Origin of the sequence: Nakamurella alba (assembly GCF_009707545.1) — a bacterium.
Taxonomy (GTDB): Bacteria; Actinomycetota; Actinomycetes; order Mycobacteriales; family Nakamurellaceae; genus Nakamurella; species Nakamurella alba.
This window is the reverse complement of record NZ_WLYK01000008.1, coordinates 230,687-287,209: the sequence shown is the minus strand read 5'-3', so window position 1 is coordinate 287,209 and position 56,523 is coordinate 230,687. Positions and strand designations below refer to the sequence as shown.

Genomic DNA, 56,523 nt, shown 5'->3' with positions numbered 1-56,523 from the left:
ACCTGGCCGTGCTGTCGAACGCGCCGGCCTCGATGGGCACGCTGGTCCGGGCCGCGCCCTGGTCGACCGCGTTCCGGCACCTGGTGTTCTCCGGCGACCACGGGGTGGTCAAGCCGTCGGCGGACATCTTCCGCCTGCTGCTGCAGACACTGCAGGCCCGGCCGGACGAGACGGTGCTCGTCGACGACCGGGCCGACAACGTCGAGGGTGCACGCCGGATCGGCATGCACGCCGTGCACTTCACCTCGGCGGAGCAGGCCCGGACGGAACTCCGGAGCCTGCTCGGTCCGGGCGACTAGCGTCCCGAGCCCACCGAGGACGAGGACTTCGCCTTGTTGGCGATCCACGACACGAGCAGCACCGCACCCGCGATGATCGCGATCCAGAACACCGCCTTGACGATGAAGCCGAAGATCCAGCCGATGAGGCTGAGTGCGATCCAGGCGACCACGATCACGCCGACGACCTTGAGGAACTTGTCCATCTCTCCACTCCCGCTGTCTTGGGGTCCTGCCGCGGACCATCGGGGTCCGTGTGCACCACATTGCCTGTCGGGGGCCGTCCGGACCTCCGGTGCCGACCCTGATTTCCTACTCGGGGTCACCCCGGGGGCGGATCGGCGGCCGTGCTGTGCTGCCGGTCCAACGAACGCCCCGATGACGTCGTTCCCCGGGGCAGGTCAGGACGAACGCAGGAACCCGTCGAGCGCGTCGAGCCCGGCCGCGATGGTGTCTCCGGTGCCGGCGAAGGACATCCGGACCGTGTGGTGCCCCTCGACCACGTCGAAGTCGATGCCCGGCGCCATCGCCACCCCGGCGGTGTCCAGCAGCCGTCGGGTCCAGGCCTGGGAGTCGTCGGTCAGGTGCGCGACGTCGGCGTACACGTAGAACGCCCCGTCGGCCGGGGCCAGGTCGGTGATGCCCAGCGCACGCAGCCCGTCCAGCAGCAGCGCGCGGTTGCCCGCGTAGCGGTCGACGTGCGCGTCGCACTCCTCGTAGGCGTCGAACGCGTGCACCGCCGCGTACTGGGACGGCGCCGGCGGGCAGATCGACATGTTCCCGGCCAGTGCGTCCAGCGGGTCGACCAGGTCGTCCGGCAGCAGCAGCCATCCGATCCGCCAGCCGGTCATCGAGAAGTACTTGGAGAACGAGTTCACCACGATGCCCGACCGGTCGGTGGCCCAGGACGAGGCCGCCTCGCCGGAATAGCAGATGCCGTGGTAGATCTCGTCCGAGATCAGCCGGATCCCGTTGCGGCCGCAGTGATCCGAGATCGCAGCGAGCTCGGCCGGCGGCACCATGGTGCCGGTCGGGTTGGCCGGGGAGGCGAGCACCAGTCCGGCCAGATCCGCCGACCGCACCATGTCCAGGGTCGGCTGGTAGCCCGTGGCCGGGCCGCACTCCAGCTCGACCACCTCACATCCCAGTGCCTGCAGGATGTTCCGGTAGGCCGGGTAGCCGGGCCGGGCCAGCCCGACCCGGTCGCCGGCGTCGAAGGCGGTGAGGAAGGACAGCAGGAACCCGCCGGAAGAACCGGTGGTGATGACCACCCGGTCCGGGTCGACCGTCAGGCCATAGCGGGTGGCGTAGTGGCCGGCCACCGCCTCACGGAGCGGCGCGATCCCGGTGGCCTCGGTGTACCCGAGGACGTGGGTGTCCAGCGCCCGGTGCGCCGCGGCCAGCACCGGCGCGGGCGCCGGCGTGGCGGGTTGGCCGGCGGTCAGGTCGAAGACCGGCAGCCCGCTCTCCCGCCGCCGGGCGGCGGCCGCGAGCACCCGCATCACATGGAACGGCGCGACCCCGCTGCGTGCCGAAGGGTGCAGAGGCGCGGCAGGAAAGGGCAGGTCCGACATCAGGGCAGCAGACCCTGCTCGGCGGCCAGCGCGATGTCGGTGCGGTGCTGCTCCCCGCGCAGTCCGATGCCACCGACCCGGGCGTAGGCGGCCGTGCGGGCCGCCGCCAGGTCCGGCCCGGTGCCGATCGCGGACAGCACCCGCCCGCCGGAGGAGACGACGGCGCCGTCCTCCCGCCGCTGGGTGCCGGCGTGCAGAATCCCGTCGGCCTCCGCGCCGGTGATGACGTCGCCGGTGACCGGCACCCCGGGGTAACCCTCGGCGGCGACCACCACGGTCACGGCGGCGCCGTCCCGCCAGCGCGGCGCCGGCACCGCGGACAGGTCGCCGGCGGCGGCGGCGGCCAACAGCTCGCCCAGCGGGGAGTCCAGCAGCTCCAGCACCACCTGGGTCTCCGGATCACCGAACCGGCAGTTGAACTCGATGACCTTCGGGCCGTCGGCGGTGAGCACCAGCCCGGCGTACAGCAGCCCGGTGAATGGGCAACCACGGGCGGACATCTCGGCCAGCACCGGGTCCAGCACGGTGCGCTGCACGGTGTCGACCAGGTCGGCCGGGGCCCAGCCGAGCGGCGCGTAGGCACCCATGCCGCCGGTGTTCGGGCCGGTGTCGCCGTCGCCGATCCGCTTGAAGTCCTGGGCCGGCAGCAGCGGCACCGCCCGGACGCCGTCGCACACCGCGAAGAGCGAGACCTCCGGGCCGGCCAGGAACTCCTCGACCAGCACCGGGTGGCCACCGGCCAGCACCGCCTCGGCGTGCGCCCGCGCGGCGTCCCGGTCGGCGGTGACCACCACGCCCTTGCCGGCGGCGAGGCCGTCGTCCTTCACCACGTACGGCGCGCCGCAGGTGTCCAGAGCGGCGTCGATCCCCTCCGGCTCGGTGACCGACACGGCACCGGCGGTCGGCACGCCGGCTGCGGCCATCACGTCCTTGGCGAACGCCTTCGAGCCCTCGATCCGGGCCGCGTCGGCACCCGGTCCGAAGGCGGCGATGCCGCGGCGGCGGAGTTCGTCGGCGGCCCCCGCCACCAGCGGGACCTCCGGGCCGATCACCACCAGGTCGACCCCGATCGCCTCGGCCAGGTCGGCCACCGACGCCGGTCGGCCGACGTCGACCGGGTAGCCGGTGGCCAGCGCGTCGGTGCCGGCGTTGCCCGGGGCGACGTGGAGCTCCCCGACGGCCGGATCCCGGCGCAGGGCCCGGAGCAGGGCGTGTTCACGGGCACCGGAACCGATGACGAGGATGCGCACGCCGGAAGGGTATCGGCCGTCCGGGGGCGCCCCCGACCCGCTGCACCGTCGGGGCGCCGTGCCAGAGTGGCCCCGTGCTGAGCCTCGAGAGGTACCTCACCGGCCTGACCACCGAGGCCGGCGAACTCGCCGACCACGCGATCGCCGCCGGCCCGGACGCCCCGGTGCCGTCCTGCCCGGAGTGGACCGTGTCCGACCTGCTGGGACACCAGGGCATGGTGCACCGCTGGGCGGCGGGCAACCTGACGCAGGCCCCGGTGTCCGATCACGCCGCGCTGGAGCAGGAGTCGGCGGCCGGGATCCCCACCGATCCGGAAGAGCAGCCGGGCTGGCTGCGGTCCGGGGCGGCCGACCTCGCCGACGTGCTGCGGTCGGTCCCCGAGGACGTCCCGGCGATGGTGTTCCTGCGCAACGCCCCGGGTCCGCGGACCTTCTGGGCGCGGCGGCAGTTGCACGAGACCACGGTGCACCGGGTGGACGCACTGGCCGCCCGGCTGGGCACGCTGCCCACCACGGCCCAGGCGGCGATCGACACGGACGTGGCCGTCGACGGCCTCGACGAACTGCTGACCGGGTTCCTGCCGCGGCCGCGGGCGAAGCTGCGCAGCGACGTCCCGCTGACCGTGGCGGTGCTGCCGACGGACGCCGACGTGGCCTGGACCGTGCGGGTGTCGACGGATCCGGCAGTGGTGACCAGCGGGGCGCCGGCCGAGGCGGACGCCACGGTCACCGGGACCGCCGCCTCGCTCTACCTGGGCCTGTGGAACCGCGGCGACGAGATCGCGCAGACCGGTCCTGCCGACGCCATCGGGCTGTGGCGCTCGCTCTTCCGCGTCAGCTGGTGAGGCCCGAGGCGTGACTCAGGCCAGCACGTCGTGCAGCACGATGGTCTGGTCGCGGCCGGGGCCGACACCGATGGCCGAGACGCGGGCCTGGGCCAGCTCCTCGACCCGGCGGACGTAGGCCTGCGCGTTGCGCGGCAGCTCGCCGAAGGTGCGGGCACCGGAGATGTCCTCGAACCAGCCCGGGTGGTACTCGTACACCGGCACGGCGTGGTGGAAACCGGTCTGGGTGAGCGGCATCTCGTCGGTGCGCTCACCGTCGACGTCGTAGCCGACGCACACCGGCACCTGCTCCAGCGAGGACAGCACGTCCAGCTTGGTGAGGAAGTAGTCGGTGATGCCGTTGACCCGGGTCGCGTACCGGGCGATGACGGCGTCGAACCAGCCGCAGCGCCGGGCCCGGCCGGTGTTCACGCCGATCTCGCCGCCGGTCTTGCGCAGGTACTCGCCCCACTCGTCGTGCAGCTCGGTCGGGAACGGGCCGGAGCCGACGCGGGTGGTGTAGGCCTTGAGGATGCCCATCACGGTGGTGATCCGGGTGGGGCCGATGCCGGCACCGACGGCGCCGCCGCCGGCGGTCGGGTTGGACGAGGTGACGAACGGGTAGGTGCCGTGGTCGACGTCGAGCAGGGTGCCCTGCGAGCCCTCCATCAGCACGTGCTCGCCGCGCCGGATGGCCTGGTCGAGCAGCAACCGGGTGTCGGCGATGCGGTGCTTGAAGGACTCGGCCTGCGCCAGCGTCTCCTCCACCACCTTCGCCGGGTCGAGGGCCCTGCGGTTGTAGACCTTGACCAGGATCTGGTTCTTGATCTCGAGCGCGGCCTCGACCTTCTGCCGCAGGATCGACGGGTCCAGCACGTCCTGGACGCGGACGCCCATCCGCGCGACCTTGTCCTGGTAGGCGGGGCCGATGCCGCGGCCGGTGGTGCCGATCTTGGCCTTGCCGAGGTAGCGCTCGGTGACCTTGTCGATCGCCACGTGGTACGGCATCAGCAGGTGCGCGTCCGCGGAGATGTACAGGTCGGTGGTGTCGACGCCGCGCTCCTCCAGCCCGGCCAGCTCCTCCAGCAGCGCCTCGGCGTTGACGACCACGCCGTTGCCGATGACGTTCTTGATGCCGGGGGTGAGGATGCCGGACGGGATGAGCCGGATGGCGAACTTCTGCCCGTCGGGCAGCACGACCGTGTGGCCGGCGTTGTTGCCGCCCTGGTAGCGCACGACCCACTGGACGCGCTCGCCGTAGAGGTCGGTCGCCTTCCCCTTGCCCTCGTCGCCCCACTGGGCGCCGATCAGCACGATCACCGACATGGCACACTCCCGATCCGAACGCAGCCCGCCCACCCGGTGCGGGCGACGTTCACCGATGGGAAGGGTAATGGGTGAGCCCGTGTCCGCACTCCACGTGCTGATCTGCACGCCGGTCCCGGCCCTGCTCCCGGCCCTGGACCAGCTGCCCGCCGGGCAGCTCGCCGCGGTCGACACGGTGGGCCCGCGGCCGGGCAAGGAGATCGACCCCCTGCTGTCCGGCCGGGTCCTGGTGGTCGGTGACGACGCCGATCTCGCCGCGGTCGTGCTGCGGTTGTTCCGCAAGGACCGGCTCGGCACGGTCGAGCTCGCCTACGCCACCGCGCAGCCCACGCCCTTCTCCCGGATGTACTCGCTGCCGGTGGGCGCCGCGGCACTGCGCGTCGCCCTGCAGGGCGAGCCCGACCCGGTGCCACTGGTGCGCAACGACGTCGGCGGGGTGCTGATCGCCGAGGGGTACCTCTCCCCGGTGCACGGCACGGCCTACGTCGACGAGTTCCGCGTGCTGTCCGGCGCGACCCCCGGCCTGCTGGTGCAACCGCACCCGGAGAAGGGGCTCGAGGTGACCGTGCGCCGCACCCGGATCCTGGGGTTCGGCCGCAAGGGCCGCTCCCACCTGGGCCGGGCGCTGCAGGTGGGCAGCGCCCAGTCGCCGATGACCGTGCTCAGCGACGGCGTCCGGTTCGACCGGCCGATGGACCGCTGGACCTTCTACCGGCACACCGCACCGCTGCGGCTGGTGCGCGGGGCCTTCTGACAGCAGTCCCCGGGACCGGCTCAGGGCAGCATGTCCGCCGGGATCGAGGGGTCGGCGTCGGTGAGGAAGGCCCGGACCCGGGCCACCTCGGAGGTCTCCTCGAACAGCGCCGCGGCCTGGCCGAGCGCGGCCAGCGCCCGCAGGAACCCACGGTTGCCCGGGTGCGACCAGGGCACCGGTCCGGCACCCTTCCAGCCGTTGCGCCGCAACAGGTCCAGCCCGCGGTGGTAGCCCACCCGCGCGAAGGCGTATCCGGACACGTCGTCGCCGGAGTCCAGCGCCTTCTCCGCCAGCACCGCCCAGGCCAGGCAGGACGCCGGGAACTGCCGGGCGGCGTCCCGCGGATCGGTGCCGGCGTCCAGCAGGGACTGGGCCGGGTCCTCCGGCAGTTCGACAGGAGCCGGACCCAGCAGGTTGTGACCACTCATGCCGCCATCCTGCCGCGCCGGCGGCCGGACCCGCGCACCGGCTCCCGGGGCCGGTCACCCACTCACACCGCGAACCTGTTGGCGAGCATGGTGTCGACCTGCCGGTAGTGGTCCCGGGCCGCACCGACCAGCGAGGCCAGCTGCTGCAGCACCAGCTGCCGGTCCGCCGCCGACGCACTCCACCGCAGCTTGAGCGCGTGGTAGGCGGTGAGCGAGTCCGCCTGCATGTCCTGCGTCGCCGCGACCGTCGCGTCCAGATCGGCCAGGTGCGTCTCGATCCGGGCCCAGGTCGCCACCAGACCCTCCTGCCCGGCGGTCATGGCGGCGTAGTCCGCCTTGATCGTGCTCACGGGACCACCGGGACCGCGGTCGCCAGGTCGGTCTCCGCCTGCGCCTGCGCAGTGCCCACGCCGGTGAGGGTGGTGCCGTGCCCGATCAGCGCCTCGCCGAGCAGCGCCGCCTGCTCCAGGTGCGCCAGCATGACCGCGGCGAACCGCGGTGCGGCCTCGTCCGACTGCCAGCCCACCTGGATGTCGGTCAGCAGGTCGTGCATCGTCGCCACCTCCGCCCGCAACGACTCACCCACCGCACCGACACCGGTGCCCGCCTGCACCATCCGGTCCGTCGCGACCGAGATCCCTTCCACCGGCTCCCCCTTCGTCGGCGGCCGGACGGTGGCTCCGTCCGGTCCGTGGTTGCCATCGTGACCCCGGCCGGCCCAGGCCCGGGCGGTCCGGTGCCGGCTCTGTGGACGGATCGACGGGTGTGGACAACTCCGCACGTACGGTGGCGGTGACCGCCGGATTGACCGGCCGCATCCAGGGGTACGCACACCCCGGACCGCGACCGTCCACACGAGAGGACCCCACCGCGTCATGACCGAAACCGGATACGCCCGCAGCAGCTCGGACTGGGCCGCCAACCAGGCCGAGCTGTACGAGAACAGCAACGGCGCCGAGGGCACCCTGCTGCGCGGGGTGCCCTGCGTGGTGCTGACCACGATCGGCCGCAAGACCGGCGCGGTCCGCAAGTCGCCGCTGATGCGGGTGAACGACGGCGACCGGTACGCGGTCATCGCCTCGCTCGGCGGCGCACCCAAGCACCCGGTCTGGTACCTGAATCTGCTGGCCGACCCGGTGGTGAAGCTGCGGGACCGCGACCAGGTCCGCACCTACCGGGCCCATGTCGCCGAGGGCGCCGAGCGCGCGGAGTGGTGGGACAAGGCCGTGGCCGTCTGGCCGGACTACGCCGGCTACCAGGAGAAGACCGAGCGGGTCATCCCGGTCGTCGTGCTGGTACCGACCGATTGAGAAACGCTGCGGCACACCGTGACTGCCGCACACCGTACGAGAGGGAGATCGGCACGTGAATATCCTGGTCACCGGGGCGTCGGGCTTCGTCGGGTCGCACCTGGCCCGTGAGCTGGTCGACCGCGGCCACCAGGTGCGGGCGATGACCCGGCACCCGGAGGACTACACGGGTGCCGGGGACCCGGTGGCGGGGGACGTCTTCGACGAGGACTCGCTCGACGCACCGCTGCAGGACGTCGAGGTCGCCTACTACCTGGTGCACTCGCTGGACTCCGACGACTTCGAGGAACTGGACGCGAAGGCGGCCACCGCCTTCGCGACCGCCGCTGCGGCACAGGGCGTCTCCCGGATCGTGTACCTGGGCGGGCTGGGCGGCGACGAGGCGGAGTTGTCGCCGCACCTGCGGTCCCGGCGGCAGGTGGAGCGGCTGCTCGCCGACCACGGGGTCCCGGTCACCGTGCTGCGTGCCGCGGTGGTGGTCGGTCACGGGAGCATCTCGTGGGAGATCACCCGGCAGCTGGTGGCGCACCTGCCGGCGATGATCGCGCCGCGCTGGGTGGAGACGCGCACGCAGCCGATCGCCCTCGTCGACGTGATCCGCTACCTGGCCGGGGTTCTCGAGGTGCCGGCGACCACCGGCCGGACCTTCGACATCGGTGGCCCCGACGTGCTGCGGTACATCGACATGCTCAAGCGGGCCGCCGCGATCATGAACCAGCGCTCGCTGCCGACGCTCTCCGTCCCGCTGCTCACGCCACGGCTGTCCTCGGGCTGGCTGTCGCTCGTCACCGACGTCGACCTGGCCACCGCCCGGAACCTGGTCGACTCCATGACCACCGAGGTGGTCGTGCACAACACGGAGATCCTCGACCTCATCCCCGGTGAGCCCCTGGGGTACGACGAGGCGGTCCGGGTGGCGCTGGCCGACCGGGAGAAGGCCCAGCAGGACGAGAAGGCCCAGCAGGAAAAGGCCGAGCAGGAGAAGGCACAGCAGCAGAAGGCAGAGCAGCAGAACGGCGACGACTGATCGTGTCCGCGCTCCGACGGCTGGCGGTCGACGGGCTGCACCGGGCCGGGCTGGTCGGCCGGTCACCGGACGTCGAGGAGCCCCGGGCGACGGTCGTGCGGCGCCGCGCGATCGTGGTGGCCACCCTGGTCGCCGGGTCTGTCCTGCTCGGGTTCTCGCTCAACGCCGATCCCGGCAGTACCGGCTTCTACGTGCTCACCCTGTGTCTCGCCGCGGTGTGGGCCGGCGGCGCCCTGCTGTCCGGGCCGCTGCACCTCGGTCGGCAGCGGCAACGGCGCCCGGTCATCGGGCCGATCGTGCTCGGGTTCGTCCTGGTCGGGGTGTTCGTGGTGGGCGCGCTGGTGGTGCGCGAGATCGGTCCGCTGGACCGGCTGGTGCAGTCCGTGCTGGACCTGGCACGACAGGGCACCGGGCCGCTGGTGGTGCTGGTGACAGTGCTCAACGGCATCGCCGAGGAGGTCTACTTCCGCGGGGCGCTGTACGCGGCGCTGGGCCGCTACCGGCCGGTGCTGCTGACGGCGGTGATCTACACGGTGGCCACGCTGGCCACCGGCAACCTGATGCTGGCCTTCGCCGCGCTCGTGCTGGCTCCCGTGCTCGGTCTGCAGAGACGCGCCACCGGCGGCATTCTCGCCTCGACACTGACCCACATCACCTGGTCGGTGTCGATGATCTTCGTACTGCCGCCGCTGTTCTGAGCGGGAGTCGGTGCCGGGTGTCGTTCAACTCGCGACCGGGACCTCCACCAGGACAGTGAGCCCGCCACCGGGGGTGTCCTCGACCTCGATCGTCGCGCCGACTGCCTGGGCCAGTCCCCGTGCGACCGCGAGCCCCAGCCCGAGCCCGGTGCCGGCCGGCACGTCACCGAGCCGCTGGAACGGGGCGAACATGGCCGGCCGGTCCTTCTCCGGCACGCCGGGACCCTTGTCGATCACCCGGATCTGCACCACATCGCCGCCCTCGCCGTCGATACGGGCGGCGTCGAGCCGCACCGGACGTCCCGGCGGCGAGTACCGCACCGCATTGGCCACGATGTTGCCCAGCACCCGCTCCAGGAGGCCGCTGTCGGTGTCGAGCAACGGCAGGTCGTCGGGGATGTCGTCGGCGACCGCGGCGGGCGGCACCCCGCGCAGTGCGCCGTGCACCACCTCGTCCACCGACACCGGGCGGAACACCGGTGCCAGCACGCCGGTCTGCAGCCGGGACAGGTCGAGCAGGTTGGTGAGCAGCGCATCCAGCTGATCCGCCGCTTCCGCGGTGGACCAGAGCAATTCGGACCGGTCCTCCGCCGACAGGGTCACACCGTCGGCCCGCAGCCCGGCCACGGCCGCCTTGATGGTGGCCAGCGGGGTGCGCAGGTCGTGCGAGAGTGCCGCGAGCACAGCGGTTCGCACGGCGTCGGCCTGCCGGAGGCGCTCGGTCTCCCCCGCCTGCACCGCGAGGTCCCGGCGGTCCAGGGCGAGGGCGGCCTGGGCGGCGAACACCTCGGCCAGGGCCCGGTCGGCCACCGGCAACGGCCGCCCGTGCAGCACCAGCTCGTGGTCGGGGCCGGCCGGGAGCACCAGATCCGTGTCACCGTCGGCGGTCTCCGGGCCGGGCCGGCCGGATTCCAGCTCGACCTCGCCGCCCCGGCGGCGCAGCACCACCCGGCTCATGCCGAACCCGACGCGGGCCCGGTCCACCACCGCCCGCACCCCGTCGTCGGCCTCCAGCACGTCGCCGGCCAACGCCGCCACCAGTTGCGCCTCCGCGCGCCCCTTGGCCGCCGCGCGGGCTCGTCCCGTTGACCGGTCGACGATGGTCGCCACCGTCGCCCCGACGATCACGAACACCACCAGCGCGAAGATGTTCTGCGGCTGGGCGATGGTCAGCGACCCGACCGGTGGCGTGTACAGCAGGTTGGCCAGCACGCCGGCGATCAACGCACTCACCGCCGCCGGCACCGCGCCGCCGATCAGGCCGTTGGCCAGGACACCCAGCAGGAACACCAGCAGCACCGAGGACAGGTTCAACCCGTCGCGCCACGGCAGCAGGACGGCCGCCAGTACCGCCGGTACGACCACGGCCGCGGGCCAGACGATCGCGGCCCGGCGCTCCGACGGTGCCGGCCGCAGCACGTGCCGACGGCCCCGGTCGCCGGGGTGGGTCACGACGTGCACGTCGATGTCCCCGGATCCGCGCACGATGGCGTGCATGGTGCTCGGGCGGACGAGCCGGGTGAAGCGCCCGTGCGTGGACGCGCCGACGACGATCTGGGTTCCGTTCACGCTTCGCGCGAAAGTCAGTACCGTCGCGGCGATGTCGTCGCCCACCACGAGCTGCAGGCTACCGCCCAGCTTCTCCGCCAGCAGCCGCTGGCTCTCCAGTTGCGCCGGGTCGGACGAGGCGGACTCGGTGCCGTCGGAGCGGACGACGTGCACTGCGATGAGTGACCGACCGGCCACCCGTCCGGCGATCCGGGCGCCGCGACGGAGCAGCATCGCGCCCTCCGGGCCACCGGTCAGCGCGACGACGATGCGTTCCCGGGCGGCCCAGGTGCCGGTGATGCCGTGCTCGGCGCGGTACCGCTCCAGCCCTTCCTCCACCTGGTCGGCGAGCCAGAGCAGCGCCAGTTCCCGCAGCCCGGTGAGGTTCCCGACCCGGAACCAGTTGCCGAGCGCGGCATCGATCCGCTCCGCCGGATAGATGTGGCCGTGCGCCATCCGGCGGCGCAGCGCCTGCGGGCTCATGTCGACCAGATCCACCGCGTCGGCCGCCCGTACAACTGCGTCGGGCACCGTTTCCCGTTGCGGGACACCGGTGATCGTCGCCACCACGTCGTTCAACGACTCCAGGTGCTGCACGTTGACCGTGGTGATCACGTCGATGCCGGCCTCGAGCAGCTCCAGCACGTCCTGCCAGCGCTTCTCGCGCGTCGACCCGGGGGCGTTGGTATGGGCGAGCTCGTCGACCAGCACCACCTCGGGCCGTCGTTCCAGGACGGCCGGTACGTCCAGCTCGTCGAGCCGCATCCCCCGGTGGGACACACCGGACCGAGGGATCACCTGGAGATCGCCGACCGCATCGCGGGTGTGGGCGCGGCCGTGGTCCTCCACCAGGCCGACCACCACGTCGGTGCCCCGGGAACGCCGGCGCCTGCCCTCCTCCAGCATCGCGACCGTCTTGCCGACACCGGGTGCCGCCCCGAGGTAGATGCGCAGCTTTCCCCTGCTCACCGGGGTCCCGTCGTCGACGTCGCATCCCGACCCACTCCGTGCACCACCCAGGGATACACGATCCGGGCGGCCGCGTCACCGAGCACCGTGCGGCCCGACCCGGTTTGAGGATCGCCCGGGCCGGTTATCCCTACGGTGCGTCCGGTCGCCCCCGGGGTCGGGTGGGCGTAGGCCGCGCCGGTTCAACAGTGCAGCCGGCGCGGCCGCCGTACATTGCGTACCGATCCGCGAGCCGGCAGGAGGAGCCGTGACCGACGTCGAGCCCACCCATGACAGCATCGACCTGGCGGCACTCACCGGGGTCGCCGAGCTGATGGCCGACGTGGCCACGTCGTTCGCGGACGAGCGTGCGACGGCGACCCTGGCCGAGCAGATCGTGGCCGGCGCCGTGGCGATCATCCCGGGCGTCGCGGCCGCCGCGGTGCTCACGGTCACCGCATCCGGCACTCTCGAGTCGCCACTGATGGAGGGCGATGCCGCAGCCCGGTCGGTGATGGACGCGCAGAACGACGCTGGCGGAGGCCCGTGCCTGGACAGCTGGCGCGACGACAAGCAGATCTGGGTGACCGATCTGGAGGCCGAACTGCGCTGGCCCGGGTTCACCGCGGCGGCGCTGGAACTGGACTTCCGGTCGATGGTCTGCACACCGATGGAGATCAGCGGCCGGCGGATCGGGGTGCTCAGTCTGGTCGGGCGCGAGGCCAACTTCGGTGGCGACGCGGACGACACGGAGACCCTGGCCAGGATCTTCGCCCAGCACGCCGGGGTGGCGATGTCCGGCGCCCGGCGGGTGGACGAGGTCAACAGGGCACTGACCAACCGGGACGTCATCGGCCAGGCCAAGGGCATCCTGATGGAACGGTTCAAGGTCACGCCCGACGTCGCCTTCGCGATGCTGGTCCGGGCGTCGAGCCGGACGAACAGCAAGCTCCGCACGGTGTGCGAGCAGTTGTGCCTGACCGGGGTGTTGCTCGACCGGCAACCCCGCGCCTGAGCCGGAATGCCCTGGCGCCCGTTCCTAGGGTGAGCAGGTGCAGGCACGCATCGCGCGGCTCTCCCGGCAGGCCGACTGGTCGGCGCTCGACCCCCGTGGGTCCGGCGGCGTGGTGGGGACGGCACACGGGGTGATGCGGCCGGACGGGCGCTGGTTCGTCTCGATCGACACCTGGCACCCGCCGGTCTTCGACGCGCTGCTGGAGGCGGTCGACACCGATCTGAAAGGGCCGCTGTTCGTGCGGGCCGACGAGGCCGACGACATCACCGCATGGCTGGCGGCCGGCTTCACCGTCGCCCGGCGCGAGGAGCTACTGGCCCTGCCCACCGATCCGGGGGTGACCGGGCTCCCGGACGGCCCGCCGCCGGCCGGACTCGCCCTGGTCGCCGCCGACGAGGTGGATCCGGCGCTGCTGCGCACCCTCGACGACGAACTGCGCCAGGACGTGCCCGGCAGCGCAGGCTGGTGCAACGACCCCGACGAGTTCCGTGAGTACACCTTCGCCGAGTGGCACTTCGACCCGTCGCTCTACCTGGTCGCCGTCGACGCCCGCCTCGAGCGGTTCGCCGGCCTGGTGCGGGTGTGGATCGAGCCGGGCGGACCACGGCTCGGCCTGATCGCGGTGTCCCGGTCCTACCGGCGGCTCGGGCTCGCCCGGTCGATGCTCGGGACTGTGTTCGGCCGGCTGCACGCGCGCGGGGTCGCTTCCGTGGTGGCCGAGGTCGACGTCACGAACGCGGCATCCCGGTCCCTATTGGCCGGCGTCGGCGCGATGCGGACGGGCGGTGCAGTGGAACTACGACGTCCGTGATCCCGATGGTCGTACCGTTTCCGACGGGTCCTACCCTCGGATCATGGAGACGGTGAGCGTCGGCGCTGCAGTCCCGTTCCGTGCCGCGCTGGACCCGGCCGCCTTGCAGGACCTGCGGACACGGCTGATGATGACCCGCTGGCCGCCGGAGCGGACCGAACCAGCACAGGGCATCTCGCTCGACCGGGTACAGCAGCTCTGCGAGACCTGGTCGTCGACCTACGACTTCGGGTTCGTCGATCGTTTGAACGCCTGGCCGCAGTTCACCGCCCCGGTGACCGTCGGCGGGGTGGATCCCGTCGACGTGCACTTCCTGCACGTGCGGTCCCCCGAGCCCGGCGCCCGGCCACTGGTGCTCACCCACGGCTGGCCCGGGTCCGTGCTCGAGTTCCTCGACGTGATCGGTCCGCTCACCGATCCGGTGGCGCACGGCGGCGAGGCGGAGGATGCCTTCCATGTGGTGATTCCGGCGCTGCCCGGATTCGGCTTCAGCGGGGTGCCGACGGATGCCGGGTGGACCACCAGCCGGATCGCCGTTGCCTGGGACGGACTGATGCAGTCCCTCGGCTACGACACGTATCTCGCCCAGGGCGGCGACTGGGGCGCGAGCGTCACGAACTGGCTGGCAGCGCAGTTCCCGGACCGGGTCCTCGCCATTCACGTCAACATGGTGCTGGTCCGGCCGGACGAGGAGATCCGCAACGACCCGACCGAGGCGGAGGCGGTCGCTCTTGCCGCCGCCCGGCGGCACCAACGGGAAGGCGCCGGCTACGCCGCGATCCAGTCGACCCGGCCGCAGACCGTCGGCTATGCGCTCACCGACTCACCGGCCGGGTTGTGCGCGTGGATCGCCGAGAAGTACGCCGAGTGGAGCGATGTCCCGGGTCCGACGGACCAACAGATCCTCGACGAGGTCTCCCTGTACTGGTTCACCGGCACCGCCGCAACCTCGGCCCGGCTGTACCGCGAGAGTTACTCCGCCGGATTCGATGTCGGCCCCATCCCGGTACCGAGTGCGGTGTCGGTGTACCCGCGGGAGATCGGCCGGCCCTCCGAACGCTGGGCCCGGCTCCGTCACCCTGACCTCCGGTTCTACGAGAACCCCTCACATGGCGGGCATTTCGCCGCACTGGAGGTGCCGGAGATGTTCGTCGACCAGGTGCGCCGAGGTTTCCGCGCCTGCCTGGGCTGACCGCTTCGGTCTCGAGGAGCTCTGCACACGCCACATGGTGCTGATCGTTGCGGTCAGCGGCGGCGACAAGGACACCCGTGTCGACAATCAGCACGCGAGTTGTCCGATGCCTCAGTCCCTACCAAATCCGGCTGCAAGGGCCTCATCGACCTGATGGGTGATCCCGTTCTTCGAAGCACCGGCACCGACGAATGCCAGTCTGCGCCTCCGGACGTCGCCTCGCTCCGGAGGGAGTTGTGACGCCAGCTCGGCCACCACGTCATCAACACTGATACCGCGACGATGGGCTTCGGCACGCAGCCGCGCGAGCGCCTGCTCCGGGAGGTCGATGGACAAGGTCATGGGACAAGTATCCACGCATCGAACCGTTCGTTACGTGCCTTACGCACAGAAGACCCGGCGACTCAGCGCTCCGCGACGATGTCGGACAGGCCGAGCAGGCTGCCGGCCAGCGCCCGCACCTCGTCATCGGGGACGTCGCGCGAGCGGAGATCGGCCAGCGCCGCCGCGTAGACCGGGCTCGGCGTGTAGAACTCGAGCGCGATGCCGTCCGGGTCACGGAAGTGCAGGTGGAACCCGAGCGGCTCGTCACGGATCGAGGTGTGCTCGACGCCGAACTCCTCGAACCGCCGCTGCCAGCCTTCGAGTTCCTCGCGACTGCCCGCGGCCAACCCCAGGTGGTCGAGGCCGGTGACCCGGTGGTCGAAGGACCCGCCGGCGGCGTCGGGCGGGCACATCAGGCCCAGGGTGAACCCAGTGCGTTTGTGCACCAGCAGCAGCCCGGCGCCGAAGTCGAGCACCGTGGTGAAGCCCAGCACCCCGGTGTAGAACCGCTCGCTCGCCGCGAGATCGGTGACCGCGAGAGCGGCATGGTCGACGCCGGCGAACTCGGGCGTCGCTGACTCCTGTGTCATGCGCTCATCGTCGCCGTCAGGTGCTTCCGGCGGTATCCGCCGGGAGTGGCCCGATGAGCGGGCAGCCGAGCAACTACCGTGGTGGGCATGGCCACCGTCTCTCACAAGAAGCTCGGAGACCAGGTGGCAGTGGTGCTGGGACGGGTGGAAGCCGGCGAACACCTGACTGTGACCGTGGCGGGACGCGAGGTGGCCGAGCTGGTTCCGGTCCCTCGGCACCGGTGGGTCAGCGGGCCCGATCTCGTCCGGACCTGGAAGGGCCCGACTTCCCGCAGCCTGGCGAAGGACGGCACCAACCTGCCAACGACCGTGGTGGATCCTGACGAGCTGCGATAGCCGTAGTCACACGTTTGCGCTGATCGCAGACGCCCACCGGCAGGCGACATCAGAGTCGAACTGCGATCAAGTCGACTCCCGAACAGCTACGGGCGCCAAAGAGCGAGGCGGCGCTCGTCAGTCCGCTGCGAACGGGCTCCGCCTCACCGACTACTCGTAGACCTGCGCACAGAGCAACATCCAGGCCAGGTGTTCCCACGTGGGCTCTCCAGACCCGACCCGGTAAGGTCCCCTCGGAGAATCCCTCGTGTCCACGAGAAACGCGGCCCACGCCTCCAGAAATCCGTCGAGCGAGTCGTGCGCCCAGATTTCTGGATTGGTCTTCAGAGACCCACGCAGCTTCTCGAGGAAGACTACAAATTCTTCTAGGTTCTGCGGCTGCACAGCCCCGGCTCGATCCCATTCAGCCATTCATCACCACCGTTCAGCGTCGACGAGCTCGCCAGGACCCAACCACCCGATCTTGGGCAAGGATACTTGAGCTGGGTTGAACCGGATTCGGCCGACCACACGTCGGGCCGGCGACGGCGGAACCGAGCTGCCGCCTCTCCTGCTCGGATATGCCTGACCTCCAGTCGGGCGGAATGCTTGGTCATCCCGACGGAAGGCGCCGTGGTGACCCTGTCGATCGCTGTCAGATCGGACGGTCGTGCGGAGTCGTGCCCGGCAAGCCTGACCGTGCGCGGTGTGCCGCGGGTCGGCGACCCGGGAACCCATGCGCTGCAGCTGGATCAGCCGCTGGGCGGGCGGATCGTCGCCGACGAGAACGGTCAGCCGTACCGGGTCACCGTGCAACCGTGACCCGGTGGCGTGATGCCGGGGTCAGCGCTCTTCTGCTGCGCGACGGACGATCTCGGCGATCCTGTCCCACGCCTCGGCGGTCGGCCCGATCATTGCGTAGGACGTGGGCCACAGGCCGCCGGGCTCGTCGAGTGCCGCGTTCGGACTCACCCCGAAGGTCGAGTAACGGAGCTTGTCCATCTGCCCACTCCGGAAGAACACCAACACCTTTCCGCCGCGCGCGTATCCGGGCTGACCGTAGTACAGCTTCGGCGCGAGGGTCGGCGCTTCGGCGGCGACGATCTCGTGCAGCCGTTCGGCCATCTCGCGGTCACCGTCGGGCATCTGCGAGATCTTCGCCAACACTTCTGCTTCCTCGGCGGCCGCCTTCTCCGCACCCTTGGCCCGCTTGGCGTCGTTCTTGACCTCGGCGGCCCGCTCCTTGATCGCCTTCCGCTCCTGAGGTGATAGCCCTCCACCAGTCGACCTGTCGTCGGCCATCTCTCGTTCTCCTTCGATCATCGGTCCGTGCCTGCTTGACGGTAGGCGACGACGCCGGCGACCCCTTCTCGATTCCTGACCACTCCACCAGCCCGCCGGTGAACCATGTCGAGGGAAGGTGGCGGGTTCAGCGGGAGACCCATTCGCCTTCGATCGCGGGCGCGGCGGCCACGTCTGGTGGGCACCCCTCAGTCGCACCATCCGGAACCAACTCCTCTGTGCGCGCCACGTATCGAAAGGCGAATGGGGTCCCGCTGTGCGGACCGACGAGTCCGTTCTGACCGATTACCTCGGCACGCCCGGACTCGTCCACTCGGAGGATCGAGCCGTACGGCCACACCGTGCGGAAGATCGCCCCATCACTGACCCGCTCGACCCAGGCACAAGTGGAATCGGCGCTGGGATCGACCTTCAGGTTGAAATCCTGGATCGGCAGGTAGGCGAAGATGGGGAAGATCTCCGGGCGGAACGGGAGGAGCACCCACCGCGGATATCCGGCGAGCACTTCTGATCCGGTCCCTGCCTCGTTCGGAAAGACCCCGATCGGGTACGGGTCGCCGCCCTGCACCACCGCGCTGCCATCGCTGAGCACGAGCAGCCCCACCGTGGCCGTCGTCAGGGACCCGGCGGACGAGTTGTACACCGAGAAGGTGCGATACCGACCGGGCGGGAGTGGCAGGTCACCGGATCCGCATCCCTTCAGCAGCGGCTGCCACGGCACCCGCGCCGACTCACCCGGACCGATTCTGGTCTGCGGCAGCGGTTCGGTGTTGATCCGTGACCAGGACACCAACTCGGGTACGTCTGTGTCCGTCAGGACAAAAGTCCGCACCTGCTCGCCCACATCCTGCGTCGACCCGCTGGAGTTGGCGAACTCCACCCACGCCGTGCCGTCCGCATCGCCCACAATGGAGGCGGAGACTCCTAGATCCCGAAGTGGGCCGCTCGACACCCCTACGTCGCAGATCCCTTGCAGCGTGGGAGCTGTTGTGACGGGCGCCGGCAACGGTCCGTCGTATTCGGACCCGACGCTCGGTGTCGGCGAGGGAGTCGCGGATCGTGTCGTGGTGGACGAGGTCATCTCTTGCGATGTGGACGTGGTGCTCACTGCCGACGTCAAGGTCGGCGACGGTCCGTTAGGCCCGTCGGCCGGAGCGGGCGGGCGGTGCCAGAGCGTCGCTGCAGCGACCACCGCGCCGATGGCCAAGACCGCGGCTGCGGCCAGCAACGGCGGTCGCCAGGTCTGTCGACGCGCCGGCGGGTCTTCCACCAGGGCGCGCAGGCGCTGTTCGAGGTCCGGCGGGACGCCGGCCGAGTCGTAGGTGCGACGCAGGACGTCGCGCAGGTCGTCGTCGATGGGATCGTCCACGGTCAGGAACCACCTTCCCCGTCGAGTAGTGCGAGATCGGCACGGAGCCTGGCCAGCGACTCGGAGCTGATCCGGCGGACCGAACCGGCCGGGATGCCCATCGCCCGGGCGGTGTCGTCGATCGACCAGTCGAGGAGGTAGCGGAGGACGACGACCGCCCTGTCCCGCTCCCCCAGTGCGGCCAGCGCACGCTCGACGTCCACCCGCTGACCGCCGTCCGGGTCCAGCTGTTCCGGCGGATCCGGCGGTTGAGCCGACTCGAACGCAGTGGCGGTCCTCCGGCGCCGGATCCGGTCGATGTGCGTGTTGGCCAGCGCCCGCCTGGCATAGGCGATCCTGCTGCCCTGCAGCCGGTCCCACCGCGGGAGCAGCGCGGTGATGACGTCGTGCACCAGGTCCTGCGCATCCGGGCCCGGCCCGCTCAGCGCCACCGCCGCCGGCATCAGCCGCCGGGCGAGGTCGACGAGGTCGTCAGCGTCGGGACCCACCCGACCCCGCCTCCCCGTCATACCCATATCTCTTACACGCACGAGGAGCCCGCGGCGCTCGCCGCCGGTCCCGTTTCTCCGGTGGCGACCTAGGTCTATGTCCCGCAACGCCCTTCGCACATAGTTTCGATTCCCGGGCTGCTGCCCTGCGGCACAGAGGTGCCTGCCGGAGCAGGGGGAGCGCTCCTGCAGCAGCCCCGGGATCAGGTGCCGCTGCACCATGATCCACTCGCCCGCACGATCGGCGGACCAACGGCGTTCCGAGGAGAGATTCCATGCACCGCAGCAGGTTCGGGCGGACCACCCAGGCGATGGTGCTGGTGGCCGTGATGGTGCTGGCGGGTGGCGCGGTCGGTGCGACGACCGCTTCGGCGGAACCGGAACCGCCGGTCACCCCGACCGCCGCTGCGCCGTCGGTGATCACGACCGCTACAAATGCGACGACCGATACACCTGCGACGACGGCAACAGGAACGTCGAGCACCGTCGTGGAACCGTCCGATCCCACAACGATTGCGGCTCCGGAGACGGGCAGCCCGGCCACGAGCAGTTTATCTCCGAGCGCCGCACCGGCCGGGGTCCCACCGACGGGCACCACGGCCACCACGCCGCCGTCGAGCACGACAACACCCGACACCACAGCACCCGCCAGCACAGCGCCCGACACCACACGACCCGACACCACAGCGTCGACTCCGCCGCCGGCGGTCCTTGGGGTGGGCGGGACAACCGCCGCGGTCGGCGCCATCGAGGTCTTCCCCACCTACGCGTTCCGGTCGCGGATCGTCACGGCGACGCCGGCCGGACCGGGCGACCACTACGCGGTGCACATCGGCGACGAGGTCTTCCCTGCTCCGGCCGCCACCGCACAGGCGTGCAGCACCGGCGTCTGGATCCTGCGGTTCTCCCGGACCACGCTGGCACTGGTCACCCCGGACCCGGCGAAGAAGGAGTCGACCGTCTACCCGCTGTGCGACCGGCACGACGCCGCGGCACTCGACGCCCACCTGCGCGCGATCCCGAGCACCGAGATGGTGGTGGTGAACAGCCTGAACCGAGCGCCCGGCGGACAACCGCTGACGCTGTCCGGTCTGACCACCGCGCTCGGCCGGATCGGCGTGGCCGCAGCCGATGTCGCGGGACTGAACCTTGCGACGACGTCCTTCTCGGTCTGGGGGATCGGCGCTCTGACGGCCGGTCAGGCCTACCTCGGCACCGGCGACTTGGCGGACGAGTCCGCCGCACCGGCCGGCGCGGCCGCCCCGGCATCGCTCAGCGGTGACCTGATCAGCGATTCCGCGGGCCACTTCGCCCTGCAGCGCACCGACTCCGTGCTCTACGACATCGCCGTCGACGGCACCGTCACGATCGGCGACTCGGTGAACCCCGCAGCCGACCCGACGCGGCCGGCGGCCCTCGGCACCCGGGTGTACCCGGTCCCCGGCGGACGGACCGGAGGGTTCCACATCGTCGTCCTCGACAGCCGGAGCCTCGAACTGGTCGACGACAACTTCTACGCCACCTACGACAACCGCGACGAGCAGTTCCGGATGGGCCGGGACCTGGCGGACCTGGCGGCCGATCATGACGGCGAGGTGCTGCTCTTCCTGGCTGCCGTCGGGGTGCCGATGGCCGCCTCGCCCGGACCAAGGGGCACCCTGCCGACGGGCCCGATCACCCTCCCTGCCCCGTGCACGGGATCGTCGGCGTTCGTGGTGACGTGCACGTTCCGGCCGACCGGCGGTGAGCAGAAGTTCACCGTGCCCGGCACCGTCGGCGGCGTCGCCGTCGACCGGGTGTCCGTCGTCGCACAGGGCGGCCGGGGTGGCGGGACGGCGTCCGACGGTGGCGGTACCGGCGGTGCCGGTGCGGTTGTCACCGCCGACCTCCCGATCGACGGCTCCACGCTGACCGCCGGCCAGACCGTGTGGGTGGAGGTCGGCGGCAACGGCGGGGACGGTGGCCGGACAGGCGGCGGCCAGGGCGGCTGGAACGGCGGCGGGCCGGGCGGCGACAGCCAGTGCTGCCTGACCGGGTGGCCGGGCGGCGGCGGTGGTGGCGCATCCGACCTCCGGACCGTCAGCCGTACGACGCAGAACCTGACCACCTCGCTGACGTCGCGCTTCCTGGTCGCCGCCGGCGGCGGGGGCGCGGGTGGCGAGGCCCACGACGGCGGCCGCGGCGGCTCCGGCGGGCAGGGCGGGTCCGACGGTTTCCCCGGACTGCCCGGCGATGAGAAGGCCGCCGGTGGCGGGGCCGGCCGGGTCGGCACGAAGGACGCGGGCGGTGCCGGCGGCGCGGGCACCCACCCCGGACGACCCGGTGAGTTCGGGATCGGCGGGACCATCCTGGGCTACGTGGACCGGTACGGCGCCGCCGGTGGTGGCGGCAGCGGTTGGTGGGGCGGCGGTGCCGGCGGCGAAGGCGCCAACCCCGGCGGCGGAGGTGGCGGCGGTGGCGCCGGCTCGAACCTGGTGCCGACCGGCGGGACGGTGGAACCGGCCGGCCAGACCACCGACGGTTCCGTGACCATCAGCTACCACGTCCCCTACGGCAGCCTCGCCGATGCGCTGCGGCCGTTCGGTGCCACGCCCACCGTCGTGGCGGGACTCACCTCCGTGGCCGGGTACGCCCTGGTCGGGTCCTCGGACGCGGCACTCACCGCCCGCGGGCTGGCACCTGACTCCCCGGAGGCCTCCGGGAAGATCAAGGCCAACGCGACCGGCGAGCTGCAGGGGGTTCTCCAGCCGGGGCACGACGGCCGCTTCGCATCGGTCGTGTCCGATGCACCGACGGTCTCCGTGCTGCCGGGCTCGAAGGGTCGCGGCATCCGGGCGAACTTCGGCCTGTACCAGATCTTCTCGAGTACGCCGCAGGCCTGGCCGGTACCGGTGGCGGGCGACGCCGGCCAGCAGAAGGCCTACGAGTACCTCAGCCGCGCATCCTGCGGCTGCGCCGACATCCGCGGCTCCTACCGGGCTCTCGGCTCCGTGCTGGACGAATGGCGCCGCGACATCGACCAACAGCTGTTCGGCGCGGTGCCGCCGGGCAGCGGGTTCGACTCCGGCGCCTTCGACGCGGTGAAGACCCAATTGCTCGCCGAGATCCCGATGGTCAAGAAGGTGCGGGAACTGGAGACGAGCCTGCACACCGCACTCACCGACTCCTACACGATGATCGGCACGCAGCTGACGACGACCTTGACGGCCATCCGCGCCGACCTGGCGCCGGACGCCGGCGACATCCTGGTCGAGAAGATCTTCGACGTGTTCATCGAGGCCGCGCTGGCCGGTGCCGGTGGCGAGGACGGTGCGCCAGAGGACGTGGTGAAGGCCGTGTCGGTGGTCATCTCGGCGGCCCGGTCCGGATTGGACCTGGTCAACGATCCCGGTGGGCGGGACCGCGACCTGGGCATGCGGGTCGACCGGATCGCGGCCGATCTGCCCCAGCAGTTCTCGGATGCGATCAGTGCGCAGGCGAGGATGTTCGGCCTGGTCTACTCGGACTGGGGCCGGCTGTCGACACTAGCCACGAACCTGTCGAAGCACCAGGCGGACTGGGACCCGTCCGCGGCGGATCCGGGCAAGGTGCTCCGCGTCCAGCAGAACGCGATGCAGCTGAGCTTCTACCGGGTGCTGGTCTCGATCACGCACACCCGTTGGGAGGCCAAGGCTGTCGGTACCGACGAGCTGTCCGCCTGGTGCCTGCGAACGGTCTTCGACCACGGTCGGTCCGTCTGCTACGAGCCGGCGAACACCCACTGGTCCTACGAGTCGAGCGCCTACACCTACCCGGTGGCGGCGCCGGGGGCGGCGTTTCGTCCCGCCCACGACATCATGTCGATCGGGAAACCGGAGGCCGGCATCAGCCGGGCCCTTGTCGACACGATGACGCAGCTCGGCCTGTACACGCCGTACCTGTTCCTGCGCTGGCCGTTGGACGAGGGTCTGACCTGCCCGCAGTCGTTCACCAGCGGCTCGTCCGGGTTCGCCTGCTCGGACTTCAAGGCCTTCGGCGTCGGCGGGACCGAGCCGCTGACCATCACCACCGACCAGCTGCCCGAGGCGGGCGTCGGCGATCCCTACAGCGCCCAGTTGATGACCGGGGACGGGCAGGGCGCGAGCCACTCCTGGACCGTTGTCGCCGGGAGCACCCTCCCGCCGGGACTGACGCTGAGCGGGTCCGGTCTGCTCTCCGGAACACCGACAACCGCCGGCACCTACACCTTCTCGGTGCGGGTCGACGATTCCGTCGACAAGGAGCTGACGCTGCTCGTCCGGCCCGGCCTGGCCGCCACCGGCGTACCGCTCGACCGGCTCGCCGGCCTCACCGTTGTCCTGCTGTTCGCCGGGATGCTGCTGCTCGGGACCGCACGCCGGCGGCGCGTTCCTCGAACCTGACCGGTTGGTGCGCGGGCTCCGCCGAGTACCCGAAGGACTCGAAAGCGTCGATGAGATTGCCGTCCGCGGGCGGGATCTCATTCTGGTACTGCGGCGACCTTCGGTCGGCGTATGCAGGCCTTGGCGGTCATCCCCAGTCCGGCGATCCCCATCAATGCCCCCATCGATATCAGACAGATGGTTCCGGCCGGCGGCAGCGGCGCATAGTCCAGCATCTGACGCACCGCTGTCTCCAGGCGAGTGGTGATCGACTCGCTGCCGTCGATCAGGTACAGGTACCGGAACATGATCAGCAGGAACCACGCGTCCAGGATCAGGCCGACCAGCAGCACGACCGGGACGACCAGACGCGGCCGTCGGCGCAACAGGTTTCCGACTGCGACGATCGACGGGAAGACGACCGAGAACAACGCCGGGTAGAAATACCGGCCCTGCAGACCGGAGATCCCGACGGTCACCTGGTACGCCGACCACGACGTGTACAACACCGACAGCCCGAAGACCACCAGCTGCGCTGCGAAGATCAGGACGATGATCCGGACCCTCTTCACCCGCAGCGCCACGACGAATGCAGCGGCGACCGCCAGGGTGAGGACGGTGGTGAGCACGTACGGCGGGGCCGGCGGTTCGAGGACACCGAGTGATCCCCAGAATCGGGCGGGCATCACCACCGTCGCCTTGTAGATGAACGCACCCATGTCGACCGGCTCCCCCGGCAGCCGGTACCTGGAGAACGCACTCGGATCGATCGCATCCGGGGAGAACTTCCCGTACCGGATCTTGTTGGCGATCCACCACGCGGTACTGGCCAGCGCGCCGGCCGAGAGCGTGGCGATCACCGCCGCCCCAGGAAGCCGGCGGGTCCGGACAGCTTGCAGCACATAGGCGCCCGGGATCGCTGCCATCAGGACCAGCACCGTGCCCTTGGTCAGCGATGCCGCAACACACGTCACCGCGCACACCGCCGCCAGCTTCCAGCCGTCGTGACCGCGGATGATCTTCGCGACGCACAGCGCCGCCACCGCGCCGATCAGGATGCTCAGGTTGTCGTTGTTGATCGTGACGGCACCCCGGAGCACCCCGGGCACCAGCAGCGGCAGGAACGCGCACGCGAACACCACCGGCCCGCTGCCGAGCAGGCACCGTGCCGTCAGCAGCGACAGCCACGGCAGCGGAATGAGCAGCAGCAGGTTCAGCAGCCGGAGCACCAGGATCTCGACATCGCCGGGCATGCTGTCGGATCCCGGGATCACCCGCAACGCGGAACCCATCAGCGTGTAGTACAGCGGGGGATGCTGCGCCATGTAGTTGAGCGGACCGGTGGCCGGGCGGCTGTTGCCACCCAGCTCGTCGAAACTGTCCCTGGTCGACCGGTCCGGCGCTTCGCTGGTGGCGAGGGTCGTGCGCCCCAGGATCACCTCGTCGGCGGAAACGATCGCCTTGACCCTCGCCGCTCCGACGCTGACGTGGAAGTCACCAGGGGTGACGAACACCTGGCCGTGCTCAGCGGCCAGCACCCGGTCGTAGTGGAAGAACTCGTCCGCGGCGTAGAGCGTCGGGGTCACCACCAGGTACGCCAGCGACAGCGCCGTGAACAGCAGCGTGGCCGCCCACCCGAACATCCGGAACCGCCGACGGAACGCCGGTGTCGGCTCCGCGGGGTCGCCGGCGGGCTGTCGCAGGCTCACGATCCGCCCTCGTGGGCATCGGCGCCAGGGCGCCCCATACCCGCGTCTCTCAACTTCGCCGCCCCCGCTGCGGCCGCCCCCGACTCCACCGGTGGGAGTCTGCCCGAACCCCTCTCATCCTTCAATGACCAGACCAAGCCCACGTGCACTCGAGTCGGTCGGCACTGGCGCTCGTTCGGACCGGAATGCGGAGAGCCCCGACGCGGCGTGCGTCGGGGCTCTCGGGCACCGCCGGTGATCCGTGCATCGGAATCCGACGGGCTCTCGGAGCCGTTTGCGGGCGACTCCGAATGGTGGTTCGACAACGGGACGCCCGGCGTTAGCCGGAAATCCACTTGATCTTGAAGTTACGCCGTCCGGGTGAACGGGATCACATCTCGACCGGGTACTGCTACTTCTTGGCCTTGCCCTCCCAGGCCGCCGCCCAGGTCTTCGGGCCGATCAGGCCGGAGCCGCCCAGGTTGTTGCGGTTCTGGATGTCCTTGGCCGCGACGAAGGTGTTGCTGCCGTAGTAGCCGTTGCCGTGCAGGTCGGTGTAGCCACGGGTGGCCATCTGCATCTGCCAGCAGCCGAGGGCCTTGTCCATCGCGCCCATCGTCCAGGAGCGACCGGGCCAGGCCGGGGCCTTGCTCGCGCCGACCTTGCAGCTGGTGGCGGTGTTGCCCGGGTAGAGGTCCGCAGCCGCCGAGGTGGTCGGCTTCGGCGTCGTCGGCTTCGGCGTGGTCGTCGGCTTCGGCGCCGCGGTGGTGGTCGGGGTGACGCCGGCCTTGTTGCCGCCGTCCTTGCCCCAGGCCGCGACCCACATCGCCCGGTTGACCACGTTGCCCCGGGCCAGGCCCTTGGCGCTCTGGAACCGGTGCAGCGCGGACAGCGTGTTCGAGCCGAAGTAGCCCGACCCGCTCAGCCCGTAGCCGAGGTGGCCCATCTGCCGCTGCCAGCACATCATGTCGCGATAGGTCTTGCCCTGCACCATGTCCGTGCCGCCCCACGGCGGCGCGGTGGATCCGCCGACGTTGCACTGGCTGGTGTCCGGCGGGGCGTAGGAGCCGGTTCCGCCCGACATGTAGGCACTCTCGGCGCGCGTCGGCACGACACCCGAACGGGCACTGGAGTCCTCGCTCAGGCCGGCCAGCGAGGCGCAGATCCACGGCGACCAGCCGCGCATCCGGTAGAGGTAGAGCGCGCGGTAGTCCTGCTCCGCGGCGGAGGCGCTGCTCGGCGTCCCGGTGCCCCCGACGGACCGCCAGGTGCCGAGGTCGAACTGGTACGCACCGTAGTACCCGTTCCCGGTGTTGATGCTGTAGTTGCCACCCGATTCGCACTGCCGGACCGAGGCCCAGGCGTTCGCCGAGGGGTCGGCGAGGGCGGAGGTGGTGTTCAGCGCCAGGGCTGTCGCGGCGACGGCCACAGCAGCTGCCGCGAGGGCGAGCACACGGCGCATGGGCCGTTCCTTTCCGGCCGGCGGGCACACCGCCTCCGGGCGGCATCCACCGCCCTGAGCACGGCCGGACGACGATGGCTCTTCCCGTGCCACCGTCGTCCGCGCTTCTGCCCGGCCTCTACTGCAGGGTGCTCCCGACAGGTCGTCGGTTGCAGATCGAGCCGGATCGCGAAGCGGAGCGGTGCCCGCAGAGCCCACCGGCGGTCCCCTGAAGAGGGAACCGCACACACGGTAGAACACCAGTCACAGAAGTAACAAGACTCCCAGCAGACACATCCTGCACGTCAGTCCAACGGAGCACAGGCGCGACACGCCGACATCACCAGGGAAAATGACACGGATGTAAGTCGCGGCCGTTTCCGGCCTCCACGGCCGGGTGATTGTGGGTCCGGCCATCGCACAGGCGTTCCAAAACGGGAGAATCGTCGCCAGGAACCGCTGAATGACCGTGACAGCGCCGCCAGAGACACCGATCTCCGGAGATCCTCCACCACGCTCGGCTGTCGCACCAACGGGTGGGCCGTTCGCGTGCCGGGCCCGCCACTGTCACTGTGCGTGAACCGGCATCCGGGCGTCCGCAGACCCGGCACCCTCCGCCAGGAACCGGGAACGACAACGGCGCACCACCCTGCAGCAGGGTGGTGCGCCGTCGGCACACCGCTCGCCCGGCCGACCCAAGCGGCCGGCGGACGGTTCAGATCACTTGGCGCCCAGGGACTTCCCGGCCGAGCCGAGCTGCTCGGCGGCCTCGACCACGCGGGCGGCCATGCCGGCCTCTCCCAGCTTGAGGTAGGTGCGCGGGTCGTAGGCCTTCTTGCTGCCGACCTCGCCGTCCACCTTCAGCACGCCGTCGTAGTTGGTGAAGAAGTGGCCGACCAGCGGCCGGGTGAAGGCGTACTGGGTGTCGGTGTCGATGTTCATCTTCACCACGCCGTAGGACACCGCCTCGGCGATCTCCTCCGCGGTCGACCCGGATCCGCCGTGGAACACCAGGGCGAGCGGCTTGCTGCCGGCGCCGGTGCCCAGGTGCGCGGCCAGCGCGTCCTGGCCCTCCTTCAGCACCGCCGGACGCAGCTTCACGCCGCCCGGCTTGTAGACGCCGTGCACGTTGCCGAACGTCGCGGCCACGATGTAGTCGTTCCCCTGCGGGGCGCCGAGCGCCTCGACGGTCGCGATCAGGTCCTCGGGGGTGGTGTACAGCTTGTCGTTGATCTCGTGCGAGACGCCGTCCTCCTCACCGCCGACGACACCCACCTCGATCTCCAGGATGACCTTCGCCGGGCGGGTCAGCGCCAGCAGCTCCTTGGCGATCTCCAGGTTCTCCGCCAGCGGCACGGCCGAGCCGTCCCACATGTGCGACTGGAACAGCGGGTTCCCGCCGGCCTTGACCCGCTCGGCGGAGATGGCCAGCAGCGGCTTGACGAAGGTGTCGAGCTTCTCCTTCTGGCAGTGGTCGGTGTGCAGGGCCACGGTGACGTCGTAACGCGCGGCGACGACGGTGGCGAACTCGGCCAGTGCGGTGGCGCCGACGACCATGTCCTTCACCGACGTACCGGACGCGAACTCGCCGCCACCGGTGGAGACCTGGATGATCCCGTCGCTGCCGGCGTCCGCGAAGCCCTTGATGGCGGCGTTGATCGTCTCGGACGAGGTGATGTTGATGGCCGGGTAGGCGAAGCCGCCCTCCTTGGCCCGGTCGAGCATGGCGGAGTACGTCTCCGGGGTGGCGAGAGGCATGGGGGTCCTTTCGGGGCCGTGGTCGGCCTCGGTCAAGCCGATCGGCTCGGGACCGAGCACGATCGAGCACGGGCGCTGCCGCGGCCTGCGACGACCACGACACTGTGCGCGCGCCGGCCGGGCCGGGGCCGCAGCTGCACACGCGGCACCAGTATCCCGCAGGTCCGGCGGCGGGGACACGGCCGGTCGGGCGCATCACCCCCACTCCCCCGCACCGCCGCTCCGGCCACCCGGCGGACCACCTCCGGGCACCACCCGTTCATCCCCCGTGGCCTGCACGTTCGCCACGATCGGAGGACATGACGGCGATCACTTCGAAACGATTCGACAAGACGCCGGGTGAGGTCGCAGAATGATCGCGGGTCAGTGCCGATCGCAGTGCAGGACCGGGCCCGACCTCCGCCGGGACCGTTCCGCAGCGCCACAGGAAGTAGTCAGTACCGAACAGGTCCCCGGACGAGCAGCGCGGCCGGCGACCATCGCAGCACCACCCGGCAGCGACGACCGCAGCGCCGGATCCACCCCGTACCTTCCAGTTCCAGGAGCACCGGCCGTGCCTCGCGCACTCATCCCCCTCGCCGTCGGCGCATTCGCCATCGGCTGCACCGAGTTCGTCATCATGGGTCTGCTGCCGCAGATCGGCGCCGACCTGGGCGCCTCGATCCCCGCCATGGGCATCCTGATCACCGCCTACGCGATCGGCGTGATGGTCGGTGCCCCGGCGATGACGGCGCTGTCCACCTGGCTCACCACCAAGCAGACGCTGATCACGCTGATGGCCGTCTTCGCCGCCGGCAACCTGCTCGCCGCGCTCGCCCCCAACTACCAGGTGATGCTGGTGGCCCGGGTCGTCGCGTCGCTGGCCCACGGCTCGTTCTTCGGCGTCGGCGCCATCGCCGCCCGCCGCGCGGTCCCGGCACACAAGGCCACGCAGGCGATCTCGCTGATGTTCACCGGCCTGACCCTGGCCAACGTCATCGGCGTGCCGCTGGGCACCTTCGTCGGGCAGCAGTTCGACTGGCGCTGGGTCTTCGGCGGGATCGCCGTGCTCGGCCTGGTCACCATCCTGACCCTGCGGGTCTACCTGCCGGAGGAGGGCATCCGGATCGAGCTGCGCACCGAGCTCGGCGCCTTCCGCAAGTCCCAGGTCTGGATCGGCCTCGGCGTCACCACCATCAGCTTCGGCTCGCTGTTCGCCGTGTACTCCTACATCACCCCGATCCTCACCGAGCACACCGGACTCGGCGGCACGGCGATCACCGTGGTGCTGGCGGTCTTCGGCATCGGCACCACCATCGGCACCGTGGTCGGCGGACGCCTGGGCGACCGCTACGGGATGCGCATGGTGGCCGTCGGCCTGCTGATCACTGCGGTGCTGCTGGCCACCTTCACCTTCACCTCGTACAGCCTGTGGTCGGCGGTCGCCACCCTGGTCGCGTTCGGTGCGGTGATGTTCGCCCTCGGCCCGGCGGTGCAGAACAAGATCATCATCGCGGCCGGCAGCGGCGGCAGCCTGGTCTCCGCCGCGAACCAGGGCGCGTTCAACGTGGCCAACGCCCTCGGGGCCGCGCTCGGCGCCTACGTGATCAACGTGGGCTGGGGCTACGGCGCCACCATGTGGGTCGGCGCCGGGTTGGCCGCGCTGGGCGCCGTGATGGTCACCGTCAACGGTCTGGTCGACCGGTCCCGCACCTCGAAGGCGCTGCGCGAGCTCGTCGCCGCCTGAGCCGGAACACACCGGCCGGCTTGCGTCCGTGGAAGTGGTCGCAATAGCGGCCACTTCCACGGACGTCGTGCTTTCCCCAGCGCCGCAACGCCTCTCGCGGGAAGCGGTGTGATGGTCAGTGCGCGCGGGGCGGGGCGGTGGTGTTGCGGACGACGAGCCCGGGCTCGAGCAGCCGGACCGGTTCACCGCCGCCCACGCCCCGCCCGTCGATCAGGTCGAGCAGCATCTGCGCGGCGATCGCGCCCTGCTGCCGGACCGGCTGGCCGACGGTGGTGAGGTCGAAGAGGTGGGACAGGTCGTGGTTGTCCACGCCGACCACCGAGAGGTCCTGCGGCACCCGGATCCCGCGGTGCCGGGCGGCGTAGAGCACGCCCATCGCCACCTCGTCCGACACCGCGACGATCGCGGTGGGCAGCGCGGCGGGATCCCAGTCGGCGATGGCCAGCTGGTGCTCCAGCGCCGCCTCGCCGGCCTCCACCGCGAAGCCGGTGATCTCCACGTCGGCCGGATGGGTCGGCAGACCGGCTTCCGCGAGCGCCCGGCAGTAACCGGTGTGCCGGTCGCGGGCGACGGTGAAGCCGTACATGTCGTCCGGGTCCAGCCCGAGGAACGCGATCCGGCGGTGCCCGAGATCGATCAGGTGCCGGGCGGCCAGGTACCCGACGAGCTGGTCGTCGACCCGCACCCCGGGCACACCCGGGATCGTGCTGCCGACGGTGACCAGCGGCGCGGCAAGGGTTTTCAGCGTCGCCGGCCGCATGGTGACCGGCACGTTCAGGCCCAGCACCCCGTCCACCCGCTTGTGCAGGCCGCGGGTGTCCACCGGCTGGGCATCAGGGCCGGCATTCGCGCCGAGCGGGTAGAGCAGCAGGTCGTAGCCGCGCGCGGTGACGACGTCCTGCGCACCCTCGATCACCGCGGTGAAGAACCAGCGGGAGATCCACGGCGCCAGCACGCCGATCGCGCTGGTGCGGCCGCGGGCCAGGGCCGAGGCCTGCGGCGAGGCCACGTATCCCAGGTCGGCGGCGGCCTTCTGGACCAGTTGCCGGGTGGCCGTCGACACCCCGGGAATGCCCCGCAGGGCTCTCGAGACCGTCGCCGGGGAGACCCCGGCGAGGGCGGCCACCTCGACGATGCCGACCGGACCGGGTGAAGCGTCCGTGTCCGTCATCGTTCTTCCTCTCCGCACCGGGACGGGCCGGTGCGGGACAGCCCTCCTCGCCCGCTCCGGTCCGGCGGCGGTGGGCCGACGGACCGGAGCAGGTACGGAGGAGCAGGGTCAGCCCTTGACGCTGCCTGCGAGCAGGCCGCGGACGAAGAACCGTTGCAGTGACAGGAACACCGCCAATGGCACGAGCATGGCCAGCACCGCTGCGGCGGGCAGGATGTTGCCCTGCTGGCCGAACTGGGTGGTGAGCTGCTGGATGCCCTTGGTGATCGGCGAGGTGTTCTGGCTGGAGAAGGTCAGCGCGACCAGCAGGTCGTTCCAGACCCACAGGAACTGGAAGATGCCGAAGGACGCGATGGCCGGGACCAGCAGCGGCATCAGCACCTGGAAGAAGATCCGGACGTGGCCGGCCCCGTCCACCCGTGCCGCCTCGATGAGCGAGCCGGGGATCTCCTTCATGAAGTTGTGCAGCAGGAAGATCGCCAGCGGCAGGCCGAAGATGGTGTGCGACAACCAGATCGACCAGAACGAGGTGTTCAGGCCGAGCTTGACGTACACCGTGTTCAGCGGGATCAGGGCGACCTGGATCGGCACCACCTGCATCACGAACACCGCGATGAACAGGATGTTCTTGCCCTTGAAGTCGATCCACGCGAAGGCGTAGGCGGCCAGCAGGGCAAGGGTGATCGGGATGAACACCGCGGGCAGCGTGATGATGATCGAGTTGAGGATGAAGTCCGACAGCGGCTGCGCGCCGTTGCCGGTCCAGGCGTTGGTGTAGTTCTCGAAGGTGAACCCGATCCCGTTGCTCCAGAACTTCCACCAGCCGGAGGTGGTCGGGCCGGGGGTGGTGCGCAGCGAGTTGACCAGCAGGCCGAACGTGGGCAGCGTCCACAGGATCGCGATGATGATCGCGAGCCCGGAGGCCCACGGCGAGGACAGCTTCGTCTTCGCCTCCTGGGCCCGCAGTTGCGCCTTGAGCTTGCGGGCGCTGACCTTGCCCTCGGGCTCGACCAGCATCGGAGGTGTGGTGGTGGTCATCGGATGGCCTCCGACTTCTTCATCTGGCGGACGTTGAAGATGATCACCGGGGTGACCACGATGAAGATGATCACCGCGTAGGCGCCGGCCCAGCCGGGCTGCTGCACCGAGCTGGCGTTGTAGAAGGCGTTCGCGACGATGTTGTTCACCGGCAGGTTGCCGCCCATGACGTTGACGATGTCGAACGTCTTGAGCGACGCGATCGCGACCGTGGTCAGCACCACCACCAGGGTGGGCCGGATGGTCGGGATGGTGACCGACCAGAACAGCCGCATCCCGGTCGCGCCGTCGATCTTGGCGGCCTCGATGATGTCGTCCGGCACGGCCTTGATCGCCGCCGAGAGCACCGTCATCGCGAAGCCCGCCTGGATCCAGATCATCACCACGATCAGCGCGAGCGTGCCGAGCGGGAACTTGGTGGTCCAGTTCTGCGGCGTACCGCCGACCAGCTCGACCAGCGCGTTGAGCAGGCCGACCTGTTCCTTCCCCGACGGGGAGGGCTGGTAGTAGACGTAGCGCCAGATGACCGAGGCGGCCACCATCGAGATCGCGGTGGGCAGGAAGATCAGCGCCTTGGCCGCGGCCTCGAACCGGGTCCGATCCACCAGGGTGGCGTAGACCAGGCCGAACGCGGTGGCCAGGATCGGCACCAGGAAGATCCACAGCACCGTGTTGATCAGCATGTTCTGGTTGGCCGCGGTGAAGATCCGGGTGTAGTTGTCGAACCCGGCCCATCCGGTGGACTGCCCCGAGCTGTTGAACGTCTGGAACGACTTGATGATCGTGCTGATCCCGGACCACAGCAGACCACCGGACAGCGCGATCACCACCGGCCCGAGGAACCCGGCGACCAGCACCCCCAACGGCACCTTCGGCCGGTCGATGGCCCACAGGATCACGCCCATGATCACCACGAACAACAGGATCGCCAGGATCATCACGAAGATCTTCTGACCCGCACTGGTCGGGTTGAAGATCGCCGTGGCGAGCCAGCCGTGCTGCTCCCGCGCCTTGAACAACAACCCGGTCTCGCCGCCACCCAGGCTCGCAATGATGATGCCGGCGATCGCCGCGACGATCACCAGCCACACCACGATCGACACCCAGGACACACCCTGGCGTTCGGCCCGGGCCGGTGGAGCCGGTGGCGGCGTTGCCACCGTCCGCACTTGCTGATCGGTCACTTTCTGTCCCTCCGTCGGAGAGCGGATGAGGTCGGCCGGAGGGGGTGCCACGAGAGGCCCGGTCCCGATCCCGGTCGTACGTGCGTGGAACTGCGACAGGTGGACCCCGGACCCGCTGGACTCGACAGGGTCCGGGGTCCACCCGTGCATCACTGGAGAAGCTGGAGAAACTGGAAAAACCCTGTCACCGAGGAAGTTCCGGTGACGGGACTGCTGCCGCAGACCCGGACGGTCCCGGCCGCTCGCGGTGAGCGGCCGGGACCGGTGGGGATCAGCTGGCGGGCCAGGCGGCGTCGATCGCGGCCAGCGTGGTCGCGTCGTCCTGACCGGTGATCCACGCGGTCAGCTGCTGCCACTCGGCGCCCGAGCCGACCGCGGCCGGCATCAGGTCGGAGGCGTCGAAGCGGGAGATCGCCTCGGTGTCCTGCAGGATGCCGACGCAGAGCTTGTTCAGGTCGCCCTGGACGTTGTCGATCAGCAGGCCCTTGTTGGCCGAGATGCGGGAGTTGGCCGACTTGGACTGATTGTTCGCCCAGTGCGCGGTGGACAGGTAGAACTGGAACGCCTGCACCTCCGGACGGTCGGAGAAGGCGGTGGTGAACTCGCCACCGACCTCGACCGGCTTGCCGAACTGCGGATCGATCGTCGGCAGGTAGAAGGCGAAGATGTCGCCGTCCTCGGAGATGGTCGGGTTGCCCGTCCAGTTCGAGGCGTAGAAGTTCGCCTGCTGCATCATGTAGCACTGGCCGGCCTGGATCGGGGCACCCGCGGTGTCGAAGCCCTGGGTGGCGATCGAGGAGACGTCGCCGATGCCGGCGTTGACGTACTTCTCGTTCTTCCAGATGCTGCCGACGGTGGCCAGCGCGGTCGCGATCGGCGCGTCGGAGAACTTGACCTCGTGGCTGACCCACTGGTCGTAGACGTCAGGCCCGGCCTGGCGCATCACGACCTCCTCCAGCCAGTCGGTGGCGGTCCAGCCGGTGGCGTTGCCCGACTCGATACCGGCGCACCACGGCTTCACACCGTCCGGATCGGCAGCGATCTTGTCGGACAGCGCGACCATCTCGTCCCAGGTCTGCGGGATCGTGTAGCCCTTAGCCTCGAACATCTTCGGCGAGTACCAGACCAGCGACTTCACGTTCGCGCCGAGCGGGGCGGCGTAGAAGGTGTCGTTGATGGTGCCGTAGGTCTTCCAGCCCGGATCCCAGTACTTGTCCACGTTGTCCTGGACCTGCTGCGGGGCGGCGACGACGGTGCCGGTGTCGACCAGGGTCTTGAGCAGACCGGGCTGCGGCACGAACGCGATGTCCGACGGGTTGCCGGACTGCGCCTGCACCACGACCTGCTGCTCGAAGTTCTTGTCACCGTTGTAGTTCACGGTGACGCCGGTGCAGTCGGTGAAGTCGGTCCAGGAGTTCTTCAGACCCTCGGCCTCGGCGGCCACGATGCTGGTGTAGACCGAGACGGACTTGCCGGAGATGTCGGCCCAGTTGCTCTTGATGGTGTCGCACCAGGTGTCGTCGTCACCGGGGACGGTGCCGCTGCCGCCGGAGCTGGTGGACGTCTCGGACCCGCCGGAGGAGGTCGGGGCCTCCGAGGAGCCCCCGCTCGACGAGGCCGGGGCCTCGGTGGTGGCCGACGCAGCGGTGCTGCCGGCCGGGGTGGTGGTGGTGGCTTCGTTGCTGCTGCCTCCACAGGCGGTCATGATCAGCGCGAGGGCGCTGATCCCTGCGATGGTGGCCATCGCCTTCCTAGCCGGAGTACGTGACACTCGGCTGACCTCCGTTTCTTGACGTTGGGCTGTGAGGGCGCTCACAGCACCCCGCCATGAAAGCGTTTGCAATCGGCCTGTGCAAGTTGAGGGCACGCTGTGGACGTAACGATTACGTAACCGCGTGCTCATTCCGGTCACAGAGCAGACACATGGAACTGCCAAACCGCAGGCCGCACGGCGTGGCGGCGGACATCGGTGGTACACAACCGGAACCGGCTGTCACAGCGCCTCTTTCGTCACATCCGTCGATCACCGGACAGCTGTAGCGGCCACCGGCGACCCACCGGCGGCCGGCTTCCTGCCCGGAAGCGGGCGTGCGGCCGCTCCGCCGGGCGGGTGGCGGCCGCCGAACCCGGGACCGCGGAGGGTCATCGGACGTACGATCCGGACACCCGGCCGCGGTCCCGCGCACCGTCGGATCCGGCGCCGGGTCCGGGGCGGGTCGACGAGGAGGCAACCAGGTGTCCACCGAAGGTCACTACGCCATGCCCCCCGGGCCCGCCGGCGGCTCCCCCGACCATTCCGGCTCCGATTACTCAGAGGCCGTCGTCGAGCGCACCCTCGGCACCCTGGCCCAGCTCAACCCGGCGATCGCGGAGCCCGCCGCACCGCCGGACGCGCCGCTGACCATCGACGACCTCTACCGCAGCCACCGGATGGGGATGGTCCGGCTGGCGATCCTGCTGGTGGACGACCAGGCCAGCGCGGAGGACGTGGTGCAGGAGGCGTTCGCCGGCCTGTTCCGGAACTGGGACGGGCTGCGCGACAGCGCCGCCGCCATCGGCTACCTGCGCACCGCGGTGGTCAACGGCTCCCGGTCGATGCTGCGCCGCCGGCGCACCGCCCGCGCCTACGTCCCGCCGCACGCCGGCACCGCGCGTTCCGCCGAGTCGCTCGCGATGCTGACCGCCGAGCACCAGGCGGTGGTCGCCGCCCTCGGCGACCTGGCCCCGCGGCAGCGCGAGGTACTGGTGCTGCGCTACTACGGCGGACTGTCCGAGGCGGAGATCGCCGAGGCCACCGGGCTGTCCAAGGGCACGGTGAAGTCGACGGCCAGCCGCGCGGTCGCCAAGCTCGGCGACATCATGCGGGCCCGCTGACCGGTGCGCGTGCCCCCTCCCGGGCCGGCCGCCGGCGAGCCCGACCCGAAGGCCGAACAGGTGCTGCAGCAGGCGTTGCGGGCGATGGCCGGCGGGCCGAAGCCGGCTGCGGACGCAAGCCGGAACACCCCTGCCGCCCGCGGGTCCCGCGGTCAGGGCTGGACCGACCGCACCCTGATCCTGGTGATCGGCGCTGCCGCCCTCGTCTCCGGCGCGGTGCTCGGCGTGATCAGTCTCTGGCTGTTCTGATCCTTCGCGGCGCCCGGTACGTCCGTCCGTTTTCCTGAGCACCGCTCAGCGAACCCGATCCGGTTCCCGGAACCGGCGTGACTTCTTTCATCGGCGCTGATCAGCGATTTCACACTGGCGGCGTATCCGGGCCGGTAACCTTTGCAGCCGTGACCACCTCCGAGATGTCGATCCTCCCGAGCTGGCTGGACCCTGAGGTGATCCTCAACGGGGCAGGCCCCTGGGCCACAGCTGTCGTCATGGCCATCCTGTTCGCCGAGTGCGGTCTGCTCATCGGCTTCTTCCTGCCCGGCGACACCCTGTTGTTCATCGCAGGACTTCTCGTGGCCACAGGCACCCTGGATGTCAACATCTGGCTCTTCCTCGCCCTGCTCTGGGTGGCCGCCTTCGTGGGCAACATGGTCGGCTACTGGATCGGCCGCAAGGTCGGACCGGCAGTGTTCAAGCGACCGGACGCCAAGTTCCTCAAGCCGGAGTACATCGAGAAGTCCGAGGCGTTCTTCGCCAAGTACGGCAAGATCACCGTGGTGCTGGCGCGGTTCGTGCCGATCGTGCGCACTGTCGCGACCGTCATGGCCGGCGCCTCCAAGATGGACGCCAAGATCTTCACCCTGTACTCCGCCATCGGCGGCGCGCTGTGGGTGGGCATTGTCACCCTGGCCGGCTACTTCCTCGGCCGGATCGACTTCATCGCCGAGAACGTCGACCTGATCTTCGTCGGCGCCGTGGTCATCGTGGTGCTGATGTCCGCGATCCCGGCCCTGCTGCACCTGCGGCAGCGCCGGCGCCGCGCCGCCGAGCGCTGAGTCCACGGGTTCCGGGCCTCGGCCCGGCACACCGGTTCCCGACCCCCGCACCGATAGGTTCCTGACGTGGAACTCGACTTCGAGACGATCAAGACCACCGCGATGTGGGTGCTGATTGGCCTGGCCGTGGTGGCGATCGTGCTCGCGATCGTCATCAAGAAGATCGTCGGCAAGATCATCACGCTGGTGCTGGCCGCGGTCATCATCTTCTTCGGGTGGCAGCAGCGGGACCGGATCGTCAGTTACGCCGAGGGCGCGCAGAACGCCGTCGGTGCCGCGGCCTGTGACAGCCCCAGCTTCTTCGGCATCGACGTCACCCTGCCGGGCTGCCCGGGTTCCTGACGGTCGCCGAGCCCACTGATCCCGACACGACAGTCACCACCGACCCCCGCCATGAACACCACCAGCGCGCAGACCTGGCTGATCTGGCTGATCGCGATCGTTGCCGCCGCGGCCGCGGTCTGCCTGTTCGTGCTGCACCGCTGGGCGGCCCGCATCGCCGTGCTGGCCGCCGCCGCGATGTTGCTGATCGGCGCGATCGCCGTCCGCTCGCAGATCGGTGACCTGGCCCGGGAGTCGCCGCGGGCGCTGTGCACCGGCGGGGTCAGCTGGTTCGGGATCACGCTGACCGGCCCGGACGAGATCTGCGTCGACTACCGCTGACCGGGGAGCGCGTCACCAGGCGGTGCGCAGGTCCGCGTGGGTCCGGATCCAGGCGTGCATGGCGATGCCGGCCGCGACCCCGGCGTTGACCGACCGGGTGGACCCGAACTGGGCGATGGACACAGTCAGTGCCGCGCCCTGCCGGGTCGGATCGGTGATCCCGCCGGACTCGGCGCCGAACACCAGCAGGCAGTCGCGCGGCAGTTCGGTCGTCTCCAGCGGCACCGCGCCGGGCACGTTGTCCACCGCGACCACGGTGAGGCCGCGGCCCGCGGCGTCGGTGAGAAGGGCGTCGACGTCGGGGTGGTGGTGCACGTGCTGGTACCGGTCGGTGACCATGGCGCCGCGGCGGTTCCACCGGCGCCGCCCGACGATGTGCACCCGGGCCGCGAGGAACGCGTTCGCCGTGCGCACGACCGTGCCGATGTTGGCGTCGTGGCCGAAGTTCTCGATGGCCACCTCGAACGGGTGCCGCCGGGCGTCCAGGTCGGCGACGATCGCCTCCCGCCGCCAGTACCGGTACGCGTCGACGACGTTGCGGGCGTCACCGCTCGACAGCAGCTCCGGGTCCAGCCGCGCGTCGTCCGGCCAGGGCCGCGGGTGCGGGCCGACGCCGACCGGTTCGCCGGTGACCCACTCGGTCGGTCCGGGGAGGTCCGCCCCGGGACCGTCCGCGGCAGTCACTGGACCGTCCGCGGCAGCACCGGGACCGGCCGCGGCCGGCGGGAGGGTCAGGCCAGCCCCAGGTCGTGCAGGTCCAGCAGGTAGCGGTACTGCAGACCGCGGGCCTGGACCGCCTCGGCCGCGCCGGTCGCCCGGTCGATCACCGTGGCCACCCCGACCACCTCGGCGCCGGCCTCCTGCAGGGCGTCGACCGCGGTCAGCACCGATCCGCCGGTGGTGGAGGTGTCCTCGACGGCGAGCACCCGGCGACCCTGCACCGACGGACCCTCGATCCGCTTCTGCATGCCGTGCGCCTTGGTCTCCTTGCGCACCACGAACGCGTCGATCGGCCGACCCGGCGCGTGCATCACCGCGGCGGCGACCGGGTCGGCGCCGAGGGTGAGACCGCCGACCGCATCGAACTCCCAGTCGGCGGTGAGCTGGCGCAGCAGGATGCCGATCAGCGGGGCGGCCTCGTGGTGCAGCGTGGGCAGCCGGCCGTCGATGTAGTAGTCCGCCTCCCGGCCGGAGGACAGGATCACCTTGCCGTGCACCACGGCGAGATCGGCGACCAGCTCGGCCAGCCGGGCGCGGGCGGCGGCGTCGGGGACGGGGGCCGGGGTGGGGGCGTTGCTCACGCCGCACAGCCTGGCACATCGCCGGCCGGCCGTGCCCCCGCTGCCCGGCCGGGACCGGGATGCGAAGATCGCCGGACAGGCGCGGCGCCGCGACGACGGCGGCCGGTGCGCAGCGGATCGGCGTCCCTCGAAGGAGACAGCGATGGCGGACCACCTCTTCCACCACGACCGGATCACCGTGAACACCATCCCGGCCAACGGGATCGAGGTGTGCGTCCGCGAGGTGGTCGAGCGCCAGGAGGGCCGGCCGCTGGTACTGGTGCACGGCAACGTCTCCTCCTCCCCGTTCTTCTTCCCGCTGATGACCCGGCTCCCGGCGGGCATCCGGCCGGTCGCGATCGACCTGCGCGGGTTCGGCGGTACGTCGACCGCTCCGGTCGACGCGACCCGCGGGCTGCGGGACTTCGCCGACGACGTGTGGGCCACGATCGATGCCCTCGGTCACGACGAGGTGGACCTGCTGGGCTGGTCGATGGGTGGTGGTGTCGTGCTGCAGATGCTCATCGACCGGCCGTCCGCGGTCCGCACCGTGACCCTGGTGAACCCGGTGTCCCCCTACGGTTTCGGCGCGACCCGGGCGGACGGGACGCTCGCCTCGCCGGACGCGGCCGGCTCCGGCGCCGGCTCGGCGAACACCGAGTTCGTCCGCGCCCTCGCCGACGGCGACACCTCCGACGCCGCGCCGTCCTCGCCGAAGGTGGTGCTGCGCTCCTTCTACGTCGCGCCCGGCTGGGACGGGGAGGGCGAGGAGATCTTCGTCGCCTCGATGCTGTCCACCGCGACCGGCGAGGACAACTACCCGGGTGACTCCCGGCCCACCACCACCTGGCCCGGCGTGGCGCCCGGCGACCGCGGGGTGCTCAACACGATGGCGCCCACCCACCTCGATCTGACCGGCGTGGTGGACATCGACCCGAAGCCGCCGATCCTGTGGCTGCGCGGCGATGCGGACCAGATCGTCTCGGACACCTCGATGTTCGACCTGTCCCAGCTCGGCGCGCTGGGCGCGGTGCCCGGCTGGCCGGGGGCCGACGCCTCCCCGGTCCAGCCGATGGTCACCCAGACCCGGACCGTGCTGGACCGCTATGCCGACGCCGGCGGCAGCTACCGCGAGGTGGTGTTCGAGGGCGTCGGCCACAGCCCGCACATCGAGCGCACCGACGAGGTGGCCGAGGTGCTGGCCGACCACCTGCTGGACTGACGACCGACCGGGAGTCAGGCGAACTTGCGGCGGTAGACCCGCAGGGCGAGACCTGCTGCCAGCACCAGGATCCCGACGCACCAGGCGAGCGCGACCCAGATGTCCGTGCCGACCGGTTGCTCGTCCAGCAGCCGGCGCAGCGCGTCGACGATCGCGGTGACCGGCTGGTGCTCGGCGAACCAGCGCACCGGCCCGGGCATGGTGTCCGTCGGCACGAACGCCGAGCTGATGAACGGCAGGAAGATCAGCGGGTAGGAGAAGCCGATCGCCCCGTCCTGCGAGCCCGCGGTCAGGCCGGGGATCACCGCGAGCCAGGTCAGCGCCAGGGTGAACAGCAGCAGGATGCCGATCACCGCCAGCCATGCACCGACGCCGGCCGAGGTCCGGAACCCCATGAGCAGGGCCACCAGCACCACCAGCACGAGCGAGAGCACGTTCGCCACCATCGATGTCAGCACGTGTGACCACAGCACCGAGGACCGGGCGATCGGCATCGACCGGAACCGCTCGACGATGCCGCTCTTCATGTCCAGGAACAGCCGGAAGGCCGTGTAGGACACCCCGGAGGCGATGGTGATGAGCAGGATCCCGGGCAGCAGGTAGTTGACGTAGTTGCCCGGGCCGGCGCTGATCGCGCCGCCGAAGACGTAGACGAACAGCAGCAGGAACGCGATCGGCATCACCGAGGTGGTGATGATGGTGTCCGGGCTGCGCGAGACGTGCCGCAGCGAGCGGCCCAGCAGCGAGCCGGTGTCCCGGATGACGTGCGTGGTCATGACTCTCCCTTCCCGTGCCCGGCAGGGCGCCCGGTGAGCGCGAAGAAGATCTCCTCCAGCGAGGGCTGTTTCTCGACGTAGGTGACGGTGGCCGGCGGCAACAGCGCGCGCAGTTCGGCGAGCGTGCCCTCCACCAGGATGCTGCCCTCGTGCAGGATCGCGATCCGGTCGGCGAGCTGCTCGGCCTCCTGAAGGTACTGCGTGGTCAGCAGCACCGTGGTGCCTCGGCCGGCGAGATCCTCGATCGTGGACCAGACCTCGATCCGAGCGGCGGGATCCAGCCCGGTCGTCGGCTCGTCCAGGAAGATCACCGCCGGGTCGCCGACCAGGCTCATGGCGATGTCCAGGCGGCGGCGCATGCCACCGGAGAAGGTGGACACCTTCCGGCCACCGGCCTCGGTGAGCGAGAACCTGGACAGCAGGTCGTCGGCCACCGCACCGGGGTCCGGCAGGTGCCGGAGCTTCGCCATCAGCACGAGATTCTCGCGACCGCTGAGGATGTCGTCCACCGCGGTGAACTGCCCGGTCAGGCTGATCGACTCCCGGACCTGCCCGGCAGCAGTGGTCACATCATGGCCGAGCACCTCCGCGGACCCGGCGTCCGCGCGCAGCAGGGTGGCGAGGATGCGCACCACCGTGGTCTTGCCGGCGCCGTTGGAGCCGAGCAGGGCGGTGATGCTGCCCGGTGCCACGTCGAGGTCGACGCCGCGCAGCACCTGGTGGTCGGCGAAGGACTTCCGCAGCCCGCGGATGCTGATCGCCGGTGGCGCGAGGACCGGAGCACTCATGGCGCACCACCGGACTTCTGTGCCTCCCGCACCGCGTCGGCGAGCTTCTTGCGTTCCTTGGTGATCCACTGCCCGCGCGGGTAGTTCCGCTGGAACGCCTCGGCGAACTCCACCACGTCCTCGCCGACGATGCCGGCGATCGGTGTGCCGTCGGCGACGCTCTGCTCGAACAGATCGGCCAGGTCCTCCAGCATCGCCAACAGGTTCGCGCCGTCACCGGGACCGGTGACCATCAGATAGCGCTCCAGCGCCCCGACGGTCTCCCGGTAGCCGGGCGGGAGTTCCTGCATCCGGGCCTTGTACTGCCGGTAGCGCTTCTTCTCCTGGAACATGCCCGAGATCGACATCATCGTTTTCACACTCCTTCTCGGTGGAGCTGGTCCAGACGTTCCGACAGGAAGCTCCAGGTCCTGCGGAACTCTTCGAGTTGTTCACGACCGCGGGCGTTCAGCGAGTAGACCTTCCGCGGCGGGCCTTTCTCCGACGGCACCTTCTCCACGTCCACCAGGCCCTTCTGCTCCACCCGCACCAGCAGGGCGTAGATCGTGCCCTCGGCGATGTCGGTGAATCCCTGGTCCCGCAGCCACGCGGTGATCTCGTACCCGTAGGCCGGGCGCAGCGCCAGGATCGCCAGCACGATGCCCTCCAACGTGCCCTTGAGCATCTCCGTCATCTGTTTGCCCACAACACCTCCCACATTCCGCACGGCTGCCGGCGAGGTACTCAGCAGCACTGACTACCGGTACATAGTAGCGCTGACTACCGATCGCGCAAGGGGGTTGTCAGGGGACGTTCGATCAGGACCCGGCGACCACCGAGCGCCGGTAGGCGGCCGGTGTCACTCCGGCCACGCCACGGAAGTCGGTGGTCAGGTGCGCCTGGTCGGTGTAGCCGAGATCAGCGGCCACGGAGGTGATGTCGAGATCGGGACGGGTGGCCAGCAGGCGCGCCACCTCCTGCAGCCGGATCCGACGGGCCACCCAGGTGGGGCCTCGTCCCAGGGTCGCCCGCAGTGCGCGCTGGACGCTGCGCTCCCCCGCTCCGACGAGCCCGGCCAACTCGGCACCGCCGGGTCGGTGGACGTCCGCCAGCAGCCGGTCCACCACGCGATTGGCCAGCAGGTGGAGCTCACCGGCCCGCGAGGCCGCCGCCGCTGCGTGGTCGTCCATCAACCGGATCCGTCCGGCGGCGTCCCCGGCCCGGGCGACGGCCACCAGCAGTGCATGCACCGCCGGGTCCGGATCGTCGGCGGTGACGGGTACCGTCCGATCGGCCACCTGCTGCGGGGTCAGCCCGCCCAGCAGCACGATCCCGGCAGGCCGCAGCCGGATGCCGAAAGCCGTGCCTTCACCGCTGATCTCACGGACCCAGGCCCGGGAGTGCACCCCGGTCAGCACCAGCGGCGCCGGCACCTCCCCCGATTCCAGGGTCAGTGTGATCGCCGGGAACTCGATCACCCGCTGCCGGATCGACTCCCCCGGCGGTAGCCGCCAGCTCACCTCCCAGTACCCGTCCACCAGCGTCGCCGCCGCCGGCGACGGGGAGTACCGGCGGGCCGCGAACCGGGGCAGGTTGGCCGGGTGCAGCACACCGTGCCGATCCCTGGGAAGGATCGGTTCCTCGTCGCTCGTCTGCCGCACGTCGGAATTCTGCAAGACCGGGCCGACACCGCAGCACCAGGATCGATCCGGACCGCATACGGAGGGACCGGACATGGCACCGCACAGCACGAACTACACGAACACCTTCATCACCGTCGCCGCCGACTGCCCGGTGACCGCCGCGCAGGAGCCGCCGGACGGCAAGGGTCCGACGATCGCCTCCCTGCAGTTCGGGCTGCTCACCGCCCCCGGGGCCCGGATGACCTCCGACGACCTGCTCTTCACGGTGCAGGCGCTGCGCACCGGGGTGAAGGAGAACGAGCAGGCGACCGCCCGGACCGCCTTCTTCGACAAGCCGCAGGCGTGCCTGCGGTCCTCCCCGCTGGCCAAACGTTATGGCTGGGGACTGCTGCACGACGCCGACGGCCACGTCACGTTGCTCCCGGTCGGTTCGGCGGAGTACCGACAGGCGGCCGCCGACCCGGACCTGACGGTGGTCGCGGCGATGCGGTCGAAGCGGGCCTGACCGAGTGGGTCTGCCGGCCCCGGACCGGACCCGGGCCGGCTGCAGGGATCCGCTGTCGGCGAAAGCCGCTGGCCCCGGCCCAGGCGTGCGCGCACACTGCCCGGCATGGCAGAGGACGACACACCGACACTGTGGGAGTGGGCGGGAGGGACCGAGGCGTTCCGCCGGTTGATGGACGCGTTCTACGACCGGGTGGAGCAGGACGACCTGCTCGGCCCGGTGTTCCACGGTCAGGTCAGCGAGGCGCACCGGGCCCACGTGACGCTGTGGTGGGCGGAGGTGTTCGGCGGCCCGGCGCTGTACACCGAGCAGCACGGCGGGTACCCGGAGATGCTGCGCCACCACATCGATCTCGGGATCAGCGACGAACAGCGGTTCCGGTTCGCCACGCTGATGAGCCGGGCCGCCGACGACGCCGGGATGCCGGCCGACCCGGAGTTCCGGGCCGCGCTGGTCGGCTACCTGGAGTGGGGCACCCGGCTGGCGGTGGCCAACTCGCAGCCGGGCGCCGCGCCGGTCACCGACGCACCGGTCCCCCGCTGGGGCTGGGGTGTCGCGCCGCCGTGGACCGGCTGAACCACGGGCTTGACCACCGTTCGCGGGACAGGGCTCAGGTGCGGCCCTTGTTGTTGACCTTCGCCGCGACGGACCGGACCAGCCCGCGCGGGGCCAGCCGGGACAGCGTGGCGATGACCTTGTAGAGCGGCCCCGGGATCGACAGCGGCCGGTCGTGGCGCAGGTCGTCCAGGGAGGTGCGCACCACCAGGTCGATGTCGACGTAGAGCGCATCCGGGGTCTTCGTCATGTCGATGCCGGCCCGGTCGTGGAACTCGGTGCGGACGAAACCAGGGCACAGCGCCTGCACCCGGACACCGGTGCCGCGCAACGACATCGACAGTCCCTCGGACAGGCTGACCACGAACGCCTTTGACCCGGCGTAGGTGGTGCCGCGGCCGGCGACCAGGCCGGCGATCGACGCCACGTTGATCACCCCGCCGTGCCCGCGCTGCACCATGCCGGGCAGCACGGCGTGGGTCAGGCGCACCACGGCGGTGACGTTGAGGTCGATCTGTCGCTGCAGGTCGTCCGGGGTGCTCTCCAGGAACTCCTTGCCCAGCCCGATGCCGGCGTTGTTCACCAGCAGGTCGACCGGCGCGCCGGGCCGGGCCAGCCGCTCGGCCACCTCCTCCCGGTCGGCCGCGTGAGTCAGGTCCGCGGTGATCAGCTCGACCGTGGGCGCACCCAGCGTCAGCAGGGTGGCCCGGCGCTCCTGCAGCCGGTCGGTACCGCGGGCGACCAGCACCAGGTCGTACCCCTGGGTGGCGAGGTGGACGGCGAACGCGGCTCCGATGCCGGCGGTCGCCCCGGTGACGAGTGCGGTGGGCATCCGACCACCCTACGGACGGACCGGGGCGTCCGGGCGGGTCAGATCCAGTCGGTGAGGCGCAGCCCGCGCCCGGCGGCGATCACCCGCTCCCCGGCGGACCAGGCCTGGTCGGCCTCCTGGTCACCGACCCCGGCCCGGGCCGCCGACAGCAGCGGCGGCGTGGTCGGGTGCTGCGGCCAGGTCAGGCCGACCCGGCGGTCGTGCGCGGCGGCGGCACCGAAGCAGCGCAGCGCCTCCACCGGCCGCCCGGCCCGCACCAGGTGACCGCCGCGTTGTTCCAACAGCCCGCCGATGTTCTCCGCACCGATGGCCAGCGAGCAGCGCAGTGCCTCACCGGTCCAGCGCACCGCGGCCTCCGGGTCTCCGGTCATCGCGGACCCGATGGCCGCGGTCCCACAGGCGAAGAGCGTGGCCAGCCCGTTGCGGTCAGCACCGGGCCGGGCCAGCAGCGCCTCCGCCGCTGCCACCCCGGCGGCGGGATCGGCGAACACGCCGCCGGCGATCAGCACCGCATCGGCGATCATCGCCTCGTGATCGGCACCGACCGCCCGGCAGCGGTCGGCGGCCACGGTCGCGAGCCCGACGGCCCGGGCCCAGTCGTCGCCGAGCCAGGCGGCGCAGGCCATGTCGAGCAGTGCCCCGGCGGCGTCGACGGCCCGGCCGTCATCGGCGACGCCGTCTGCGGCTGCCAGCAGCACCGGCTCGGCGCGGGCGAAACAGTCTGCAGCGCGGTCGTTGTCGCGGGCAATGGCGTAGGAACAGCCCAGCGCCGCGGCGGCGGTCGCCGCGCCGAACTCCGACAGGCCCGGGTGCCGGTCGGCGGCGACCAGCCAGCGCCGGGCCTCCACGGCGTGATTGCGGTCGTGCACGTACCCGGCGAGGCGCGACAGCAGCAACGCGACCGGATCACCGTCCGGCGCGGTCAGCAGCGACTCGATCGCCGCACCCACCGACGCCCGGTCGGCGTCCAGTGCCTCGTACCAGGTCCGCTGCCCCGGACGCCCGCGCCGCGGGCCGTCGGCGACGAGCGCGACGACGTGTGCGTCGCGCCGGCCGACGATCTCGCTCATCTCCCCGGCTGCCCGCAGGGCGTCCGCCGCGTGCGCCCTGATCGGCAGCAGCTGGCGGAACCGGGTGGGCGCCCCCGGGCGGCCCGACGGTTCCACCGCGAGCAGCGACCGGCCGGCCAGCGCAGCAGCCAGGTCCGGCACGAGATCGGCGGCCAGCGGCGGGTTCCCGGCCACCGCCCGGGCCAGGCCGAGGGTGAACGGCGCGGACAGCGCGGACAGTCGGCGGTGCAGCACCTGCTCGTCCGGGCGACAGGTCCGGTGGCTCACCTCGATGCCGTCGTGCAACGTCCGGTCCGGTCGCGGGCTGCGCGGATCGCGGGTCAGCGCCCCGGGTTCGGCCTCCACCCCGGCGGCCACCTCGGCCAGGCTGAGGAACCGGGCGCGCCGGGCGGCGAGCTCGATCCCCAGCGGGAGGCCGTCCAGCGCCGCACAGATACGCACCACCTCGGCGATGTCGCCGGCATCGGCGGCGTCGTCCGACAGACCGGACCGGTCCAGGAACAGTGCCACGCCGGGGCTGTCGGCGCCGGCGCCACCGGGGACCGGGAACGGCTGGATCCGCACCACCGTCTCGCCGGGGACGCCCAGTTCCTCCCGACTGGTCGCCAGCACGGCGAGATCGACTGCAGTGGAGAGGATCCCGGCGACCAGGTCGGCGATGCCGGGCAGCAGCTGCTCGCAGTTGTCGACGACCAGCAGCGCCCGTCGGCCGGCCAGGGACGCGGCCAGCGAGCGGGCCGGAGAACCGGGATCGAGGGTCAGCCCCAGTGCGGCGGCCAGTTCCCCGGCCACCGCGGCAGGGTCGGCCACCGCGGACAGGTCGGCGAGATGCACTCCGTCGGGGTATCTCTCGTCGTCGACCAGGCCCGCCGCGCAGGCGATCGCCAGCGTGGTCTTGCCGACACCCATCGGCCCGACCAGGGTGAGCAGCCGGCCCGGCCGGACCGCTGCGGTCACCGCGTCGGACTCGGCGGCCCGTCCGATCGGGACCACCCGGCGGGCGGGCAATCCGGTGCCGGACAAGGCACCCGCGTCGACCGGGCCGGCCGGCGCGGCCTTCCGGGGCAGGTCCAGCGCGGGATCCTGACCGAGGACGGCGGCGTGCATGGCCACGAGTTCCGGTCCCGGTTCGACACCGAGCTCGGCGTCCAGCACCTGCCGTGCGCCGGCGTAGGCCGCCAACGCCTCCGCCTGTCGCCCGGACCGGTAGAGGCCGAGCATGTGCTGGGCCCGCAGGTGCTCGCGGAACGGGTACTCGTCGATCAGCGGCACCAGGTCGGCCACCGCCTCCTCCGGCCGTCCGGCCACGAGCAGCGCCCCGATCCGGATCTCCGCCAGGTCGATCCGCACCGCTTCCAGCCGCTCCCGGGCGGCCGCGATCCAGCCGGCGTCGGAGATCCCGTCGTACGGCCGGCCGCGCCACCGGCCGAGCGCCCGGGTGCTGATGTCCAGCGCCCGCGTGTGATCACCGGCGCGCAGGGCGTCCGTCGCGGCGGCCGCCTCGCGGGCGAAGGCCGCCGAGTCGATCTCCCCGCGTCCGGCCTCCAGCCGGTAGCCGGCGGCCTCGGTGCGCAGCAGACCGTCCGGGTCGCGCGGCGCCCGCGCCGGCTCGAGGGCCTTGCGCAGCCGCCAGAGCAGCGAGTCCAGCGCCGCCTCCGCCCGGTCCGGCGGGGCACCGTCCCAGACGGCGTCGATGAGGCCGTCCACCGTCACCACGTCGCCCTGCCGCGCCACCAGCACCGCGAGGACCGAGAGCAGACGGCGACCGGTGAGCCGTACCGGGATGCCCTCGTTCTCCACCTGCAGTGGGCCGAGGTCCCGGAAGTCCATGGCCGCACGCTATCCGGGCGCGACCTGCCGGAGAAGTGCCCGTCGTCCATGATCGGGATCAGCCCTGGTCCGTCACCAGCGGGCGCCGCTGCAGGAACACCGCCGCGGCCGCCGCCGCCAGCGCGAAAGCGACTGCCGCGCAGAGGAACCCGGCGGAGATGGCGTCAGCGGTGGTGTGCGGGGAGCCGTCGGACAGCCCCGAGGAGTGGACGCGGGAGACCACCACGCTGCCGATCACGGCGACGCCCAGCGTGCCGCCGAGCTGCCGCATCGTCTGCACCACGCCGGAGGCCTGGCTGCGCCGGTCCTCCCCGGCCCGGGCCAGCGCGTCGGTGTTGGTCGGCGAGAGGGTGAGTCCGAGGCCGAGTCCCATCACCACCATGCCGGGGATCTGCCAGCCGTAGGTGAGCGTCGGCAGCGCCAGCGTCCAGAGCACGGCGCCGGCCGCACACACCAGCAGCCCGGTCAGCGCCGGTGCCCGCACCCCGGCCCGGTCGAACCAGCGACCACCGATCTGCGCGGCGACGGTCAGCGGGATGATCAGCGGCAGCACCGCGACACCGGCCTGCGCCGGCGAGATCCCGAGCACGCCCTGCAGGTAGACCGAGCTGTACAGCACCATGCCCAGCAGGCCGAACTGCACCAGCGCCATCACCACGGCATCCCCGGTGAACCCGCGGTCGGCGAACAGCCGCAGCTGCATCAACGGGTCACGGCTGCGCAGCTGCCGGACCACGAAGACCGCGGTCGCCAGTACTCCTGCGGTGAGCAGCGTCAGCGTGACCGGCGATGCCCAGCCCCACAGACCCGACTGCTGCACGGCCACCGTGGTCAGTCCGAGACCACCGACCACCAGCACGATGTCGAGGACCGACAGCCGCCCGGCGGGCCTGCGCACGTTCGGCACCCGGGCGATCCTCACCAGCACCAGCGTCGCGATGCCGACCGGCACGTTCAACAGGAACACCGCGCGCCAGGACACGTACTCGGTGAGCAGACCGCCGATCAGCGGACCCAGGGCCAGGAAGATCTGGCTGATCCCGGCGTACATCGCCATCACCCGGCCGCGTTCGGCGGGCGGGAACTCGGCCATCACGATCGCCGCCGAGACCGGCACCATCAGCGCCGCCCCCACCCCCTGCAGGGCGCGGAAGGCGATCAGCACACCCTGGCCGGCATCACCGGTCGGGGCGAAGGCGCAGCCGGCCGAGGCCAGGAAGAACAGCGTGACGCCGACCCGGAAGGTGGTGCGGCCGCCCAGCAGGTCACCGGCCCGCCCGCCCAGCGCCACCAGCGCGGCCATCGCCAGCACGTAGGCGTTCGCCACCCAGGCGCCGCCGTGCGCGGACAACGGCAGATCCCGGGTCATCGAGGGCAGGGCCACCGCGACCACCGTCTGGTCGAGCATCACCATCGACAGCGAGCCGGTCATCGCGATCAGCACCAGCCATCGCCGTGGCGACAGCCCGGCCGTTCGTTCCTGGTCCAGCTCCTGCGTTCCCATCGTCTCTTCCCGCTTCCCTGATCGGTCCGGCGCAGCCCGGCGCTGCCTGTGCACACGGTGGCCCGGGGCTCTCACGGCGTTCTCTCACGTGCACTCACCCGGGGGATTGCCGGATGTGAGTGCGGCGTGAGAGCACGGACCTAGCGTCGGTCCCGACAGAGCAACAGGACACCGACACATCACGAGACGGGAAGAAGCACATCATGAGCAGGACCGAGACCTCCACCGCTGCAACGGCTGCCGCACACTCCGAGCCCGCACTGGGCACCGTGCTGCGGATCGACGAGGCCACCGTGCTGGTCCTCGGGCAGGAGCTGGACGTCGCCGCGGAGCAGCCCGACGTGGCCAACAGCCTGCTGCACCGGGTCGGTGACACCCTGTTCCTGGTCGACACCGGCGTGACCACCGAGTTCCGGACGGCACTGGTCGGTGCCGCGGACAAGGTCGGCGCCGTGGACATGGTCGGCCCGTGGTCCCGGCTGGTGGTGCTGACCACCCACGGCCACGTGGACCACGTCGGCAACAACGACCTGGCCGACGAGCTCGCGGCGACCCGCGGCATCACTGCCGAGCACTACCTGCCGGCCCGCGACCTGCCGCAGATCATCGACCCGGCCGGGTACTGGGTGCATTCCTTCGAGCGGGTGCCCGGTGTGGTGCCGCTGCCGGCGCCGCCCTCGCTGGCCGGCGCGATGGTCAACTCGCTGTTCACCCCGATGCACCCGTTCGCCGCCGTCACCCGCACCTACGAGGAACTGCCGCTGGAACGGATCCCCGTGGGGTCGGTCCCGATGACCGGCTGGACCTTCGCCGACGGCGCGGTCCAGGTGCTCCGCACCCAGGGCCACTGCGCCGGGCACGTGATCGTCCGGCTCGCCGACATCGGGCTGCTGCACCTGTCCGACGAGGGCAACGGGCCGTGCGGGATCATGGCCGACGCCGACCAGCTCAAGCTGCAGACGTGCCTCGGTGCGGTGCTGACCATGGCCCGGGAGGGCTGCATCGGCACGCTGACCGACGGCCACACCTTCACCACCCGCACCGCCGACGAGGCCGCGACCTACCTGGAGACCCTGCTGGACCAGGCCGTCGGGCTGCAGGAGGTGGCCCTGGACGTCACCCGCGGCAAGGACTCCGTCCGTCCCTCGGAGTTCGTCCGCGAGTACGGCAAGGGGGTCGCCGATCTGGGTGTCGGCGGCGCCAACCCGAGCCTGATGTTCACCGGGATGATGGGGATCAACCAGCTCCGGGAGATCGGGCTGACCCCGACCAGTGGGAAGGCGGACGCACCCTGGACCCGCCCGGAACTGGTCCGGGCCAAGCAGCCGGCCGGACGGCCGACCGGCCTCGCGCTGGTACCGGCCGCCGTGCGGATGATCCGGTGGAAGCTCGCCGGACGGGACCGCTGATACTGACCACCGTCCCGCTGCCGCGTCCGAGACGAGACCAGGAGCCCGCGATGAGCCCCGACACCGATCGCCCGTCCACCGTCGCCGACCTGCTGCTGGACCGGCTGGCCGGGCTCGGCCTGGACCGGCTGTTCGGCGTCCCGGGCGACTACAGCCTGCGGATGCTGGACCACGTGGTCGCGCACCCGAGGATCACCTGGACCGGCGGCACCAACGAGCTCAATGCCGGCTACGCCGCCGATGGCTATGCCCGGATGCGCGGGATCGGTGCCGTGTGCACCACTTTCGGAGTCGGGGAGCTGAGCGCGATGAACGCGATCGCCGGCGCCTACGCCGAGTACGTCCCGGTGCTGCACGTGGTCGGCGCGCCGGCCACCGTCGCCCAGGACGAGCACCGCCGGGTGCACCACACCCTGGGCGACGGGCTCTTCCGGCACTTCGCCGACATGTACGGCGAGATCACCTGTGCCGGTGCGGTCCTCACCGCGGAGAACGCCGTCACCGAGATCGACCGGGTGCTCGGAACGATGATGGCGACGTCCCGGCCGGGGTACCTGCTGATCGCCGCCGACGTGGCCGAGGCACCTGTGGCGGCCGATGTCCCGGCACCGCCGCGCGCCGTCGCCACCTCCGATGCCGGGTCCCTCGCCGCCTTCACCGCCTCGGCCGCGCGGCTGTTCGAAGGCATCCGTGCCACCGACGAGATGTGCGTGCTGGCCGGACTTCTGGTGCACCGACTCGGCGGCACCGGCGCACTGCAGGACCTGCTCGGTACCGACGTGCCGCACGCCTCCACGCTGTGGAGCAAGAGCGTGGTCGACGAGAGCGCCGGGTCCTTCCTCGGGACCTACGTCGGTGCCGCCGGTCCGTCCGCGGATGTCCGGGACCGGGTGGAGCAGGCCGGCGTGCTGGTGGTCGCCGGGGTGCAGTTCACCGACCTGAACACCGGGCTGTTCTCGTTCCACCTGCGCCGGGCAGCCACGATCGAACTCGAGGCGGACCGGGCCCGGGTCGGTGAGGAGGTCTTCGACGGCGTCGTGCTCACCGACGCACTGCGGGCGATCACCCCGCTGGTCCGCGGGCTCACCCGGGGGATCGACAGCCCGCCCCCAGCCTCGGCACCGACGGCGGACGGCGATGCGTGGGGTCAGACCGCCCTCGCCCCAGGCGCCGCGCTCCTGATGACGGAACCGGCCGCGGCAGGCGGGGCCTGGGGCCAGACCGCGCTGTGGAACGGGATCTCGGATGCCCTGCGACCCGACGACATCGTCGCGGCCGACCAGGGCACCTCGTTCTACGGGATGGGCACCCACCGGCTGCCCTCCGGCGTCACCTTCCTCGGGCAGCCGCTCTGGGCGTCCATCGGCTGGTCGCTGCCGGCGCTGCTCGGCGCCTGCCTGGCGTCGCCCGGCCGGCGCGGCGTGCTGCTGATCGGCGACGGCGCGGCCCAGATGACCGCCCAGGAGCTCACCACCTTCGCCCGCACGGGCGTGGCCCCGGTGGTCGTGGTGGTCGACAACGACGGCTACACCGTCGAACGCGCCATCCACGGGCCGACCGAGCCGTACAACGACATCGCCCGCTGGGACTGGACCGCGGCGCCGCAGTTCCTCGGGCTGACCGGCTGGGCCGCGCACCGGGTCACCTCGGCGGACGGCCTGGCCGAGGCCCTCGCCGAGCACGACCGGACCGGGGCCGGGACGGTGCTGCAGGCGGTGGTCCCCGCCGACGACGTCCCGGAGCTGCTGGCCACCCTGACCCGGATGCTGGGCGCCCCGGTCCGGCCCTGAATCCCGGGGTCAGGCGCTGAGAACGCCCGCTGATGCGGCACTCCCGCCGACCCCGGAGGCCGCGGCGATCAGCCGGGATGCCTTCAGTTCGGTCTCCCGCCACTCGGCGTCCGGGTCCGACGGGTAGGTGATCCCGGCCCCGGTGCCGAAGTGCACCCGGCGGCCGTCGTCGGTGGAGAAGAAGGTGCGGATCCCGACCGCCAGCTCGGCGGTCCCGCGATCGCCGTCCACCCAGCCGATCGCACCGCAGTACGGTCCGCGCGGGACCCGCTCCAGTTCCCGGATGATCTGCAGTGCGGTGTGTTTCGGTGCCCCGCTGACCGATCCCGGGGGGAAGGTGGCAGCGAGCAGGTCGTCCCAGCCGGTGCCGCGGCGCAGCTCCGCCTGCACGTCGGAGACCAGATGCTGCAGTCCCGGGTGGTCCTCCCGGCGGAGCAGCGAGGTGACCCGCACCCCGCCCGGCCGGGCCACCCGGCCGAGGTCGTTGCGGACCAGGTCGGTGATCATGATGTTCTCCGGGAAGTCCTTGGCGGAGAAAGGCTCTCCCGGCGCCGCCGTGCCCTTGACCGGGCCGCTGAGCACCGTGTCTCCGGTCCGCCGCAGGAAGAGCTCGGGGGACGCGGTGACCACCCAGTCGGTCCCGGTGTGCAGGAAGCCCTGATACGGAGCGGGGTTCTCCTCGCCCAGCCGGTGGGCCAGGGCCAGCGGGTCGGCACCGGCCGGCAGCTCGGCGGTCAGCAGCCGGCAGAGGTTCACCTGGTAGACGGTGCCGGCGGCGATGTGCTCGCGGATCCGCAGCACCCCGTCGACGTAGTCCTGCCGGCTCATCGACGAGGTCCAGCGTCCCGGCCTGACCCACGGCACCCGGGCCGGCGGCAGCGCGGCGGGTCGGACGTCGGCGAACCGGTACCCGGTGATCGCCCCCTCGAAGGTCGCGACGACCGCCCACCAGCCACGCTGCAGGGCCTCCGGGCGCGCGGTCAGGTCGGCGACCTCCACCAGCCCGGTGGCGAGCCGGCCGGCGAAGTGCGCCGCCGCTCGCTGTGCCGCCGGACCCTTCACAGCGCCCGAGGGTAGCGACCCCGCGGTCAGGCGCCCAGTTCGTGCTCCAGCCCGCCGAAGAGGTCGTGGATCCGGATGGCGATCATCACGCCGAGCAGCGAGTCCAGCCGGTCCGGGTCGACCGCGGACAGCTCCTTGATCCGGGCCAGCCGGTACCGGACGGTGTTCTCGTGCACCCCCAGGGCGACCGCGGTGGCCCGCACCTGGCCCTGCGCCCGGACGAAGGCGAACAGGGTGCGGACCAGGCCGCCGTTGCCCGCCGCATCGTGCTCGAGCAGCGGCCGGACCAGCTCGCGGGTGTGCGCCAGCATCGCCGACGGGCCGTCCCGGTGGCCGAGCAACCGGAGCAGCTCCAGTTCACGGGCCGAGTAGAAGCGGGCCTCGGCCCCGTCCGCCCGGCGCAGCAGCTCGTCGATCTCCCGCAGCTTGTCGGCGGCGGTGTGCAGCGCGCCGAGGGAGCGGTAGGGCTCGGAGGTCACCGCGTAGGAGGCGCTGAACTCCCGCTGCAGGGTGCCGAACAGCTCCTGCAGGCCGGCGTGCAGCACCCCGTCCACGTGGCCGGACTCGGCGGCCGGTACCTCGAGGATGAACAGGTCGGCACCCGGTACCCGGGCGAAGGCCAGCGACCGGTAGCCCTCCGGCAGCCCGTCGGTGATGGCGGCGGACACCCGCCGGCGCCGCCGCTCCCCGGTCAGCGCCTCGTCGCCGCCGACGGTGGCGTACTGCATGCGCACCACCAGGTGCCGGCAGCCGAGGTCGAAGTCGAACGACTCGGCCCGGGCGTCCAGCGACTCCAGGTCGGCCCGGCCGTACAGCAGGTCGGCGACGAACTCCTCCCGCTGCCGGCGCCGCAGCTCGGTGTTGCGCTGCATGTTCAGCAGCTTCAGCGCCACCGCCATCGCGGCCTGCTCCAGCGCCTTCGCGTCGATCTCGGTGAACGCGCCGCCGAGCTCGGCCAGCTCCAGGTAGCCGACGCAACGGCCGTCGGTGACCAACCGGGCCAGCAGCCGCCGGCAGCGGATCTCCGGGTGCGCGCGCAGCATGATGCTGGCCGCACCGCCCTCCAGCTCGGCGAGGGCGGACTGCGCCCACGGCCGGCTCCACACGGAACGGGACAGCGCCGGGCTGCGCTCCAGGCCGAGCGACTCCGGCGAGGCCCAGGAGATCGGCTCCTTCTCGGGCGAGTAGAGCACCACCGGCTTGCCCAGCAGGTCGACGATCAGCCCGAGGATCGCGCCGAGCGGCTCGCCGTCCATGACGGCGCGGGTGACCCGGGTGTGCACCTCGGCGGTGCGGCCGAGCATCCGGCGCTGCCGGTCGATGACGCTCGCCCGCTCGCCGAGCTGCCGGTGCAGCCAGCACTGCCGGACGGCCAGTGCGCTGAGCCCGGCGAAGGCCTGGGCCAGCTTGATCTCGCGATCCGAGTAGGCGTGCCGGCCGTTCTCCGTGTCGACGTAGATGATGCCGATGACCTCGGAGTCGACGACCAGCGGCACGCCGAGCATGTCGCGGACGCCCCAGGCGCGCATGGTCCGCTGGATGGTGCGCGGGTCGTGCACCGCGTCCTGCACGGCGACCGGCGAGTTGGTCGCCACGATCTCCGCGGTGAACAGGTCGTGCTCCACCCCGGCGACCAGCTTGCTGATCTTGGCGTCGATGTTGCCGCGGGTCCGCGAGTAGCCGACCTGGCCCTGGAACCGGCCGTCCTCCCGGCGCAGGTACACCGAGCAACGGGTGACCCCCAACAGCTCGCACAGCCGTTGGCCGACCAGCCGGAGCACCGCGTCCAGCGGCACCGATTCGCTGGCGGCGAGCAGGGACACCTCTTCGAACGCCTGGATGACCTGCCCGTACAGATCCGTCGAGTCCTCGGGCCGGGCATCGAAGTACTGCGCGATCGTCACGTGGTTCGCCTCCTTGCGAAACGGAA

56 protein-coding genes (1 of these 56 running past the window's edge) are annotated in these 56,523 nt (G+C 71.3%); 23 read left to right on the top strand and 33 right to left on the bottom strand.

Annotated elements, in window-relative coordinates:
• Nucleotides 1–299, top strand: the final stretch of a protein-coding gene (locus GIS00_RS19075) for an HAD family hydrolase (RefSeq protein ID WP_154770026.1). 331 nt of this gene lie to the left of the window's left edge; only the last 299 of its 630 coding nucleotides appear in the window; its start codon lies off the left edge, out of view; its stop codon occupies nt 297–299.
• Here the strand turns inward: GIS00_RS19075 and GIS00_RS19070 are convergent.
• The 3 genes from GIS00_RS19070 to purD form a co-directional block, all read right to left on the bottom strand.
• Nucleotides 296–484, bottom strand: a complete 189-nt coding sequence (locus GIS00_RS19070; protein ID WP_154770025.1) for a hypothetical protein — start codon at nt 482–484, stop codon at nt 296–298. The two genes, GIS00_RS19075 and GIS00_RS19070, sit on opposite strands and share 4 nt — an antisense overlap.
• 195 nt (nt 485–679) lie before the next feature.
• The gene (locus tag GIS00_RS19065; protein WP_196073360.1) at nt 680–1,852 is read right to left on the bottom strand and encodes a pyridoxal phosphate-dependent aminotransferase; all 1,173 of its coding nucleotides are present in this window, start codon (nt 1,850–1,852) and stop codon (nt 680–682) included.
• On the bottom strand, nt 1,852–3,102 hold the full coding sequence (gene purD, locus GIS00_RS19060) for a phosphoribosylamine--glycine ligase (protein ID WP_322098139.1): 1,251 nt from the start codon (nt 3,100–3,102) through the stop codon (nt 1,852–1,854). The genes GIS00_RS19065 and purD overlap by 1 nt, the downstream gene beginning before the upstream one ends.
• Before the next feature lie 74 nt (nt 3,103–3,176).
• Here purD and GIS00_RS19055 point away from each other — a divergent pair, with 74 nt between their 5' ends.
• Entirely contained in the window at nt 3,177–3,947 is a 771-nt protein-coding gene (locus tag GIS00_RS19055; RefSeq protein WP_322098138.1) for a maleylpyruvate isomerase family mycothiol-dependent enzyme, read from the top strand.
• Nucleotides 3,948–3,962: 15 nt separating this feature from the next.
• On the opposite strand, the gene GIS00_RS19050 is transcribed toward GIS00_RS19055, so the two are convergent.
• On the bottom strand, nt 3,963–5,252 hold the full coding sequence (locus tag GIS00_RS19050; protein ID WP_154770024.1) for an adenylosuccinate synthase: 1,290 nt from the start codon (nt 5,250–5,252) through the stop codon (nt 3,963–3,965).
• A 79-nt stretch (nt 5,253–5,331) separates the two neighbouring features.
• Here GIS00_RS19050 and GIS00_RS19045 point away from each other — a divergent pair, with 79 nt between their 5' ends.
• Nucleotides 5,332–6,006, top strand: coding sequence for a hypothetical protein (locus tag GIS00_RS19045; protein WP_154770023.1), 675 nt, complete (start codon nt 5,332–5,334; stop codon nt 6,004–6,006).
• Nucleotides 6,007–6,026: 20 nt separating this feature from the next.
• Here the strand turns inward: GIS00_RS19045 and GIS00_RS19040 are convergent, their stop codons facing one another.
• From GIS00_RS19040 to GIS00_RS19030, 3 genes are all read right to left on the bottom strand, one after another.
• Nucleotides 6,027–6,434, bottom strand: coding sequence for a DUF3151 domain-containing protein (locus GIS00_RS19040; RefSeq protein ID WP_154770022.1), 408 nt, complete (start codon nt 6,432–6,434; stop codon nt 6,027–6,029).
• Nucleotides 6,435–6,496: 62 nt separating this feature from the next.
• Nucleotides 6,497–6,784, bottom strand: a complete 288-nt coding sequence (locus GIS00_RS19035; RefSeq protein ID WP_154770021.1) for a WXG100 family type VII secretion target — start codon at nt 6,782–6,784, stop codon at nt 6,497–6,499.
• Complete coding sequence (locus GIS00_RS19030) at nt 6,781–7,080, bottom strand: WXG100 family type VII secretion target (protein ID WP_154770020.1); 300 nt, start codon at nt 7,078–7,080, stop codon at nt 6,781–6,783. Before GIS00_RS19030 ends, GIS00_RS19035 begins: the two co-directional genes overlap by 4 nt.
• A gap of 229 nt (nt 7,081–7,309) precedes the next feature.
• Between GIS00_RS19030 and GIS00_RS19025 the strand changes: the two genes are divergently transcribed.
• Genes GIS00_RS19025 through GIS00_RS29075 form a run of 3 tightly spaced genes read left to right on the top strand, consistent with a single transcriptional unit; the run spans nt 7,310 to nt 9,469 of the window.
• Nucleotides 7,310–7,744 (top strand): nitroreductase family deazaflavin-dependent oxidoreductase, encoded by a 435-nt coding sequence (locus GIS00_RS19025; protein WP_154770019.1) that lies wholly within the window; start codon nt 7,310–7,312, stop codon nt 7,742–7,744.
• Between the two features lie 55 nt (nt 7,745–7,799).
• Complete coding sequence (locus GIS00_RS19020; protein WP_322098137.1) at nt 7,800–8,771, top strand: NAD(P)H-binding protein; 972 nt, start codon at nt 7,800–7,802, stop codon at nt 8,769–8,771.
• Nucleotides 8,772–8,773: 2 nt separating this feature from the next.
• On the top strand, nt 8,774–9,469 hold the full coding sequence (locus tag GIS00_RS29075; protein WP_322098136.1) for a CPBP family intramembrane glutamic endopeptidase: 696 nt from the start codon (nt 8,774–8,776) through the stop codon (nt 9,467–9,469).
• Nucleotides 9,470–9,493: 24 nt separating this feature from the next.
• Here the strand turns inward: GIS00_RS29075 and GIS00_RS19010 are convergent, their stop codons facing one another.
• Nucleotides 9,494–11,986: a sensor histidine kinase gene (locus tag GIS00_RS19010; protein WP_322098135.1), complete on the bottom strand. Its 2,493-nt coding sequence runs from the start codon at nt 11,984–11,986 to the stop codon at nt 9,494–9,496.
• A gap of 247 nt (nt 11,987–12,233) precedes the next feature.
• Here GIS00_RS19010 and GIS00_RS19005 point away from each other — a divergent pair, with 247 nt between their 5' ends.
• From GIS00_RS19005 to GIS00_RS18995, 3 genes are read left to right on the top strand one after another with little or no spacing between them, the layout of a single operon-like run.
• Nucleotides 12,234–12,980: a GAF and ANTAR domain-containing protein gene (locus tag GIS00_RS19005; protein WP_196073359.1), complete on the top strand. Its 747-nt coding sequence runs from the start codon at nt 12,234–12,236 to the stop codon at nt 12,978–12,980.
• Nucleotides 12,981–13,017: 37 nt separating this feature from the next.
• Nucleotides 13,018–13,791, top strand: coding sequence for a GNAT family N-acetyltransferase (locus tag GIS00_RS19000; RefSeq protein ID WP_154770016.1), 774 nt, complete (start codon nt 13,018–13,020; stop codon nt 13,789–13,791).
• Nucleotides 13,792–13,834: 43 nt separating this feature from the next.
• Entirely contained in the window at nt 13,835–14,983 is a 1,149-nt protein-coding gene (locus GIS00_RS18995; protein ID WP_154770015.1) for an epoxide hydrolase family protein, read from the top strand.
• A gap of 111 nt (nt 14,984–15,094) precedes the next feature.
• Here the strand turns inward: GIS00_RS18995 and GIS00_RS18990 are convergent, their stop codons facing one another.
• Both GIS00_RS18990 and GIS00_RS18985 read right to left on the bottom strand, forming a co-directional pair.
• On the bottom strand, nt 15,095–15,325 hold the full coding sequence (locus GIS00_RS18990) for a hypothetical protein (RefSeq protein ID WP_154770014.1): 231 nt from the start codon (nt 15,323–15,325) through the stop codon (nt 15,095–15,097).
• A 62-nt stretch (nt 15,326–15,387) separates the two neighbouring features.
• Entirely contained in the window at nt 15,388–15,897 is a 510-nt protein-coding gene (locus GIS00_RS18985; protein WP_154770013.1) for a VOC family protein, read from the bottom strand.
• An 87-nt stretch (nt 15,898–15,984) separates the two neighbouring features.
• On the opposite strand from GIS00_RS18985, the gene GIS00_RS18980 reads away from it, so the two are divergent.
• Nucleotides 15,985–16,233 (top strand): type II toxin-antitoxin system Phd/YefM family antitoxin, encoded by a 249-nt coding sequence (locus GIS00_RS18980; protein ID WP_154770012.1) that lies wholly within the window; start codon nt 15,985–15,987, stop codon nt 16,231–16,233.
• Nucleotides 16,234–16,383: 150 nt separating this feature from the next.
• Here the strand turns inward: GIS00_RS18980 and GIS00_RS29565 are convergent, their stop codons facing one another.
• Nucleotides 16,384–16,644, bottom strand: a complete 261-nt coding sequence (locus GIS00_RS29565) for a DUF7660 family protein (protein WP_456094175.1) — start codon at nt 16,642–16,644, stop codon at nt 16,384–16,386.
• Nucleotides 16,645–16,911: 267 nt separating this feature from the next.
• Here GIS00_RS29565 and GIS00_RS28500 point away from each other — a divergent pair, with 267 nt between their 5' ends.
• A complete protein-coding gene (locus tag GIS00_RS28500; RefSeq protein WP_255455116.1) occupies nt 16,912–17,034 on the top strand; it encodes a hypothetical protein in 123 nt (40 codons plus the stop codon).
• Between the two features lie 21 nt (nt 17,035–17,055).
• Here GIS00_RS28500 and GIS00_RS18975 read toward each other — a convergent pair whose 3' ends face one another.
• The 3 genes from GIS00_RS18975 to GIS00_RS18965 all read right to left on the bottom strand — a co-directional run bounded on the left by GIS00_RS18975 (nt 17,056) and on the right by GIS00_RS18965 (nt 19,371).
• On the bottom strand, nt 17,056–17,514 hold the full coding sequence (locus GIS00_RS18975; protein WP_230313804.1) for a DUF1801 domain-containing protein: 459 nt from the start codon (nt 17,512–17,514) through the stop codon (nt 17,056–17,058).
• Nucleotides 17,515–17,641: 127 nt separating this feature from the next.
• On the bottom strand, nt 17,642–18,883 hold the full coding sequence (locus tag GIS00_RS18970) for a hypothetical protein (RefSeq protein ID WP_154770010.1): 1,242 nt from the start codon (nt 18,881–18,883) through the stop codon (nt 17,642–17,644).
• Nucleotides 18,884–18,885: 2 nt separating this feature from the next.
• Nucleotides 18,886–19,371, bottom strand: coding sequence for a sigma-70 family RNA polymerase sigma factor (locus GIS00_RS18965; protein ID WP_196073358.1), 486 nt, complete (start codon nt 19,369–19,371; stop codon nt 18,886–18,888).
• A gap of 275 nt (nt 19,372–19,646) precedes the next feature.
• Here GIS00_RS18965 and GIS00_RS28495 point away from each other — a divergent pair, with 275 nt between their 5' ends.
• On the top strand, nt 19,647–23,771 hold the full coding sequence (locus tag GIS00_RS28495; RefSeq protein WP_154770008.1) for an Ig domain-containing protein: 4,125 nt from the start codon (nt 19,647–19,649) through the stop codon (nt 23,769–23,771).
• 77 nt (nt 23,772–23,848) lie between these two features.
• Here the strand turns inward: GIS00_RS28495 and GIS00_RS18955 are convergent, their stop codons facing one another.
• The 3 genes from GIS00_RS18955 to fbaA all read right to left on the bottom strand — a co-directional run bounded on the left by GIS00_RS18955 (nt 23,849) and on the right by fbaA (nt 28,637).
• Nucleotides 23,849–25,459 (bottom strand): DUF2142 domain-containing protein, encoded by a 1,611-nt coding sequence (locus GIS00_RS18955; RefSeq protein ID WP_154770007.1) that lies wholly within the window; start codon nt 25,457–25,459, stop codon nt 23,849–23,851.
• Between the two features lie 391 nt (nt 25,460–25,850).
• A complete protein-coding gene (locus GIS00_RS27900) occupies nt 25,851–26,900 on the bottom strand; it encodes a transglycosylase family protein (RefSeq protein ID WP_284700289.1) in 1,050 nt (349 codons plus the stop codon).
• A gap of 699 nt (nt 26,901–27,599) precedes the next feature.
• Entirely contained in the window at nt 27,600–28,637 is a 1,038-nt protein-coding gene (gene fbaA, locus GIS00_RS18945; protein ID WP_154770006.1) for a class II fructose-bisphosphate aldolase, read from the bottom strand.
• A 553-nt stretch (nt 28,638–29,190) separates the two neighbouring features.
• On the opposite strand from fbaA, the gene GIS00_RS18940 reads away from it, so the two are divergent.
• Nucleotides 29,191–30,363 (top strand): MFS transporter, encoded by a 1,173-nt coding sequence (locus GIS00_RS18940; RefSeq protein WP_322098134.1) that lies wholly within the window; start codon nt 29,191–29,193, stop codon nt 30,361–30,363.
• Nucleotides 30,364–30,478: 115 nt separating this feature from the next.
• On the opposite strand, the gene GIS00_RS18935 is transcribed toward GIS00_RS18940, so the two are convergent.
• The 4 genes from GIS00_RS18935 to GIS00_RS18920 form a co-directional block, all read right to left on the bottom strand.
• Nucleotides 30,479–31,534 carry a LacI family DNA-binding transcriptional regulator gene (locus GIS00_RS18935; protein WP_154770004.1) on the bottom strand — a complete coding sequence of 352 codons (1,056 nt, stop codon included), beginning with the start codon at nt 31,532–31,534 and terminating at the stop codon, nt 30,479–30,481.
• Between the two features lie 108 nt (nt 31,535–31,642).
• A complete protein-coding gene (locus tag GIS00_RS18930) occupies nt 31,643–32,572 on the bottom strand; it encodes a carbohydrate ABC transporter permease (protein WP_154770003.1) in 930 nt (309 codons plus the stop codon).
• Nucleotides 32,569–33,675: a carbohydrate ABC transporter permease gene (locus GIS00_RS18925; protein WP_322098133.1), complete on the bottom strand. Its 1,107-nt coding sequence runs from the start codon at nt 33,673–33,675 to the stop codon at nt 32,569–32,571. The genes GIS00_RS18930 and GIS00_RS18925 overlap by 4 nt, the downstream gene beginning before the upstream one ends.
• 352 nt (nt 33,676–34,027) lie before the next feature.
• Nucleotides 34,028–35,500 (bottom strand): ABC transporter substrate-binding protein, encoded by a 1,473-nt coding sequence (locus tag GIS00_RS18920; protein WP_230313803.1) that lies wholly within the window; start codon nt 35,498–35,500, stop codon nt 34,028–34,030.
• A 515-nt stretch (nt 35,501–36,015) separates the two neighbouring features.
• Here GIS00_RS18920 and GIS00_RS18915 point away from each other — a divergent pair.
• From GIS00_RS18915 to GIS00_RS18895, 5 genes are all read left to right on the top strand, one after another.
• Nucleotides 36,016–36,630 carry a SigE family RNA polymerase sigma factor gene (locus GIS00_RS18915; protein WP_154770222.1) on the top strand — a complete coding sequence of 205 codons (615 nt, stop codon included), beginning with the start codon at nt 36,016–36,018 and terminating at the stop codon, nt 36,628–36,630.
• Nucleotides 36,631–36,639: 9 nt separating this feature from the next.
• Complete coding sequence (locus GIS00_RS18910; protein WP_154770002.1) at nt 36,640–36,879, top strand: hypothetical protein; 240 nt, start codon at nt 36,640–36,642, stop codon at nt 36,877–36,879.
• A gap of 149 nt (nt 36,880–37,028) precedes the next feature.
• Nucleotides 37,029–37,685 (top strand): VTT domain-containing protein, encoded by a 657-nt coding sequence (locus GIS00_RS18905; protein WP_322098131.1) that lies wholly within the window; start codon nt 37,029–37,031, stop codon nt 37,683–37,685.
• A 66-nt stretch (nt 37,686–37,751) separates the two neighbouring features.
• Nucleotides 37,752–38,027 (top strand): hypothetical protein, encoded by a 276-nt coding sequence (locus GIS00_RS18900; protein ID WP_154770001.1) that lies wholly within the window; start codon nt 37,752–37,754, stop codon nt 38,025–38,027.
• 51 nt (nt 38,028–38,078) lie between these two features.
• On the top strand, nt 38,079–38,348 hold the full coding sequence (locus GIS00_RS18895) for a hypothetical protein (protein ID WP_154770000.1): 270 nt from the start codon (nt 38,079–38,081) through the stop codon (nt 38,346–38,348).
• A gap of 12 nt (nt 38,349–38,360) precedes the next feature.
• Here GIS00_RS18895 and GIS00_RS18890 read toward each other — a convergent pair whose 3' ends face one another.
• On the bottom strand, nt 38,361–39,032 hold the full coding sequence (locus tag GIS00_RS18890; RefSeq protein ID WP_322098130.1) for a TrmH family RNA methyltransferase: 672 nt from the start codon (nt 39,030–39,032) through the stop codon (nt 38,361–38,363).
• A 47-nt stretch (nt 39,033–39,079) separates the two neighbouring features.
• Complete coding sequence (gene pyrE, locus GIS00_RS18885; protein ID WP_407666892.1) at nt 39,080–39,658, bottom strand: orotate phosphoribosyltransferase; 579 nt, start codon at nt 39,656–39,658, stop codon at nt 39,080–39,082.
• Nucleotides 39,659–39,791: 133 nt separating this feature from the next.
• On the opposite strand from pyrE, the gene GIS00_RS18880 reads away from it, so the two are divergent.
• On the top strand, nt 39,792–40,850 hold the full coding sequence (locus tag GIS00_RS18880; RefSeq protein WP_154769998.1) for an alpha/beta hydrolase: 1,059 nt from the start codon (nt 39,792–39,794) through the stop codon (nt 40,848–40,850).
• 14 nt (nt 40,851–40,864) lie between these two features.
• Here GIS00_RS18880 and GIS00_RS18875 read toward each other — a convergent pair whose 3' ends face one another.
• The 5 genes from GIS00_RS18875 to GIS00_RS29070 all read right to left on the bottom strand — a co-directional run bounded on the left by GIS00_RS18875 (nt 40,865) and on the right by GIS00_RS29070 (nt 44,054).
• Nucleotides 40,865–41,626, bottom strand: a complete 762-nt coding sequence (locus GIS00_RS18875; RefSeq protein ID WP_154769997.1) for an ABC transporter permease — start codon at nt 41,624–41,626, stop codon at nt 40,865–40,867.
• Complete coding sequence (locus GIS00_RS18870) at nt 41,623–42,414, bottom strand: ABC transporter ATP-binding protein (RefSeq protein ID WP_154769996.1); 792 nt, start codon at nt 42,412–42,414, stop codon at nt 41,623–41,625. The genes GIS00_RS18875 and GIS00_RS18870 overlap by 4 nt, the downstream gene beginning before the upstream one ends.
• Nucleotides 42,411–42,764: a DUF1048 domain-containing protein gene (locus GIS00_RS18865; protein ID WP_154769995.1), complete on the bottom strand. Its 354-nt coding sequence runs from the start codon at nt 42,762–42,764 to the stop codon at nt 42,411–42,413. Before GIS00_RS18865 ends, GIS00_RS18870 begins: the two co-directional genes overlap by 4 nt.
• 5 nt (nt 42,765–42,769) lie before the next feature.
• On the bottom strand, nt 42,770–43,099 hold the full coding sequence (locus GIS00_RS18860; RefSeq protein ID WP_407666885.1) for a PadR family transcriptional regulator: 330 nt from the start codon (nt 43,097–43,099) through the stop codon (nt 42,770–42,772).
• 112 nt (nt 43,100–43,211) lie between these two features.
• The gene (locus tag GIS00_RS29070; RefSeq protein WP_322098128.1) at nt 43,212–44,054 is read right to left on the bottom strand and encodes a helix-turn-helix domain-containing protein; all 843 of its coding nucleotides are present in this window, start codon (nt 44,052–44,054) and stop codon (nt 43,212–43,214) included.
• A 73-nt stretch (nt 44,055–44,127) separates the two neighbouring features.
• Between GIS00_RS29070 and GIS00_RS18850 the strand changes: the two genes are divergently transcribed.
• Nucleotides 44,128–44,541, top strand: coding sequence for a DUF6157 family protein (locus tag GIS00_RS18850; RefSeq protein WP_154769992.1), 414 nt, complete (start codon nt 44,128–44,130; stop codon nt 44,539–44,541).
• 105 nt (nt 44,542–44,646) lie between these two features.
• On the top strand, nt 44,647–45,117 hold the full coding sequence (locus tag GIS00_RS18845; RefSeq protein WP_154769991.1) for a group II truncated hemoglobin: 471 nt from the start codon (nt 44,647–44,649) through the stop codon (nt 45,115–45,117).
• Between the two features lie 34 nt (nt 45,118–45,151).
• Here GIS00_RS18845 and GIS00_RS18840 read toward each other — a convergent pair whose 3' ends face one another.
• Genes GIS00_RS18840 through GIS00_RS18830 form a run of 3 tightly spaced genes read right to left on the bottom strand, consistent with a single transcriptional unit; the run spans nt 45,152 to nt 50,332 of the window.
• Nucleotides 45,152–45,928 carry an SDR family NAD(P)-dependent oxidoreductase gene (locus GIS00_RS18840; protein ID WP_154769990.1) on the bottom strand — a complete coding sequence of 259 codons (777 nt, stop codon included), beginning with the start codon at nt 45,926–45,928 and terminating at the stop codon, nt 45,152–45,154.
• A gap of 38 nt (nt 45,929–45,966) precedes the next feature.
• Nucleotides 45,967–48,828: a BTAD domain-containing putative transcriptional regulator gene (locus tag GIS00_RS18835; RefSeq protein WP_154769989.1), complete on the bottom strand. Its 2,862-nt coding sequence runs from the start codon at nt 48,826–48,828 to the stop codon at nt 45,967–45,969.
• Nucleotides 48,829–48,886: 58 nt separating this feature from the next.
• Complete coding sequence (locus GIS00_RS18830) at nt 48,887–50,332, bottom strand: DHA2 family efflux MFS transporter permease subunit (protein WP_154769988.1); 1,446 nt, start codon at nt 50,330–50,332, stop codon at nt 48,887–48,889.
• Nucleotides 50,333–50,535: 203 nt separating this feature from the next.
• On the opposite strand from GIS00_RS18830, the gene GIS00_RS18825 reads away from it, so the two are divergent.
• Together GIS00_RS18825 and GIS00_RS18820 are read left to right on the top strand one after the other, a co-directional pair.
• Nucleotides 50,536–51,741, top strand: coding sequence for an MBL fold metallo-hydrolase (locus tag GIS00_RS18825; RefSeq protein ID WP_154769987.1), 1,206 nt, complete (start codon nt 50,536–50,538; stop codon nt 51,739–51,741).
• 50 nt (nt 51,742–51,791) lie between these two features.
• Nucleotides 51,792–53,531, top strand: a complete 1,740-nt coding sequence (locus tag GIS00_RS18820) for an alpha-keto acid decarboxylase family protein (protein ID WP_154769986.1) — start codon at nt 51,792–51,794, stop codon at nt 53,529–53,531.
• A 9-nt stretch (nt 53,532–53,540) separates the two neighbouring features.
• On the opposite strand, the gene GIS00_RS18815 is transcribed toward GIS00_RS18820, so the two are convergent.
• Complete coding sequence (locus GIS00_RS18815; protein WP_322098127.1) at nt 53,541–54,593, bottom strand: chorismate-binding protein; 1,053 nt, start codon at nt 54,591–54,593, stop codon at nt 53,541–53,543.
• A 26-nt stretch (nt 54,594–54,619) separates the two neighbouring features.
• Nucleotides 54,620–56,497, bottom strand: a complete 1,878-nt coding sequence (locus GIS00_RS18810; protein WP_196073357.1) for a helix-turn-helix domain-containing protein — start codon at nt 56,495–56,497, stop codon at nt 54,620–54,622.
• Between the last annotated feature and the right edge of the window lie 26 nt (nt 56,498–56,523).

Excerpts from the sequence above, each read along its gene's own strand:
- GIS00_RS19040 (WP_154770022.1), bottom strand. The coding sequence starts at position 6,434 with ATGAGTGGTCACAACCTGCTGGGTCCGGCTCCTGTCGAACTGCCGGAG.
- GIS00_RS18840 (WP_154769990.1), bottom strand. The coding sequence starts at position 45,928 with ATGCCCACCGCACTCGTCACCGGGGCGACCGCCGGCATCGGAGCCGCG.
- GIS00_RS27900 (WP_284700289.1), bottom strand. The coding sequence starts at position 26,900 with ATGCGCCGTGTGCTCGCCCTCGCGGCAGCTGCTGTGGCCGTCGCCGCG.
- GIS00_RS19070 (WP_154770025.1), bottom strand. The coding sequence starts at position 484 with ATGGACAAGTTCCTCAAGGTCGTCGGCGTGATCGTGGTCGCCTGGATC.
- GIS00_RS18880 (WP_154769998.1), top strand. The coding sequence starts at position 39,792 with ATGGCGGACCACCTCTTCCACCACGACCGGATCACCGTGAACACCATC.
- GIS00_RS18865 (WP_154769995.1), bottom strand. The coding sequence starts at position 42,764 with ATGATGTCGATCTCGGGCATGTTCCAGGAGAAGAAGCGCTACCGGCAG.
- GIS00_RS18845 (WP_154769991.1), top strand. The coding sequence starts at position 44,647 with ATGGCAGAGGACGACACACCGACACTGTGGGAGTGGGCGGGAGGGACC.
- GIS00_RS18825 (WP_154769987.1), top strand. The coding sequence starts at position 50,536 with ATGAGCAGGACCGAGACCTCCACCGCTGCAACGGCTGCCGCACACTCC.
- GIS00_RS18975 (WP_230313804.1), bottom strand. The coding sequence starts at position 17,514 with ATGGCCGACGACAGGTCGACTGGTGGAGGGCTATCACCTCAGGAGCGG.
- GIS00_RS18980 (WP_154770012.1), top strand. The coding sequence starts at position 15,985 with ATGGCCACCGTCTCTCACAAGAAGCTCGGAGACCAGGTGGCAGTGGTG.
- GIS00_RS18835 (WP_154769989.1), bottom strand. The coding sequence starts at position 48,828 with ATGGACTTCCGGGACCTCGGCCCACTGCAGGTGGAGAACGAGGGCATC.
- GIS00_RS18850 (WP_154769992.1), top strand. The coding sequence starts at position 44,128 with ATGGCACCGCACAGCACGAACTACACGAACACCTTCATCACCGTCGCC.
- GIS00_RS18895 (WP_154770000.1), top strand. The coding sequence starts at position 38,079 with ATGAACACCACCAGCGCGCAGACCTGGCTGATCTGGCTGATCGCGATC.
- GIS00_RS19050 (WP_154770024.1), bottom strand. The coding sequence starts at position 5,252 with ATGTCGGTGATCGTGCTGATCGGCGCCCAGTGGGGCGACGAGGGCAAG.
- GIS00_RS28495 (WP_154770008.1), top strand. The coding sequence starts at position 19,647 with ATGCACCGCAGCAGGTTCGGGCGGACCACCCAGGCGATGGTGCTGGTG.
- GIS00_RS18990 (WP_154770014.1), bottom strand. The coding sequence starts at position 15,325 with ATGACCTTGTCCATCGACCTCCCGGAGCAGGCGCTCGCGCGGCTGCGT.
- fbaA (WP_154770006.1), bottom strand. The coding sequence starts at position 28,637 with ATGCCTCTCGCCACCCCGGAGACGTACTCCGCCATGCTCGACCGGGCC.
- GIS00_RS18875 (WP_154769997.1), bottom strand. The coding sequence starts at position 41,626 with ATGACCACGCACGTCATCCGGGACACCGGCTCGCTGCTGGGCCGCTCG.
- GIS00_RS29565 (WP_456094175.1), bottom strand. The coding sequence starts at position 16,644 with ATGGCTGAATGGGATCGAGCCGGGGCTGTGCAGCCGCAGAACCTAGAA.
- GIS00_RS18935 (WP_154770004.1), bottom strand. The coding sequence starts at position 31,534 with ATGACGGACACGGACGCTTCACCCGGTCCGGTCGGCATCGTCGAGGTG.
- GIS00_RS18830 (WP_154769988.1), bottom strand. The coding sequence starts at position 50,332 with ATGGGAACGCAGGAGCTGGACCAGGAACGAACGGCCGGGCTGTCGCCA.
- GIS00_RS18995 (WP_154770015.1), top strand. The coding sequence starts at position 13,835 with ATGGAGACGGTGAGCGTCGGCGCTGCAGTCCCGTTCCGTGCCGCGCTG.
- GIS00_RS18920 (WP_230313803.1), bottom strand. The coding sequence starts at position 35,500 with ATGGCCACCATCGCAGGGATCAGCGCCCTCGCGCTGATCATGACCGCC.
- GIS00_RS19025 (WP_154770019.1), top strand. The coding sequence starts at position 7,310 with ATGACCGAAACCGGATACGCCCGCAGCAGCTCGGACTGGGCCGCCAAC.
- GIS00_RS19065 (WP_196073360.1), bottom strand. The coding sequence starts at position 1,852 with ATGTCGGACCTGCCCTTTCCTGCCGCGCCTCTGCACCCTTCGGCACGC.
- GIS00_RS18915 (WP_154770222.1), top strand. The coding sequence starts at position 36,016 with ATGCCCCCCGGGCCCGCCGGCGGCTCCCCCGACCATTCCGGCTCCGAT.
- GIS00_RS18985 (WP_154770013.1), bottom strand. The coding sequence starts at position 15,897 with ATGACACAGGAGTCAGCGACGCCCGAGTTCGCCGGCGTCGACCATGCC.
- GIS00_RS18820 (WP_154769986.1), top strand. The coding sequence starts at position 51,792 with ATGAGCCCCGACACCGATCGCCCGTCCACCGTCGCCGACCTGCTGCTG.
- GIS00_RS18870 (WP_154769996.1), bottom strand. The coding sequence starts at position 42,414 with ATGAGTGCTCCGGTCCTCGCGCCACCGGCGATCAGCATCCGCGGGCTG.
- GIS00_RS18930 (WP_154770003.1), bottom strand. The coding sequence starts at position 32,572 with ATGACCACCACCACACCTCCGATGCTGGTCGAGCCCGAGGGCAAGGTC.